This window comes from Lysinibacillus sp. NPDC056232 (genome assembly GCF_042267565.1).
Taxonomy (GTDB): Bacteria; Bacillota; Bacilli; order Bacillales_A; family Planococcaceae; genus Lysinibacillus.
In genome coordinates, this window is record NZ_JBHJTF010000004.1 from 1 (window position 1) to 57,671 (window position 57,671).

A 57,671-nucleotide genomic window follows, 5' to 3' on the forward strand; every position below is an offset into this window, starting at 1 on the left:
GAATAAGTATGGTTCTTTAATTAAATTTATAAATAGTTTTTATATTTCCAAGAATGAATTATTAGAGATGAAAGATTCTGGAATGGAGTTAGGAGTTCATTGCGTTAATCATTTTCCTTATAAAGGACCAGCAGATGTATTTTTTAAGCAAGAAATTTCCCCATGTATTGATTATTTTAAAAATCAGTTGGGATTTACTCCATATTATTATACTCCTGCATTTGGGGGTGGTATAAATTATAGGGAAATGTTGATCGAATTAGAACCAATATTAAAAGATAATGGTTTTAAACGAGGATTCACAACTATTGGAACTAAATTTAACGCCAATAAAGACACATTTTGGATAAATCGAATAGATTGTAATCAAGTTGAGAAACTTTTACTCTAAGTATCAGCAATTTATGATTAGTTGTAGAGTCAAGTATACTTATTATTGAGGTGAATTAATATATGGAAATACTTATAAGAAGCGCTACACTAGAAGATAAAGACATTATTTTGAAGTTTATAGAAGAACATTGGAACAAGAATCATGTCTTTGTAAGATATCCTGAGTTATTTGACTATTATCATGTATTTGGTAAGGAAGTACGGTTTTGTATAGCAGAGGATCAAACAGATAAAAAGCTTTATGGTATTTTAGGTTATATTAAATCAAATAACAGTTCAGATATCTCAGATTTATGGGGTTCTATGTGGAAGGTAATTCCTAGTGATTATCCATCTTTAGGAGTTGCAATGATGAAGCATATTCGAAAGACAACAAAGTGTAGAATTTTTGCTGGGGTAGGTTCTAATCCTGAAACAGCCATTCGAATATTCAAGGCACTACGTGAAAGTACTGGGAAATTAGATCATTATTATCGATTAGCTGATAAAATAAATTATAAAATTGCTAATATAAAAGAAAAAAGGATAATTGAAATTTCCCAAGAACATAATGGAGAACTAAAACTTATTGAATCAAAAGAAGAATTTATAAAAAAATATTTTGTCAATGTTAATATGAAACCATTTAAAGATAAGGATTATATTCTAAACAGATACTATAATCATCCTGTGAATAAATATAAAGTATACGGTATAAGTAGGGATACAATAGGCTATCGTTCTATAGTTATATTAAGAGAGCAACATATGGGGGATTCGAAAGTATTGAGAATTATTGATTTTATAGGGGAAGTAGAAGATTTAAGGGGGATCGGTAATTATTTACAAAAAAAATTAGAAGGAAATAATTTTGAATACATAGATTTTTATTGTAAAGGAATTAATGATGACATATTAAAAGATATGGGTTTCATTAAAAGGATGGAAAATGATACAAATATTATACCAAATTATTTTGAACCTTTCTTACAACAAAATATAGAAATACATTACAATACCAATGATGATAAGGACTTTTATGCATTTAAAGGTGATGCTGATCAAGATCGTCCAAATATATTACAGAAAAAAGGTAGTGATTCTTAATGAATTTAAAAAAATACAATAATGTTTTTATGGAATGTTTTAATATCGATGAAAATTCTTTAAATAGTAATTTGATTTATAATTCTATAGAAGAATGGGATTCAGTGGGTCATATGGCTATGATAGCGGAACTTGAAGATGTTTTTGAAATAATGTTAGAGACAGAAGATGTAATTGAATTTAGTTCATATACTATTGGAAAAGAAATTTTAAAGAAATATAATGTAGAAATTTAAAAGGAGATAGGATATTGCTTTTAAAAGATAAAACAGCTATTATCACAGGATGTAATAGAGGAATTGGCAAAGCAATTATGACTGTTTTTGCTTACCAAGGAGCAAAAAAAATAATTGCATGTGTACGAGAAAACTCACTAGAATTTGAAAGCTATTTATAAAATATACAAGATGAGACAGGTGTTAAAATAATACCTGTCTATTTTGACATTAGCAATGAGGTTGAGTTAAAAAACGCAATAAAGAAAATTAAAATAATTTCACCAACTATAGATATCTTGGTTAATAATGCAGGGATAGCAGGAGACACAATCTTTCAAATGACATCATTAGAGACCTTAAATAGAAAAATGGAGGTGAATTTTTTTGGCCCATTTCTTTTTACCCAATATATTATTAAATTAATGAGGAAAAGCCATGCACCATCAATTATAAATATTTCATCAGTAGCAGCTGAAGATAACTATAAGGGAATGGTAACTTATTCTGCAAGCAAAGCTGCTATTAATTCATTCACTAAGTCCTTAGCATATGAATTAGGATCTTCTAATATTAGGGTAAATGCAATTTCACCAGGTTTTACAGAAACGGAAATGATTGAAAAGGCTATAACTAATCAGGATTTCCTTAATGAAATGAAAAAAAATACATCTTTAGGAAGGTTGGGTAAACCAGAAGAAATAGCTAATTGTGTTTTATTTTTAGCTTCCGAATTATCTTCTTATTTAACTGGACAAATACTACGTGTAGATGGAGGGATCTTTAATGGTTGATGTTAAAGTAATTGATGAATTGAGAAATAGAGCAAATAATATGAGAATTAATGCCCTAAAATTAGCTCATGCTTCTGGGAAAAACGCTGCCCATTTAGGTCCAGGATTGTCCATTATTGAAATATTAGCTGTGTTATACGGTGATGTAATGAATATTTCCAAAGATAATTTAATGGATGATGCTAGAGATAGATTTATTCTTAGTAAAGAGCATGGGGTATTAGCATATTATAGTGCTTTATATGAAAAAAATATAATTACTAAAGAAGATTTAGAGAGTTTTATGAAAACAGGAAGTGATTTTTTAGGACATCCTGTTTTAAATAGGAAAAAAGGTATTGAATTTACTAGTGGTAGTTTAGGAATGGGGCTCTCGTTAGGTATTGGAGTGGCATTAGGTTTGAAAAAGAAGCAACTTTCGAATAGAGTATATGTTTTATTGGGAGATGGTGAGGCTAATGAGGGCTCTGTTTGGGAATCTTTTTTATCAGCCCCTCATTTTTCTTTGGAAAATTTAACGATTATTATCGATAGAAATGGAGTTCAACTAGGAGGTAATACAGTAGATATTTTAAAAATGGAGAATATCGAAGAAATATTAGAAAAAATGGGTTGGGATGTATTAATAGTTGATGGACATGATATTGAAAAATTAGTAGAGATATTTAAAGTTAAAAGTACTAAACCAATTGCGATTATTGCCAATACCGTTAAAGGTAAAGGTGTTTCATTTATGGAACATAGTATTGAATGGCATCATGCTGTTTTAACGGATAAGTTATTTAATGAAGCAATGGAAGAGCAGGTGGAATAGAAATGAACAAAACCCTAATGAATCCAAAAATGTTAGCACGTTTAGGACAGCGTGGAACTTTTGGAATGATAATGTTAGAAAAGGCGAAAGAGAATGAAGATTTAATAGTGTTAACAGCAGATGTTTCAATTCCAGCAGGATTGGATCGTTTTCGAAAACAGTTCTCAAATCAATTTATTGATGTAGGGATAGCAGAACAAAATATGATTGGTATAGCAGCTGGGTTAGCGAGTGAAGGTTTTGATGTGTATACAACAACTTATGCACCATTTCAAACATTGAGATGTCTAGAACAAATAAGAGTCAATATTGGCGAAATGAAATACCCCGTTAGGATGGTTGGATTATCAAGTGGTGTTGTTTTAGGAATGATCGGAAATATGCATTGTAGTTTTGAAGATATTGCAGTTATGCGTGCTATTCCGAATATCATAATTATTTCACCAGCAGATTCTTTTGAGTTAGTGAAAGTAATAGAGGCATTAGATAACTATCTTCATCCAGTATATATACGTTTAACTAGCGGAGCACCTGCACCGATTGTTTATAAAGAAGATTATACTTTTGAGATAGGTAAAGCAGTTCAATTAAAGAAAGGAAAAGATATTGTTTTTTTTGCAACAGGTTCGATTATTGATGAAGCATTAAAAGCTGCAGAAATTTTAGAAAGTGAAAACATTAATACTGAGGTAATAAATATTCATACAATTAGACCAATTGATGAACATGGGATACAGCAGGCTGTTACTGGGAAAAAATTAATTGTTACTATTGAAGAGCATTTGACATCAGGTGGGTTAGGTAGTGTTATTTCTGAAGTACTTTCACTAAATTTACAAAAGCCTCCACAATTAATGATAGGTCTGCCTAGTGATTATAGTAAGGCTGGAATTTATGAAGAAATGCTAGAATATTACGGGCTTACAGCTAATGCTATTGCTAAAAAGGTAAAAAGCATGTTAAACAAACTACAATAAAATTTAGATGTTGTAATAAAATTCACTCTTGTTTAATTAAAGGGAGAGATTTAATGAATTTTTTAAAATTTGGTAAAAATAATATTATAGCCATTATGCAAAATCAAACTTTTAAATACAATGACTTGTTGTACATTGATTTTTTTAGTAAGAGAAAAGAATTAATAATGATATTATGCCGAAATAACATAGAAATTTTATCCGCCTATATTTCGGCAATTAATAGTGGTCATGCTGTGATGTTATTGACAAATGATATAAATAGGGAATTATTACATAACATTGTTGAACAATATAAACCGAAGTGGATAGTTGGTATTACGGAATTTGAAGGTTATGAGTTAAAAGGCTCGTTATTAACGAGAGATGAATTTTATGAATATACTATTCATTCCGATTTAGCAGTCCTACTAAGCACTTCAGGTACGACGGGAAGCAAAAAATTTGTACGTCTTTCTTATATGAATGTTCAAGCCAATGCTAAGTCTATTATCCAGTATTTAGGGATTGATCAACATGAGCGTGCGATTATGAATTTACCTATGTCATATTCATATGGGTTGTCGATTGTCAATAGTCATTTATTAGCAGGAGCAACTCTAATTTTAACCGAAGAAAGCATTATGGAAAAGTCATTTTGGCAGTTAGTACGTGAACAAGAAGCAACTTCACTTGCAGGAGTACCTTTTACATATCAAATGTTGCAACGTATTGGTTTTATGAAAATGGAGTTGCCACACTTAAAAACAATGACACAGGCTGGTGGGCGATTAAATGAAAAACTTGTAAAAGCATTTGGGGAATATGCACAGCAAAACGATAAGCGATTCTTTGTTATGTACGGACAAACAGAGGCATCTCCACGTATGTCGTATATTCCTCATGATTGTTTGCTTGATAAAATTGGTTCTATTGGTATTTCGATTCCGGGAGGAGAATTATCACTTGATTCAGAGACTAGTGAATTAATTTATAAAGGTGCAAATGTCATGATGGGTTATGCAGAATGTTTAGAAGACTTGGCTAAAGCAGATGAGATGGATGGAATACTAAACACAGGAGATATTGCAACAGTTGACTCTGATGGTTACTTTACAATTACAGGGCGCTTAAAACGTTTCATCAAGTTATTTGGATTACGAATTAATTTGGATGAAGTTGAGAAAAGGTTAGAGACTGTTATTCATGTACCTATTGCATGTACTGGCGATGATAATAAACTAATTGTGGTCTTGGAGTCAGTGAAGCTTATAGAGAAGGTGAAAGAGAGTATTGAACAGTATTATAAACTACATCATACTGCGTATAAAGTGAAGATTTTAAAGGAACTTCCACGTTTGGCTAATGAGAAAATTGATTATATGAAGTTAAAGGAGCTGTGTTTATGATTTCCCCTTATCATTTAGAAAAAGAAGAAAAATCACAGCAGCTTTTAGAAAAATTAAACGCCTTAACCAAGTGGCATTTTGAAAATTGCCAAGAATATAAGGATATGCTAAAAAAAGGTAATTCACTACTCGTAGCAAAGGAGCTTAATGAAGTACCATTTTTACCAGTACAATTATTTAAGTTACTAGATTTAAAATCAATTCCAAAAGAGGATGTCATAAAGGTTCTGACATCAAGCGGAACAACAGGACAGCAAGTATCCAAAATATATTTAGATAAAAAAACATCTGTTTCACAAACTAAAACATTAGTGGAAGTAATGAAGCCAGTGATAGGTTGCAAACGTTTACCGATGGTTATTTTAGATACTAAGTCAGTATTAAAGGACCGTAAGTCGTATAGTGCGCGAGGTGCCGGGATATTAGGGTTCTCAAATTTTGGTCGTAAGCATTTTTATGCATTACACGATGATATGAGTTTGGATGTCGAAGGTTTGCAAGCATATTTAAAAGAGTATGCGGGACAAAAAGTTTTGCTATTTGGTTTTACGTATATGGTATGGCAGTATGTATATAAAGCAACATTAGCACAGGGGTTAAAATTTGATTTTGGAGATAGTATTTTAATTCATGGTGGTGGATGGAAAAAGCTAAAAGATGAAGCTGTTGACGTACGGACGTTTAATAGATTGTTATATGAACAGTTAGGTATTAGTGAAGTTCATAATTATTATGGTATGGTGGAACAAGTTGGCTCGATTTTTGTAGAATGTAGTGAAGGGTTCTTACATACACCGAGCTTTGCGGATGTCATTATTAGAGATCCAATTACATTTGAACCGTTAATAAATGGGGAACAAGGGCTCATACAAGTGATGAGTGAGTTACCAAAAAGCTATCCAGGTCATTCTTTACTGACTGAAGATTTAGGGACAATTCACGGTATAGATGATTGTCCTTGTGGTTGGAAAGGAAAATATTTTAGTGTAGCAGGACGTATCCCAAAAGCAGAGTTGCGTGGATGTAGTGATACGTTTCAAGGAGGTGCACAATTATGAAGTTATTTTGGCCGAGTAATGTAAGTTTTGAAGAATCATTGAGTTCTTTAAATAATCAAAAGATTAATCCCCCTTTTGCTAATGAAGTAATTGCTTTTATACAAAGCTTATCGAAACGGTTTGTTCGTATGCGTCACTTACCAGAAGTAGTTGCTTTAGGTTACTGGCTACGAAAAGCGAATATTAAACAAATGCAATCAGAGTTTGAGGTATCAACAGAGAGTAAAATTGTTCGTGCAAGAGGAACGGCATTTCATATTGCCCCTTCCAATGTGGATACGATTTTTGTTTATTCATGGATGCTGTCACTTCTTGCAGGCAATCGAAATATTATACGTGTTTCAAGTAAAGTAGAAGTGAACGAAGTATTGCAGGTGATTTTAGAAGAGCTACCAAATTTTGAAAAAGTTGCTGCCCAAACAATTATTTGTACATATGGTCATGAAGACAATGCAACAGAAATGATTAGTAACTCTTGTCATACACGAGTTATTTGGGGCGGAGATGAGACAATTAGAGCAATTCGAAAAGTTCCTCTAGCCCCTCTTGCCAATGAGCTAAGCTTTGCAGACCGTTTTTCATTATCAGTATTGAATGGCGATAAAGTATCAAAACTAAATAACCAAGAGCTAGATACTTTATTGGAAAAATTTTACAATGATGTGTTTTGGTTTGATCAAATGGCATGTTCTTCTCCAAGACTTGTTGTTTGGGTTGGGGAGAAGGTAGAAGATTTTTGGATTGCGTTTAAACAAAAGATTCAAACTAAACAACATGAGTTAATGGCAGCAACACAAATATTAAAATATACGACAAGTATGCAGTTAGCAACAGAACATTATGTAGGTAAAATTGAATCAACTATTTATTTCTCACGTGTGCAGTTAAAGGATATGCCAATGAATGTACGTGAGATGCATTGTGGTGGTGGAATGTTCTATGAATACGAAATAGAAAATTTAGTAGACTTAGCTAAAATAATACGGGATAAAGATCAAACAATAGCGTATTTTGGATTTGAAGAAGAACATTTCATAGAATTAATTGATTCAATTTCGTGTAGGGGTATTGATCGTATTGTACCAATTGGAATGGCTTTAGATTTTGATGGAATTTGGGATGGACAAAGTTTTTTGACTTCATTTACTAGAATTATTAATCTAATATAAGAGAGAATGTTAACAAAGTAAAATAACGACTTAGTGATTATGTATCATTATAAGTTGGAACCTTAACAATGGAAGGAGAGTGGGCAAAGGAGAACATATAAAAACTATCCTATACAAATGCATTAAACGTCTTATAAGAACTAAAGGTTCCCGGATATTTTACTATTATGTATTTACCGTAAAATAACGTTCTAATAAGTTAGGAAACGATATAGATTGGTTACGTTGTACGTTTACGTTTCTTTACAAATTGTCAGCCATATTTTTGTATCACACGACTTCACAGTTTACTCGCTAATGACCGTGAATAATTCTGTGATTTTTAGATTGCCGTATCTGTATTTGTAGCTTGCTCGTCGCCAATCTGTTGGTCACGAAGATTATTCTTATGACTGTGATTATTTCTATTTCATTCCAATTGTAATGTGACGAGTGAGCTACCCCCTAGTGTGGCAGATTTCAACAATTGACATGATTTCTTTTAACTCTTCAGCTAGTTGTACTAATGACTTTCGGGACAACTTCCTCTCAAACTCTGTGTACTTTTTTAAAACTTCAATCTGCTACATTAAATAATGATTTTCAACTTGTAACTGAGTGGTTTTACTTTTTAGTCAGATCCTTCCCAAAAAGTATATTGTATGTTTAAGACGAGTAATTCGTAATTCTTGTACCATTTCATTGTTTTTAATAATTATGGAAATTAACTCTTGTAATACTTATTTTATAGGAATTCTTGCTATTTCATTTCAACTGCTTTTATTTTAGCTTCTACTGGATAACTCATTCTTTCTCCCCAAAAAAACTCTATGATGATTTTTGTAAGGTAAAATACCCGTTTTTCAACGAAAGGTGTTTTTTTTTTCATATTTTTTGGTTCAGGCGAATCGATATATCTCTGAACTAGTAGGAGCTTTCTTTATTATGAATCTAATTTTAGAAGTAGTTTACTATAAAAAGTGAAACATTCCTAATAACTTCCGATAATAGTTATAAGAATATGAAATGTTTAGGAGGTAGAATAATGCGTATTTCAGCTCAATCGACTGAATCAGTCAATAAGTCACACAGTAAGTCCAAACTTACTGAATCTATGATTTATGATAAGTCGTCTATAGCAGTTCAGTCTGTAGATCAACAAGCTATAGAAAAATCATCAGTTAATAGTGAAGAACAAATTTCGAAAGAAAAATTGCAACAGGCAGTTGACGCAATAAATGAATTTTTACACATAAACCATAGTGCTTCTAAATTTGTTTTACATAACGGTTTAGATCGTTATTTTGTTCAGGTGGTAGATACTCAAACTGATGAAGTAGTAAAAGAAATTCCACCAAAGAAATTATTAGATGCTTTTTATGAAATGCAAAAATTAGTAGGTATGGTTGTAGATGAAAAAATATAGTTGGGAATTTAGGAGGGCTTTATTATGGTAATGAGAGTTGGCGGATTAGCCTCGGGAATGGACATTGACGAGTTAGTAAAAAAATTAATGTCTGCAGAAAAGGCACCATTAAATAAATTATATCAAAAGAAAACAACATATGAATGGCAACGAGATGCATATCGTTCGATAAATACCAAATTAAACACATATAGTAATTACTTGTTTGATAATTTCCGTGTATCAAGCGGAATGGGTAAAAAAAATGTATCTGTTTCTGACCCGTCAAAAATAGATGTTATTGCAAGTTCAGGTGCGGCGGGTAGTTTAAATATTACAGGTGGAACAGCAGCTACTTCAGCAAGAATTACAGCAAGTGACAGCATTTCTACCACATCTAAACGAATTGTTTCTGCTAATGATTCTTTACAGGATGCGATGACAGCTGTAAATGGCACTGCTACTCCTTCGACATTAACATTTAAACTGAATAAGGTAAAAGATGGTGTAACTGAGGAAGAAACGATTACTATTGATACGACAAAAAGTATTAAAGACATTGTGGCAGATTTAAACAGTGCGGGATTATCCGCGTCCTTTGATGGGGCAAAAGGTCAGTTTACTTTTAAAACAAAGGGCAAAGATGACACGATTACATTTGATGATCCTAATACTAATACAGCACTAACAGCATATGGTATGGATATCTCAGAAACTTCAGGTACTTTTACATCTAAAACAGCATGGATGGAACCAAGCAGATTAGCAAAAGGTAGCGACACATTAAGTGAAGCTCTGAATATTGGAAATTCGCCAATTGATATAAAGCTAAACGGTAAAACAATATCGATCGATCCAACTAAAAGCATTAATATGGTCATTAATGATTTAAAATTAGAAGGGCTGGATGCAAGTTTTGATACAGCCACAGGTAAATTTTCATTTAAAACAAAATCGGAAAATGATGTTTTAGATTTAACGAATGCAACTGCATTAACTGGTTCAGGTACTATTACTGAAAGAGGCTTTACATCAAATACAGCTTTAATTAATGGCCCTGTTCAAGGCTCTAAAGATACGCGCTTAGGTGAGTTAGGCTTAACATCCGGCTCGTTTACGATTTCTACACCATCAGCTAATGGAGAAACAAAGATTACTAATATCACTTACAGTGATACGGATACAGTTGATTCATTTATGAAAAAGTTAAGTAGTGCAGGTGCTACAGCTATTATCAGTAGTGATGGGAAGATTTCACTTTCTTCGAATGCCACTGGAAAAGGTGATATCGAATTAATCAATACGGATCCTAAATTGATGAGTAAATTAGGCTTAGACACAGCAGTTTCACAATCTGGTTCAAATGCAACATTGCAAGTAAATGGTGTGGATTTAGAAAGTGCTACAAATGCATTTAATATTTCAGGATATTCAGTAACTTTAAAAGGTGATATTCCTTCCGGTTCATCTATTTCTGTGAGTTCATCTACAGATACTGAGAATATTTTTAATAAAATCAAAGAATTTGTTGACACATATAATGGTTTAATTGCAGATTTAAATTCGCAAGTCAAGGAAACAAAGTATCGTGATTATCCGCCTCTTACTGATGAACAAAAAGAAGGGATGTCTGAGAACGAAATAAAGCTTTGGGAAGAAAAGGCTAAGAGTGGTTTATTACGTAGTGACTCTATTATTCGTGATGGCTTGGCCAATATGCGTATGTCATTTTTAGGTAACGTAGCAGGCTTAGACGATAGTACAATTGATGCTTTGTCTGAGCTAGGCATAACTACATCTTCATCCGTTAGTGATGGGGGAAAACTTGTTATTAATGAAGAAAAATTACGTGCTGCTATTGAAAAGGATTCAGATCAAGTAGTTTCTTTATTTACACAAACTGGATCAGTTTCAAAGGATGCAGATGGTAAAACTGTAGATAGTCGTGGTATAGCTCAACGCTTGAAAGCTGCGGTTGATTCGACAATGAAGGGTATTGAAACAAAGGCTGGGAAGGCGACTCATACTGATAATCAATATTCATTAGGTAAAAATTTAATTGATACTAATAAACGGATTGACGTCTGGAAAGCGAAGCTAGAAATGATTGAAAAACGTTATTGGAAACAATTTACAGCTATGGAGCAAGCGATTAATAAAGCAAATTCCCAATCAGGTTATTTATCTCAATTTGGCGGACAAGGTTAGTAATTAGCAAGGTAGGAGAAAATTATGCAACTAATAGATCAACTATTACAGGTGTCAGCTAATTTATTTAAGCTTTTGGGCGACATTCCAAAAGGTGAAGATCGCGACGAATACATTGACAACATCAACAGTATGTTAGACAAGCGTGGATCGATTATTGAAGGTTTAAAACAAGAGGGCTTTCAATTCGACGAACAGAATCGCATTCATCGTACTTTGCTTGAATTAGATAATGGGATAAAAGAACGATTGGCTACTGTCATGGACGCCGTAAAGCAGGATATGGCAAATCTACAGAAAACGAAAAAGAGTGAAGAACAATACTACAATCCTTACTCGAATGTTCGTGTGATGGATGGGATGTATTATGACAAAAAGAATTAATAATTATCTATTCGCTTTTCTTCATAAGATGGTTTAAACTAGTAAATAAGTAACCTTTCAAAGGAGTTGTCCTTTATTGGCAGCAAATCTAACAGCACAAAACGCGTATAAACAAAATAGTGTTACCACTGCTTCCCCTGGTGAGCTGACGTTAATGCTTTATAATGGATGCTTGAAGTTCTTGCACAAGGCTAAACTAGCCATTCAAGAAAAGAATATCCAAGAAAAAAATACAAATCTTATAAAAGCACAAGCAATTATTAGTGAGCTGATGGCGACTTTGAATATGGATATCGAAGTGTCAAAAAATATGTTTGCCCTTTATGAATATATCAATCGTCGTTTAGTCGAGGCAAACATTCAAAATGATGTCGCTATTATTGAAGAAGTTGAGGGACTAGTGACGGAATTCCGTGATACATGGAAGGAAGTTATTCGCATCAATCGACAGCAGCAATTCGGTCAGGGAAACGCTGGACAAATTTAGACAACATAGAGGCCATCGATTTATGATGGTCTCTTTTCTTTGCGAAAAAAACGAGACGCGGCATTTTTATCATTACAAAAGGGAACCGTTTAACTATTATCAGCGGGTCTCCAAACACCCGCTGAAAGTAGTTTAAGCCTCCGGCGGATGTCACGGAATCGGAAAGGAGTTCTTTGTGCAAGCACAAAGCCGATTCCGGACGCAAGTATGCCGAGGCATACTTGATTTTAGTCATGAAATAGGTCTTTAATCAGTAAAATATGTTACTTATTCCCTCTAGATGTAAAACATGCATCGTGTCATAATCAAGGAAAATAGATGTTTAGAATAGTATTGAGGTGGGAAGATGATATTTAAGCGCCAAGAAGGCTTTCGATTTAAATTCGATGAGCCTGTTAAAATGACTTTTGCCATATATGAGGATGGTAGAGTCAATCAAGAGCAGACGGCAATGGCTGATTTGCTTGATATTAGTCCACGAGGTTTAAAAATGTTTACTGAGGTGGATTTAGGTGTCAATCCTCGTCCTTTGGATTTACGCTTTATTCTGGATACAAGAGAGGTACGAGCTTATGGTGAAGTCATTTGGAGCCGTCCTTTTGGTAATGGCAAGCAGTATGGAGTGAATTTCAATGATCAAGAATCGGTTGAAGATTTGATTATTGAAGAGTTGAAGTTGCGCCGAAGAAAAGAAGCAGATGAGGCAAAACTAAATAGTATTCATTCATAAAGTGAAAATTCATCAGTGGAGGGATTTTGTTGATCCCTCACCTAACTTTTTTGCTTTCGCTGACACTGCTCATGCAGGAAAAAATTTTTTTTGTGAAAAAAAGAATTATTTTAGAGGAATTTCGCACACTTGTGTAGAAATAGTAAGTATAGCAGTTATAAAGGAGGAGTTTACATGTTAAACTTTAACATTCGCGGTGAAAATATTGAGGTAACTCCAGCTATTCGAGAGTATGTTGAGAACAAAATCGAGAAAGTTGAACGCTATTTTAACGAAGATGTTAACGCCAACGCTAACGTAAATTTAAAGGTTTATAATGACAAGCAAACTAAAGTGGAAGTTACAATTCCAATGAAGAACTTAACTCTTCGTGCAGAAGAGCGTCATACTGATATGTATGCTGCGATTGACTTAATCGTTGATAAATTAGAACGTCAAATCCGTAAGCATAAAACAAAGGTAAACCGTAAATTCCGTGAGCGTGAAGGTACAGGCCTTTATTTTGCTACTTCTCAAGCAGCAGCTGATGCAGTAACAGAGGAAGATGAATATTCAATTGTTCGTACAAAGCAATTTGATTTAAAACCGATGGATCAAGAAGAAGCTGTTTTACAAATGAATATGCTAGGGCATGATTTCTATATCTTTACAGATGCAGAATCAAACGGCACAAATATTGTCTATAAACGTAAAGACGGTAAATACGGCTTAATTGAAACAACCTAAACTTTAATATGCACAAGGGCTCTCGCCATAGCGGGAGCTTTTTTTATGAGCTTGCTTTTTAGCCTAGGGACTCTGTTTGCATGAATCTGTTATACAATGGTAAAATGAAAGTTGAGACTATATAGGAAGTGAAAAAATTCATGGTAAACCTATTAAATAAATTATTTGATTTCAATAAACGTGAACTAAAAAAATTAGAAAAAATCGCTGACCAGGTTGAGGGATTCGCTTCTCAAATGGAACAGCTTTCAGATGATCAATTACAAGCGAAAACAGAAGAATTTAAAAAACGCTTTGCCGACGGAGAGCCTTTAGAGTCGATTCGTGCGGAAGCTTTTGCGGTATGTCGTGAAGGGTCAAAGCGTGTGTTAGAGATGTACCCATTCCGTGTACAAATTATGGGTGCTGCGGCATTAGATGAAGGTAATATTGCGGAAATGAAAACTGGTGAAGGTAAAACGTTAACGGCTACGATGGCTGTTTACTTGAATGCCATTACTGGTAAAGGCGTACATGTTGTGACAGTCAATGAATATTTAGCAGGTCGTGATGCTGAGGAAATGGGACATCTGTATAATTTCTTAGGCTTAACGGTTGGTTTAAATTTGAACAGCCTGTCAAAAGAAGAAAAACGTGCAGCCTATGAAGCTGATATTACGTATGGTACAAACAATGAGCTAGGCTTTGACTATTTACGTGATAATATGGTGCTTTATAAAGAGGAACGTGTACAACGTCCGCTACATTTTGCGGTCATCGATGAGGTTGACTCGATTTTAATTGATGAAGCGCGTACGCCATTAATTATTTCGGGGCAGGCTGGGAAATCAGCGCAGCTTTATAAACAGTCTAATGCGTTTGTTCGTATGTTAAGTGCGGAAACGGATTACACATATGAAGAGTCGACAAAGGGTGTTACATTGACAGATGCTGGTGTTGAAAAGGCAGAGAAAGCATTTGGCATTGATAACCTATTTGATTTAACACATGTACGTTTAAACCACGCGATTAACCAATCGTTAAAGGCACATGTAAGTATGCATAATGATGTTGATTATGTTGTGCAAGAGGGCGAAATCATTATTGTTGACGGCTTTACAGGTCGTTTAATGAAAGGTCGTCGTTACTCAGATGGGCTGCATCAGGCGATCGAGGCCAAAGAGGGTGTAGAGATTCAAAATGAATCGATGACGATGGCGACAATTACGTTCCAAAACTACTTCCGTATGTATCAAAAGCTTTCGGGTATGACAGGTACAGCGAAAACAGAGGAAGAGGAATTCCGTAATATTTATAATATGAGTGTTGTGGCGATTCCAACGAATAAGCCGATTGCTCGTGATGACCGTCCTGACTTAATTTTTGCTTCGATGGAAGGAAAATATAAAGCGGTGGCGGCAGATATTGCAGAGCGCCATAAAGCTGGACAACCAGTTCTTGTTGGTACGGTTGCTATTGAAACATCTGAAATTATTTCGGATTTATTGAATAAACATAAAATCCCACATAACGTCTTAAATGCGAAAAACCATGAGCGTGAAGCAGAAATTATTGCGAATGCTGGTACGAAGGGTGCCGTAACAATCGCTACGAACATGGCTGGACGTGGTACAGACATTAAGCCTGGAGAAGGTGTAATGGAGATTGGCGGTTTAGCGGTAATTGGTACGGAGCGTCATGAATCTCGTCGTATCGATAATCAGCTGCGTGGTCGTTCTGGTCGTCAAGGGAACCCAGGGGTTACTCAATTCTATCTGTCACTAGAAGATGAATTAATGCGTCGTTTTGGCTCTGATAATATGAAAAACATGATGATGAAATTAGGGATGGATGATTCACAGCCATTACAATCTAAAGTTGTTTCAAGAGCAGTAGAATCAGCTCAAAAACGTGTTGAAGGTAATAACTTCGATGCTCGTAAACGTTTATTACAATATGATGATGTGCTACGTCAGCAACGTGAGATTATTTATCAAGAGCGTTACGACGTATTAGAAACTGATAATATGCGTGTGCTTGTTGAGTCGATGATTCAAGAAACAATCGATAACATTGTCGCAGTGTATACGCAAGGTGAGCAAAAAGATTGGAACTTAAAAGCGATTGATGACTTTGTCGCAGCAAACCTATTAGATGAAGGCGTTCTGAAGGTGGAAGATTTCCAAGGTAAATCTGCAGAAGAGATTAACCAACTAATTTCGAACGCTGTCCAAGTACGTTATGATGAAAAAGAAGAACAGCTGACATCAGAGCGTATGCGTGAATTTGAAAAGGTTATCTTATTACGTTCAATTGATACGAAGTGGATTGATCATATTGATGCTATGGATCAGTTACGTCAAGGTATCCATCTTCGTGCATATGGTCAAAATGACCCGCTTCGTGAGTATCAACAAGAAGGCTTTGCTATGTTTGAAGATATGGTTGCTTCTATTCGCGAAGATGTAGCAAAATATGCGATGAAAGCAGAAATCCATAATAATTTAGAGCGTGAGGAAGTTGCAAAAGGTCAAGCTGTTAATCCGAAAGAGGATGGCGGTTCAGCTCCGAAAAAACAACCTGCCCGTAAAGCTGAAAATGTCGGACGTAATGATTTATGTCCATGTGGAAGCGGTAAGAAATTTAAAAACTGCCATGGTGCAGCTCAATAAGTGTATGATGACGAAAAAGATCATCTTAACGATAAGTTAAGATGGTCTTTTTTCTATGTTTGAGGATATCTTCACGTCCGATCTCCTTACTGAAAATTTTGATGTTAGTTAGTCGATGAAAGGGAGGAGCCTTTTCCTAAGCACATTGCACTTCACAATGCCTGAGAGCAGACAACGAGAAAAGGTTTGACCATTTATACTTTGCTATAGAGTTTGTAAGTATATTAGAAAATTCAGAAAAAGATATATAATACTACAACAATAGGTAAATAGTTCAATAAAAAGGGTAATGATTATAACTTTTTTCTGATTTATTATGAATGTGAAGCAATAGTCTGAAAGTTTCAAAATGGGGAGCGGAGGGGGTGATTGATATGCGGAGATAAAAATCCTCGAGAACTGTAGTCATGGGAAGACCTTCTCGAGGAAATACATTGGAGTATACCAATATATTCATTAGTATACTCCTCTTTACTAGAAAAAATAAAGGAGGGTTAATAATGCAATGTGCTGACATTATGAGTAGCGAAACGATGCTGTATAAGCCGGAGTATGATGCCTTGGGAAACTTGTGCACGCGCGTAATTGAAAGAGATAACGAATATATTTCAAAATTAGCGCCGACAAAATTAATGGATTATAATCTCCGATATTTTGGTTCAAGCTTAAGAGGGGCTTTCGATGGCTCGAGAATGATACTAGGAAAGCTGAATAAAAATCCAATAGTTGTTCATGAACGAAGTAATATTGTATGGTTTCCAAGTAAGTCTTATATACGACCTGAATGTCAATGGTTTGCTGTCCATCATATCCAGGACTATCAAGCTATGGATAAAAAGAATACAAAAGTATTTTTTATGAACGGCTATGAAATTGAGGTGGATCTAAGTTTCAGATCATTTGAATACAGAATTCAAAGAGCGTATTTACTAAAATATAAACTGGAGAAACGAACGAAGTTACTAGTTCAATATGATCAAGGTAGAGTATTCCAGCGAATGACGAACAACGTGATCTTTGACGAAGAAATTCAAAATGATTGAAACAAAACAAACGATGTCGTAAAAAAGTATGTTTTCCTTCGTAAAAACGTTATAATAAAGAGATACGGGGTTTCAAAGAAGTGGTAGAAGTATTTTAAAATCATTTCTTAATGCTTTTAAAAAACAGAATGGTTGTTATAAAAGTGCCCCATTAAAAACGTTCGGAGGATTTAACAATGATTGAATTAGCAGATGTACGTAACGCGTTAGACACTTCAGCCAAAAAATTGGCGGACTTTAGGGGGTCTCTTTGACTTAGAAAACAAAGAGGCACGTATGCAGGAATTAGATGAAATGATGCTTGAGCCAGGCTTCTGGGATGACCAGCAAGGGGCGCAGGTAATCATTAATGAGGGCAATGGCTTAAAGGCAATTGTTAATGAATATAAAGATTTAGTGGAAACACACGAGAACCTAGATATGACGCTAGAGCTATTACAAGAAGAGCCTGATGAAGAATTGCAAGAGGAGCTAGGCAATGAATTAGCAGAATTCCAGCAAAAAATGGGCGATTTTGAGCTGCAATTACTATTAAGTGGCCCGTATGATCAAAACAATGCGATTTTAGAGTTGCACCCAGGAGCAGGTGGGACGGAATCTCAGGATTGGGGATCAATGCTACTTCGTATGTACACACGCTGGGCGGAAAAACGTGGCTTTAAAGTGGAAACAGTTGATTATCTTCCTGGTGACGAGGCAGGTATTAAATCTGTAACATTGTCTATTAAGGGTCATAATGCTTACGGCTATTTACAAGCAGAAAAAGGTGTCCATCGATTAGTACGTATTTCACCTTTTGACTCTTCGGGTCGTCGTCATACATCATTCGTATCTTGTGATGTTATGCCTGAATTCGATGATAATATTGAAATTGATATTCGCACAGAAGATTTAAAAATTGATACGTATCGTGCAACAGGAGCAGGTGGTCAGCATATTAATACGACAGATTCAGCTGTTCGTATTACGCATACTCCAACTGGTACTGTCGTACAATGTCAGGCAGAACGTTCACAAATTAAAAACCGTGAAAAAGCCATGACGATGTTAAAAGGGAAGCTTTATCAATTAGAGATTGAAAAACAGCAAGAACAGCTAGATGAAATCCGTGGTGAACAGAAGGAAATCGGCTGGGGTTCACAAATTCGTTCATACGTATTCCATCCTTATTCAATGGTGAAGGATCATCGTACAAATGAAGAAACAGGTAATGTAGGAGCGGTGATGGATGGCGATTTAGATCCATTCATTAATGCATACTTACGTTCAAAAATCGGGTAATGAAGTCCCCTCAGAGGCACAGTAAAATTGTGCTTTTGAGGGGGTTTTTTCTTCACTTAGTAGAAGATTCAACCTCTGCAGCTGCGTTAGCACTACGTTTTTGCACAAAAGACATTTGCCGCTGCCGCTTCGCTTTCGCGCAAAAAACATCTGTTGGTCTAAAGCCTCCGAACGCAATGACGTACGCCAAGGCGAAATTGATTGCTTTAAAAAGGTGGGTGATTCGGGGTGTCCTGACTAATCTGCTTGCGCTCATTCATGTAATGTTTATATAACATCGATGCATTGACAAATTGCTTGCTCATCGAAGCATATTGAATGGGTAATTCAATCTGTTTATCGTTTTTCAGTGTGACGATACAGCCCGTTTTACTAGGTACAATATTCGAAATGGCGTGAAGTCCAATCCAGATGTTGTGGATAGAGTTTGGCGAATAGATTGGTAGAAAAATACACGGATAACCATAATCATAAGCAACAACGATTGGAAGCTTATGCTGATTGCCGAAGAAGCGTTTGGCGGAATGTTTTGCTGCTTCATAGGTTGTTCCTAGTGAAATACAAGATTTTCGTAATATATGCATTGGCTTCCGTGTGACGATCAGTTCATTATGCTTATCAATTACCCGAGTGAAAATTTTAGAGTCGTACTGAACTGGTTGAAGTAAATAGGTGTTAAAAGAAAGTAAATATCCATTGACGTAGTTTGCTGACATCTATGTAAGCCTCCTTTTCTATTTATTCTTGAAGTGTAAAACACAAAATTAAATTCAGAAAATATAGATAAACGAAGGAGGTCCGTGCTATTTCAAGCAATTGCTTAGAAAAATTGCTTAAAATAGCACGAGAATAATAGTAAATCGAAATGATTTTCAGTTCTTAAACATTGCATTTTAATTTCAATTTTCTTATAATTTAGAAAAGGATCGAGGTGAGATCGTTGGATAAATATTATTCGTATACAGATTTTCTAAAAGCCGTTGGTCAGACAAAGAAAGTTGATGAGGCAGAGAAATTATTAAACGAGATTTATTTAGATTTATTTTTAAATCATATCCAGCGTAAGCATCGTGAAGAGCAGCTCATGGTTCTGATAGATAGAGCACTCGATGACAAAGATGAAAACGCATTTCATCTATACGCAAACGAACTAGTAACTTTACACCAAGATACAACTGAATAATATGACGAGCCCGCTCTCTGTTATTGGAGGGTGGGATTTTTTTGCTATTTTTTTGCGAGATTGGTGATAGGAACCCTCGAATTCGTTAGGAATGTAGAGCAAGTACCTGGTCTCTTTTGTAGAAAAAAGATTTATGTATACACCGTTATAGAAGTAAAGTGTCCTAAGTTGTGTCTCTTCTTTTAAAATTTTTCTCCAAAATTTTTTTATAGTGTCACAAATCCCCATTAATTTCAGTTATATAGGTTAGAAAGGAGGGGAGACATTTGACTGTACCGAATAAATCCAAGGAAAATGCCAATTTAGATATAAAATCTATCGTGGAACAAGTTCAAACAGGTGATATTCATGCCTATACAGAAATAATTCGTTGTTTTCAAAAACCAATCTATATTTACTGCTATTATCTTTTAGGAAACAAAGAAGAAGCTGAGGATGCTACACAAGATATTTTTATAAAGGGCTTAGAGAATATTAATAATTTTTCTTATACTGTTTCCTTCTCAGCATGGCTTTATAAAATTGCTCATCATCACTGTATTGATTTAATAAAAAAGAAAAATAAAGGCTATAAATTTTGGACAGGTTTTAAGAAAGATCATGCGCACAATCACACGCAGGAACAAGAATTTCAATATGACGATATCATTCATGAGTTGTTAGAACAGTTAAATGTGGACGAAAGAAGGATTCTGCTACTTCGATCGATAGAGGAATATAGCTTCGACGAAATCGCTTCTATTATGGAACTTAAACCGACGACTGTTCGAAAAAAATATGAACGATTACGTAAAAAATTGATGAAGAAGAATAAGTTAGGAGGGGAAATTTATGAGCACTCGTTCAAAACAGGAGGATAAAGAGTTAAATCAGTTAGAAAGATTAATCCGAGAAACCCCAATGGAAATTGATTTAGTTAATCGTACAATGAACAAATATGAAAGCAGTCGTTATACAAAGCAGTCAGAAAGTTCTAGAACCCCTAAGAAAATCCGTCAAAGAGTGATGATGATAGTAGCCTCGGCAGCAATCATTTTTAGCCTTGTATTTGTCACTAGCTTAATTTCACCAACGATGGCTGCGACGATCAAACAAGTTCCTGTACTTTCATCTATTTTCAAACTTGCTGGTGATCTTGGTCTGCAAATTGCTGATGAAAAGGGACTCTCAACTAAACTGAATACAATTGTTACTCATGATGATTTTACATTAAATGTATCAGAAGTAGTGTATGACGGTGCACGTGTTTCAATAGGTATTGAACGCCTTCATAAAGAAGATGAGAAGGAAACGTTAATGGAACGTATCAATAATATCGAATTGCTAATTAATGATGCTCCTGTTAAATCTATTGGAATTGTTATGAAACCAGGTAAAGATAATGATTCTGCTATTATTGAGCTTTCTGATCTGAGAAATCAGGGAGGAAGTCCTTTCCCAGAGCAGTTTGATTTAACAGTATCGGCTACAATAGCTGGTATACAGGATCCTTTCAAAATTGATATTCCTGTGAATAAAATCGAAAACTATCTGACTTTACAACCTAATGTAAGTCGAGAATACAAAAACATTCATTTTAGTGTTGAAAAAGTCGAATTTACACCAATAACGACAGGATTAACTACACGAGTCGTTTTGACTGACAACTCAATTTTCACACTACCTTTACTAACGATGGGTGTAGATATTTTTGATGATCAAGGCCATAAACTTAAATTGATTGGCGGAGATGGTTGGAATGCTACAAATGGAAACATTCATATTTCTGATCGTAGATTCCAACCATTTGAATCTATTCCCAAAACAATAACCCTTAAGCCGTATATACATCTCTTTGATGAAAAAGAAATGTGGGTATATCAAATGAATGAAAATGGTGACCCGAAGATTCAATATATTCCTGAGCTAGAGGTTACACTACCGATTAACTCCCAAAAATAAAAAAGTAGAGAAAGTGAGGTTTGTCTCACTTTCTCTACTTTTTAGTATTTCAAAATATTTACTTTGAAAGTGTAAATATCATGTGGATCCCTATTAGATTTAAAAGCTTTCCCTCGAGCCGACTCCCGCCTTGCAACTAATACACTGACAATACCAATTTATTACAATATAAGTAGCTTCAATGAAGATATTATGTTTAATATCTTTTTTGACAAGTAAAACCTAGAAATATTCTCTTTTTTGTTGAACTATTTTGAAAAAAGAAAAATATGCTAAATTTAGCATTATGTGAATAGCAAAATGCAGAATAAAGGTGCTCTTTTAGGAGCTTAATAGGGAATTCGGTGCAAATCCGCAACTGTTTCCGCAACTGTAAGTGTAGATGACTACAGAAATTACTACTGTCAAACGAGGAAAAATGCCTCCAGTAGATGGAAAGGTTCTGAATAGGATACACGAGTCAGGAGACCTGCCTTTATTCCATCGTATTAACTCTCTTCGGAAGCTAGGAGAACTTACGGCAAATAGATGGACAGGCAAATTGTGTTTTTTGGCCTTTTTCTGTTTTCCTTAGATGCTCTCCCTTTTATTGGACAAGCATCTTTTTTATTTTCCGAGTTAATTGCAAATATATTCACTATAACAAGGTCAGGAGGAGAGAAATGGACGTTTATAAGAAATGGTTGAATATAGCGATTGTCTTTATCTTATCATTTTCGCTATTGTCGCCTGCTGCTCTAGCAGATACGCAGCAAATTGAAACTAGTGAGTTAGAATCTAGCTCCCCTATTAAATCTAATGGTGAAGAAGCTAGCGTCTTCCCAGAAATCACGAGTAATACAGATGAAGAAGTAGTAATTGATAAATCATCATTACAAACGGCAATTGAGAAGGCAGAGCAAAACAAAGCACCCGTAAAAGTAAGTGATGATGGAAAAGATATAGACCCTGCTGATTACTGGGTAACTCAAACTGAACAAGATGTGTATACAAATGTAATCGTATCTGCACAACAACTATTAGCAGATGAACATGCAATTCAAGAAGACATTGATGCGAAAGTATTTACTATTGAAAATGGTAGTAATAAAGCAATTATTACATCAGAAAGTATTCAAAAATATCTTGAAAAGAACATTAAAAATTTTGTTATTCAAAGTGAAAAGAACTTCAAAATAGAAGTACCTACTTCAATTTTTAGTGGCATTAAGCTTACTGAAAAAGAACAATTAAAGGCATCCGTAACGAAAGATGCTAAAAATAAACAATTCACTGTCACATTCGAAATTGAGAATGCTGATGGTAAATCAAAGTCAATTTCTATAGATAAAGAATATTTAAAAGTGACATTACCAGCTAACGAATTAAAATCAAATACAGTCGTTTTACAACTTGTTGGTGGCGAATACAAACCTGTTCCACATAAAATTGTGAACGGTGAAATTGTCCTATTCACAAAAACAAGTGGTACCTTCGTTTTAAAAGAAAGTACAGTAACATATAAGGACACTGAACATTATTTAGCATACAAAGAAGAAATAGAATTTTTGGCGAGTCGACACGTTATTCAAGGAACTACATCAGAGACATTCGAAGCGAATATATCAATTACTCGTGCGCAATTTGCAGAATTAGTTAGTCGCGCACTTGGTTTACAAGCAACAGGTGAAAATCCATTTGACGATACAAAAGGTAAATGGTATGCGACAGAAATTCAAGCTCTGTACGAGGCGGGTATTACAAAAGGTTCAACTGCTTCAACATTTAACCCAGAGGTACCAATTACACGTCAGCAAGCGGCCGCATTGATGGCACGCACTTTAGAATATTTAAATGCGGATGTGAAAGCTGGTGGAGAGATTAACTTTAAGGACGCTAACAATATTAGCTCTGAATACCTCCCTTATATTAAGCTATTAAATAGTCTTGATATTATGTCAGGTATGCAAGATGGTTCCTTTGATCCTACTTCTTCAATTACTCGTGGGCAAACTGCGAAAATTTTAAAACGTACGTTAAATATCGCAGGCATCATGTAATTTCTTTACTAACCCAAACGCTCAACGCATTTGGGTTAGTCCCTTTTTAGAGAATGGAGGTTGTTCAAATGAGAAAAAATTATCGATGTTTATCATAGTACTTACTCTGTTACTTTCTGCTGTGACTCCGATTCAGTTAAAAATTCTCCCATCCCTATAGGTGGTGAGATCCAAGCTGATCAGTTCTACTGGTAACCCGAGCAGTTTTTCATTCAAGCTGATCATATCTCCAAGCCACCCGATCAATTCTTCGGTCTACCTGAGCACATTTCTCCCCCTTAGATTCAATCTCCCTAGACTCCGCCTGCATAACCCTTTAATAGACCTGAACCTGACGAGCAATTCATCACCAAACAGTGAAATTTGTGCTAAGTTCAATTTACATCATCTCATCCCGATTAGTTAACATTTGGAAAGGGTAATCTATTTATAGATAGGTTACAATTAACTATTTTGGTACATACGTTCTATAGGATTCATCACAAATATAGAAAATGAAAAAATATTTACAAACATTCGTTCGTTAAATGTTCGAAATTTTAATAATGCTATGCTAAAATATATGTACAAATTGGAAGGAAAGGACGGGGACATGCGTGCAAACATTTGATTTACAAGCGCCATATACGCCTAATGGAGATCAGCCACAGGCAATTGTGGAATTAGTGGAGGGTGTACGTGCGGGTAAACGTCATCAAACATTACTCGGTGCAACAGGAACAGGAAAAACGTTTACGATCTCTAATGTCATTAAACAAGTAAAAAAACCGACACTTATTATGGCACACAATAAAACATTAGCGGGTCAATTATATAGTGAGTTTAAAGAGTTCTTCCCTAATAATGCAGTTGAATACTTTGTCAGCTACTATGATTACTTTCAGCCAGAGGCCTATGTACCACAGACGGATACTTATATCGAGAAGGATTCAAGCATTAATGATGAAATTGATAAGTTGCGTCACTCTGCAACATCTTCATTATTCGAGCGTGATGATGTCATTATTATTGCATCCGTGTCCTGTATTTATGGTCTAGGTTCTCCAGAAGAATATCGTGAAATGGTCGTATCGGTGCGGACTGGAATGGAAATTGAACGTAATCAGTTGCTTCGAAAATTGGTCGATGTACAGTATGAGCGTAATGATGTGAGTTTTACACGTGGTACGTTTCGGGTACGTGGCGATGTAGTGGAAATATTCCCAGCATCCCGAGACGAACAATGTATCCGCGTGGAATTTTTTGGGGACGAGATCGATCGAATTCGCGAGGTGGATGCGTTAACTGGTGAAATATTAGCGGATCGTGATCATGTAGCTATTTTCCCCGCATCCCACTTCGTTACACGAGAAGAAAAAATGCGGAAAGCCATTGAAAATATTGAAAAAGAGTTGGAGGAGCGTCTAGCTCTTTTACGTGCAGAGGATAGATTATTGGAGGCACAGCGTTTAGAGCAACGTACTCGTTATGATTTAGAAATGATGGGTGAAATGGGCTTTTGCTCAGGTATCGAAAACTACTCGCGTCATTTAACATTGCGTGAAGCGGGGGCAACTCCATATACGCTACTTGACTATTTCCCTGATGATTTTTTACTTGTTGTCGATGAAAGTCACGTTACTTTGCCACAAGTTCGAGGGATGTATAACGGTGACCAAGCACGTAAAGGTGTGCTAGTTGAGCATGGCTTCCGTCTGCCATCAGCACTAGATAACCGCCCTTTACGTTTTGAAGAATATGAGAAACATATACATCAAGCTATTTATGTATCAGCAACACCTGGCCCGTATGAGCTTGAGCATACTCCGGAAATGGTGCAGCAAATTATTCGTCCAACTGGGCTGCTTGATCCACAAATTGAGGTACGTCCTATTGAAGGGCAAATTGATGATTTAATCGATGAGATTCAAGGTCGTATTGCTCGTAATGAACGAGTGCTCGTTACGACATTGACGAAAAAAATGTCAGAGGATTTATCAGCTTATTTGAAAGAAATGGGCTTAAAGGTAGAGTACTTGCATTCAGAGATTAAGACGCTAGAGCGAATTGAAATTATTCGCGAGCTACGTAAAGGTACTTATGATGTTCTAATCGGCATTAACTTATTGCGAGAAGGACTAGATATTCCAGAGGTTTCTCTTGTGGCGATTTTAGATGCTGACAAGGAAGGATTTTTACGTTCAGAGCGTTCATTAATTCAAACGATTGGACGTGCCGCACGTAATTCTAATGGTCATGTCATTATGTACGCAGATAATATGACGGATTCGATGAAAAAGGCAATTGAGGAGACGAAACGTCGTCGAACACTACAAATGGCGTATAACGAAGAGCATGGCATTACACCGAAAACGATTGTTAAGAAAATTCCTGATGTTATTCGTGCGACACAGGTAGCAGAGGAAGAAGAGACTTATGTAGCGAAGGCAACAAAAGGTAAGAAGCTGACGAAGGCGGAAAAAGAGCAGTTACTTGCTTCGCTAGAATTAGAAATGAAGGAAGCAGCAAAAGCACTCGATTTCGAACGTGCTGCTGAGCTGCGCGATACAATATTTGAATTGAAGGCAGAAGGGTGAATGGCTTGTGAAAAATACTGAAATAGTCGTGCAAGGCGCACGAGCACATAATTTAAAAAATATTAATGTCACAATTCCCCGTGATCAACTAGTCGTGCTAACAGGTTTATCAGGCTCAGGGAAATCATCATTAGCGTTTGATACGATTTATGCCGAGGGACAACGTCGCTATGTAGAATCACTTTCAGCCTATGCCCGTCAATTCCTTGGTCAAATGGATAAACCAGACGTCGATGCGATAGAGGGATTATCCCCTGCTATTTCAATCGATCAAAAAACGACGAGCCGTAATCCACGTTCGACAGTTGGGACAGTAACAGAAATCTATGATTATTTACGTTTGCTATATGCGCGCATCGGTAAACCTATTTGTCCAAATCATGGCATTGAAATTACTTCCCAAACGATTGAGCAAATGGTCGATCGTTTATTAACTTATCCAGAAAGAACGAAAATGCAGTTGCTTGCCCCAATGGTAGCAGGGCGTAAGGGAACGCACGTAAAGCTACTTGAGGATTTAAAAAAGCAAGGCTTTGTTCGAGTACGTATCAACGGGGAGCTACGTGATTTAGATGATTCGATTGAACTTGATAAAAACAAAAAACATTCAATAGAAGTTGTCATCGATCGTGTTGTGATGAAGGAAGGTATCGCGGCACGTCTTAGTGATTCCTTAGAGACAGCATTACGTTTGGCAGATGGGCGAGTACTTGTCGATGTGATGGAACATGAGGAATTATTATTTAGTGAGCATCATGCTTGTCCATTATGTGGATTTTCAATCGGGGAGTTAGAGCCTCGTATGTTTTCATTTAATAGTCCATTTGGAGCTTGTCCAAGTTGTGATGGTTTAGGCTCGACACAAGAGGTAGATCTTGATTTAGTAGTACCCGATTGGGATCGAAGTTTATTAGAGCATGCGATAGCACCGTGGGAACCGACAAGCTCTCAATATTATCCACAGTTATTAAAGGCTGTGTGCGATCATTATTCTATCTCAATGGATGTACCCGTAAAGGATCTTCCGAAAGAAAAGATGGATAAAGTTTTATATGGTTCTGGTAAAGATAAAATCCACTTCCATTATGAAAATGAATTTGGCAATGTGCGAGATCAAATGATTGAATTCGAAGGTGTTGTACGTAATGTGGAGCGCCGTTTTAAGGAGACAACGTCTGATTACGTGCGTGAACAAATGGAAAAATATATGGCGCAGCAAGCATGTCCATCTTGTAAAGGATATCGCTTAAAGACTGAAACATTAGCTGTAAAACTAGCAGATAAGCATATTGGTGAAGTTACACAGTATTCGATTCAAGAAGCTGATACATTTTTCAAAGAGCTGGATTTATCAGAAAAGGATATGAAAATTGCTCGACTTGTTTTACGCGAAATTGAAGAGCGACTTGGCTTCCTTGTCAATGTAGGGTTAGATTACTTAACGTTAAGTCGAGCTGCAGGAACACTTTCAGGGGGAGAAGCTCAACGAATTCGCCTTGCGACACAAATCGGCTCACGTTTAACAGGTGTGCTCTATATTTTAGATGAGCCATCAATCGGGCTGCATCAACGTGATAATGACCGTCTTATTAGTACACTGCAAAATATGCGTGATATTGGCAATACGCTTATTGTTGTCGAGCACGATGAAGATACAATGTTAGCGGCGGATTATCTCATTGATGTTGGTCCTGGTGCAGGTGTACATGGTGGTCAAATTGTAGCGGCAGGAACACCGCAGGAAGTAATGGAAAATGAAAAGTCATTGACGGGGCAATATTTAAGTGGCAAGAAGTTTATTCCACTACCAATTGAGCGACGCAAACCGAATGGACGCAAATTATCGATTAAAGGTGCCAAGGAAAATAATCTTCGAAATGTGAAAGCGGATATACCACTTGGCTTATTCGTTGCCGTAACAGGGGTTTCTGGATCAGGTAAATCAACACTTATAAATGAAATTTTATATAAATCGTTAGCTCAAAAGCTAAATCGTTCAAAGGTGAAGCCAGGAGAACATAAAGAGGTAACGGGGATGGAAGAGCTCGAAAAGGTTATTGATATTGATCAATCACCAATCGGTCGTACACCTCGCTCTAACCCTGCTACGTATACAGGCGTTTTCGATGATATTCGAGATGTTTTTGCAACAACAAATGAAGCGAAGGTACGTGGCTATAAAAAAGGTCGCTTTAGCTTCAACGTTAAGGGAGGTCGCTGCGAGGCTTGTCGTGGTGACGGTATTATAAAAATTGAAATGCATTTCCTACCAGATGTTTATGTGCCATGTGAAATCTGTCATGGGAAGCGTTATAACCGTGAAACACTTGAAGTGAAATATAAAGATAAAAGCATTGCGGATATTTTAGATATGACGATTGAAAACGCAGTCGTATTCTTCGAAAATATTCCGAAAATCCAGCGTAAGCTACAAACGATCGTGGATGTAGGATTAGGTTATATGAAATTAGGACAACCTGCCACAACGTTATCTGGTGGTGAGGCACAGCGTGTAAAATTAGCCTCTGAATTACACCGTCGTTCAACGGGTAAATCATTCTATATTTTAGATGAGCCGACAACGGGCTTACATGCACATGATATTGCACGTTTACTCGTTGTTTTACAGCGCCTTGTAGAAAATGGCGATTCAGTGCTAGTCATCGAACATAATTTAGATGTCATCAAAACAGCAGACTACATTATCGATTTAGGACCTGAAGGTGGAGACAAAGGTGGTACGATTGTGGCGACAGGTACACCAGAAGAAGTAGCTGAAGTCAGTGGCTCTTATACAGGTAAATATTTAAAGCCAATATTAACAAGAGATCGTGCGCGTATGGAAGCTGTTTTAGCCAAGGCTTCTCAATAAAGTCCATAGACTCTAAAAAAGTTCGCAAATTTCCTAAGGGGATTTGCGAACTTTTTTACGATAGGGGCATACTACGCAGGTGGATGTCGATAAACTTCAAAAGTTGGGTGATAAAACGTAAAAGTTTGTCGATAAAAATCAAAAGTTGGGTGATAAAATTCAAAAGTTAGATGATATTATATTAAAACGGAAATCAACCCCACGTTATGGTAATGAGCCTAAAAAAAGATATATTCCCAATTTTTCATTTTTTGGTGAAACTTTTCACAATACGTTTCGTATAAATAATATAACGAACTGAGGGAGGCTATTTTAATTATGCAAAATGAACGTCAACGAATTTTAGAACTTGTGGAAAAAGGTACAATTTCAGCGCAAGAGGCGATTACATTATTAGAAGCATTAGAGCAACCTAGCAAGTCTACTCAACATGTTATGAATGATGTGTCAAATGAGGACCAGCATTCCTCAACAGAAAAAGAGTCAGTATTTAAAGATGAAAGTCAAAAGGATCAACAAACACAAAAAGATGAAGATTTCTCTAAATATTTCCAAGAAGAAATGCGAGATTTCCGTAAAGATTTATCACAAATAGGTTCACTCTTTATGGATATGATGAATACGGCAGTAAAAAAGGTCAAAGAATTTGATGTAACTTCTCCATTCGGTGATAAATTCGAATTTACACATACGGAAGAAGTAGCAGCTGAACATGTAGAAAAAATAATTGCTGAATTACCGAATGGCAATTTTTCAATAGAAACTGCTGAAGGGGATAGCTTCCAAGTCATTTGCAAGGTAAAGGCACCTCTTGTTAATGATAGTGAAGAGGAAACACGTGCTAATTTCCTAGAGCAATTTGTTGTCAAGGAAGATGGCGATTCACTACGAATTTTAAGTCAACTTAAGCTTGTGCAAGTAAATGTTAAAGTACTTGTTCCAAAGGATAAATTAGAAAAATTATCAGTACGTTTAATGAACGGAAGCGTTACTTTACAGGATACGGATTTCGAGCATTTAAAAGTAAAGACATTAAACGGTGCGATTAAAGGCTCTAAGTTTAACTTTGGCAAGGCAGAAGTAGATTCTTCTAATGGTTCAATTGAATTAACAAATGTTCGTGGTAAAGATTTAGAGGCTGAAACATTAAATGGCCGTGTCTATTTAGATGGCGCATTGGATGAAGTTGAAGCAAAATCGGTTAATGGACATGTTGTAGTCACAACTTGCTCTACCAATTCATCGAAAATCAAAGCACAAACAGTCGCAGGAGCTGTTGAATTGTATGTACCACGTACAATCTCGTTAAGCGGTAAAATTGTTACGAATTTTGGTAAAATAGATGTGGGTATTCAAGATGCCTCGAAAATTGAATCACAAGATCAATTTTTATCAAAAGTAGTACGTTTTGATAAAGAAGTAGAGAATGCTAATCGTCTATTTATCGAAGGTGAGTCTAAAACAGGTGCAGTTTTAGTACGCTATACAACGACTGACGAGCAGCATGTTTAAGTAACTCAAGCATTCAGGCTATGTAAACCAACATAGCTTGAATGCTTTTTTACTGCTTAAAAACTTTAGCAAAGCAGAAATCGACTTTCCTCTAATGGGCTCGATTTCTGTTTTTTTGTATGTCGAGTTTATAATACTTTTATGGCAATCAGATAACGAAATAGCAGGAACTACCACGGAATGAAATGAAACTGTAATAAAAAAGGTAGAAATAGAGTGTTATAATAGGTAGCGAAATACCTCTTACACGGTAAGAGATTTAGGTGGTTTAAATATGATAGAAATGAAAAATGTGACAAAGAAGTACCCAAATGGTGTTGTTGCGACAAATGGGATTTCCGTTAATATAAAGCAAGGTGAGTTTGTCTACGTTGTAGGTCCAAGTGGAGCAGGTAAATCAACATTCATTAAACTAATGTATCGCGAAGAAAAAGCTACTTCGGGAGAAATCACTGTTAATGGTATAGATTTAGCTTCATTGAAAAATAAAAAGGTACCTTTTTTACGACGTCAAATCGGAGTGGTTTTCCAAGATTTTAAACTTCTACCTCGTTTGAATGTTTATGAAAACGTAGCGTTTGCATTAGAAGTAATCGAGGAGGACCCAGTGGAAATTCGTCGTCGGGTGATGGAGGTTCTAGAGCTCGTGGGGCTGAAGCAAAAGGTAAGAATGTTCCCTAATGAACTGTCAGGTGGCGAACAACAGCGTGTTTCGATTGCACGATCGATTGTAAATGTGCCGAAGGTCGTAATTGCGGATGAACCTACTGGGAATCTTGACCCTGAGACATCTTGGGAAATTATGAATTTGTTTGAAGAAATTAATGCGAGAGGTACAACTATAGTAATGGCAACACATAACCGTGAAATCGTAAATAAGATTCGTCGTCGAGTAATTGCAATAGAAGGCGGATTGATTGTCCGTGATGAGCACGGAGGTGACTACGGCTATGACATTTAATACGTTAAAACGTCACTTCAGAGAAAGTGTAAAGTCTCTTGGCCGTAATAGCTGGATGACTATTGCCTCCGTAAGTGCAGTAACAGTTACATTAATATTAGTAGGCGTCTTTGCGCTTATTATGATGAATTTAAATAAAGTAGCATCTGATTTAGAAAACGATGTTGAAATAAAAGTGTTAATTGATGAAACAGCAGATAAAGCTGATGAAAAAGCGCTCATGGCAAAAATAAAGAAATTACCAGATGTCGAAGAGATGACCTATTCGACAAGGGAAAATGAATTAAGCAAATTAGTAAAAGATTTTGGGGACGATTTTAAACTATTTGAGCAAAGTAATCCATTACGTAATGTTATTTATGTGAAGGCTTCAGATCCTCAGCAAACAGCTACTGTTGCTAAAACAATTGAAAAATTTAATTATTCATATGACGTTATGTATGGTGAAGGCAAAGTAGAAAAGCTGTTTAACTTCTTAAATATTAGCCGTAACGTAGGGATCGTGCTTATTTTAGGATTATTATTTACAGCGATTTTCTTAATTTCTAATACGATTCGAATTACCATCATTGCACGTCGTGATGAAATAGAGATTATGAAACTTGTCGGAGCAACGAATTCATTCGTACGTATCCCATTTTTATTAGAAGGAATGTGGCTCGGAATTTTAGGTTCTATTATTCCGATTGCGGTCATCGCAACCCTTTACCACAATGTATATAAAATTATTGCGCCTCGATTAAAAGGCGAACTTATTCAAGTACTTGATTTCTCACCTCTTGTGTACCAAGTAAGCGGTCTACTATTACTGATTGGTGTGCTAATCGGTATTTGGGGAAGTTTCATGTCAGTACGTAAGTTTTTAAAAATTTAACTTTCGTTAGGCTTCACACTAAGTTACGTTAGGCAGAACGAACATCAACCAACATTAATAGTCGAAAAGGAGTTCAACCGGTGAAAAGTATGGCGAAAAACTTAATGAAATCACTTGCTGCAGCATCTGCACTATTTCTTTTTATCCAAACTCCATCAGCTTATGCAAATAGTTTATCGGATTTAAAAGATGAAAAGAAACAAATTGAATCAAAAAAAGATGGCATAAATTCATCCATCAAAAATAAATCAAATGCTATTACAGTAAATGAAGACAAGCAGCAAAAAATATTAGATCAAATTCAAACATTAAATGCTGAAATTGATAAAACGAATAGTAATATTAAAACTGTATTAGCAGAAATTCAATCTACAAATAAAGAAATAAAGTCTTTAGAAGATGACATAGCAGAGCTTCTACGCAAAATTGAAGAGCGTGATGTACTGTTAGAGGATCGTGCTCGTGCCCTCCAGGCGGGCGGTTCCGTTAGCTATTTAGACGTATTACTTGGTTCTAATAGCTTCGTAGATTTTATCGACCGATTCTCTGCTGTTAACGCATTGCTTGAAGCGGATCGACAAATTATCCAGGATCAAAAAGATGACAAGCAAAAATTAGAGGAACAAAAGCAAGTCTTAGAAAGTAAACGTCAAAAGCTCGAAGATAAAAAAGCTGAGCTTGATCGTTTAAAAGCATCATTGAATGGACAAAAAGCTGAGAAAAACAAATTAATTGATCAATTAGAAAAAGAACAAGAAAAGCTGAAGTCTGAAAAAGTATTGCTTGAGAAAGAATATTCTGAGGCTCTTGAGATTAGTGCGGATTTACAGCAAAAAATCATTAATGAGCAAAATCGATTAGCTGAAATTGCTCGTAAACAAGAAGAGAAACGTAAGGCAGCCGCAGCCGCAGCAAAAGCATCTAATTCAAGTAATTCAAGTAATTCTAGTAATTCAAGCAATAATAGTGGTGGTGGGTCTTCAACAGTCGATGCTCCACAATCGAATGGTACATGGATTAAGCCAACAAATGGTCGTTTAACATCACCTTATGGCTGGCGTAATATTGGCGCAGGTCCAGAATTCCACTATGGAGTCGATCTTGCAAATAGTACAGGTACTCCAATTTGGGCAGCTGCAGACGGTGTTGTTTCTTACGCTGCACCACTTAGCACGTATGGTAATGTTGTCATCGTTACACATTCTATCGACGGTCAAATTTACACGACTGTGTATGCACACTTAAATTCTTTCAATGTTAGTGTTGGTACAGAGGTATCCCAAGGTCAGCAAATAGCAACAATGGGTATGACTGGACGTGTAACAGGACCTCACTTACACTTTGAAGTGCACATCGGCCCTTGGCAAGGACAAAAAGCCGGAAGTGTGAATCCATTAAAATATATTCCGGTATAAACATATTGAAAGCTATACATTAAGGTTCTTCTAATGTATAGCTTTTTTGTTTGCCGTTCATTTCTCTTCAGTCTTTATTGTTAAAAATATAGGCCAGGTTTAAGTTGGACCTAGCGTTTTGTGGAAGCCTATTTCCTAGTATGGCACTATTTTATATTTATCGTATGAATACCTTGGTGGGTATTTCAATAAAATTGCTCATCAAGAGTCTATTTTTTGCATGTTTCAGGGAGATTTTTTGAACACAGTGTGAAATGACAGTTCATATAAAGAATATATGCTATGCTGAAGCTATCTTTTTTGTGGAGGATTTATTAGGTGAATAATACAGAATGGTTCTCTATTCGGGCACTAACATTACCAGCAACAGCTATCGCTCTGCTTGTGGCATTTTTCATTGTGTGGCTCGTTTTACGGGTACAATTTCCGAAGAAATGGGCGGGGGTATATGGTGACGCGGTTTTTACCTTTATTCTCGTTTGGAAATTTAGCATAATTGTCACTGATTTTAAAGCTGTTATAGCGCAACCGTTTGCGCTCCTTTATTTCAATGGTGGAACAATTGGTGTCTTTTTAGGGGTAATGGCAGCATCGCTACAGCTTTGGTGGAAGCGCCAAAAAATTCATTTTGACGAAACTGGAATCGCTGCTTGTAGCTGGGCAATCATTTTAACGCAATCGGGCTATCAATGGCTTGTGGTGTTACTAAATGATAATCCAACCAATAGCGAAGTGATTACTTTAATCGTGCTAAGCGCACTAACAGTCCTCATACTATGGAAAATAACCGCTATCAATCGTGCACTACTTTTATATACGATTGGTCTTATGATGGTGGTCTTCTTTCAGCCGCATGGTTTATGGCAACCGGCTGTAGGGGTGAGCGTCATATTACTTATAGTAGGTATAGGGATTCAGCGTTTTGCTGGCGTAACTAAATTATTTGGGGGTAAGGAATGAAAAAAAATATTGGACTACTTATCGTCGTGTTATTAGTAGTCGCGATGATTGGTACATATGTTAAACAGCAGATTGATAAGGATCGTGAAATTGAAACAGCTTCTCTTGGGAAAGAAATGGATGAACGAAAGATTGGTTTAAACAATGGAGATACGCCACCGGATTTTACTTTAACAAGTTTGGATGGCAAAAATGTGACATTGAGTGAGCTTCGTGGAAAAAAAGTCGTGTTAAACTTTTGGGCAACATGGTGTCCACCATGTAAGGCAGAAATGCCACATATGCAAAATTATTACGAACAAAATGCTAAAAAAGATAATGTAGAAATAATAGCTGTCAATTTAACAAAGGCTGAACGAGATGTTACAGAGGACGCAAAAATAGATTCTGTCATGACATTTAAAGAAAGTTTCAATTTAACATTTCCCATTTTACTCGACCAGAAAAACTCAGCCGGCTTAGCCTACCAAGTAATAACGATTCCTACAACCTATTTTATTGATTCAAATGGATATATTCGACGTGCTATTACAGGGCCGATGAATACGGAAATGTTAAAAAGCTATGTAGATGCAATGGACTAAGCAAATAATAAATTTCAAAGAATCTGCTCGTTTCACGGAAGAAACGAAGCAGATTTTTTTATGTGAATATTCCCTTGTTTATCAAATACCCGCGGAAGAAAGGTGAATACCCGCGAATGGGGAGTGAATACCCGCGGAAGGAAGGTAAATACCCGCGAATGGGGAGAATACCCGCGGAAGGAAGGGAAATACTCGCGAATGGGGAGTAAATACCCGCGGAGGGAAGGGAAATACCCGCGAATGGCGTGTGTACCCGCGGAAGGAAAGGAAATACCCGCGGAAGGAAGGTAAATACCCGCGATACGCGATAGAATACTCGAGCAAGAAAGGCAAATACCAGTTGTCCGCAATAGAATACCCGAGCAAGGAAGATAAATACCCACGATACAAAATAGAATACTAGCGAAACAAAAATCATAGGATTCAACAAAGTATTTTGAAGCTTAATCTTGTATGTTTGAAAAATAAAATTCATACAGTAAAGAGACGGAGGAGGGAAGGTTTGCGCAAAATAATGGCGGGTGTTGGCGTACTTGCTAGTAGTCTATTGTTAGGGAGTGGCATTTATTTTGACTGGTTTAATTTAGGGGATAAAAAGGAACCAGTCGTTACAGAGGTTGATTCGATTAATGAAGCGATAAATTTAATTGAGGAAAAATCTGTATACAATACGAAAAAAGGTGCATTGGTGGAGGGGGCACTTCGTGGTATGGCAGATGCTATTAAGGACCCTTATAGTACCTATTATTCGAAGGAAGAGGCGGAGCAACACCGACAAATGTTAGCTGAGGAAAGAGTGGGTATTGGGATTGAGCTAACTGAAAATAACGGGAAATTTATTGTTGTTTCTCCAGTCCGTTCGTCTCCAGCAGATAAAGCAGGAATGCGCTCTCTTGATGAAATTGTACAAGTTGATGGCGCTCGAGTGGAAGGTAAAAAGATGAGTGAATTAATGCAATTAATTCAAGGTGAGAAGGGGACGAAAGTAACGATTGTCGTCTATCGTCCAAGTGAGGATAAACATATTAAAATGACGATGGAACGAGCAGCAATTTCCAATAAAACAGTAACGAGCGAAGTTGTGAACGTGGAAAATACGCCGATAGGTTATGTGGAAATTTCAATTTTTGGTGAGAAAACGGCAAATGAGTGGGTTGCCGAAACAAGTAAATTGCTTCGAAAAGATATAAAAGGGTTAGTAATTGATGTGCGGGATAATCCAGGTGGTTATTTACATAGCGTCGCAGCGCTACTGAGCACAGTATTGGAGAATGGCAAAGTGTTTGCCTATATGCAAAATGCTGAAGGTGCTATGGAACCATTAAAAACGGAATCAAAAAGCTTTGATGAAAAGTATTTACAGACAATGTACAAAATACCGATTGTTGTTTTACAGAATGCGGGCAGTGCATCTGCTAGTGAAGTACTTAGTGGTGCTTTAAAAGGCTGGGGACGTGCTTCCCTTGTTGGCGTCAAGAGCTTTGGAAAGGGGACGGTACAGGAGTCATGGTCTCTGAAAAATGGTGGGGAGCTTAAATTGTCCACAAATAAATGGCTGACACCAAAGCGCGAATGGATTCATGGGCAAGGGATTGAGGCTAATTTACTGATTGAACAAAATGAATTATTCGCTTTCCAAATGCATCCACTATCAGGCAAGTTTAAAGTGGGAGATATGAGTGAGGAAATTGCTTATACGCAAAATGCTTTAAAAAAGCTAGGTTATAAAATTGCTCGTTTAGACGGTTACTTGGATGAATCGACGGAGGAGGCTGTTAAGCTTTATCGAGACGATAAGAAATTGAAAAAAGCAGAAGAGAATAGTAGTATAGACACTACCTTCTTTAACAGCTTAAACGAAACGTTGAAAAAATATAAAGAGGATCGTCAAAATGATTTACAGTTCCAAATGGCGACAAGCTTTTTATTGCATAATATTGAAGAATAAATAATAGTAGATGTGTTGATTTGGGAAATATGGGTCGGTAATAGGATTATTTTGCTTTTGTATCACCATTTTTAGCTGATTGTAGGGCCACTTAGTACTCCTATCATAGAGTAAAGGAGTAGCCCGTTGTAGCTTTGTAATTAAATTTACGATATTAACCTTGATATGGGGACATATAGAAAGAGCATGTTTTGAAAAAAAGATTGATCAAACATGCTCTTATTTAATTTGACAGATTAAGTTAAACATAAGCTTGGTTATTTTTAAAAATTGTTGCTAAGCCCTCTGTTAGTTAACAATTAAGTTTATCAGTTGTAATATGATTAGTCGGAAAATTTAGATACTTTAATTATTTCTTCAGTAGGAGACAATGCCGCTTCGGCAATATTCTTGTTACTGTTGGCTAAGTATTGCTTAATTAAGTGGTAGCCAATACCCCTCAAATCCCTTTAATAATTGACAAATTTATTATGGTTAAGCAAAATTAACTTAACTAAAAATAAATGAATTAGGGATGATAAATCTATGCATGATTATCTAATAATTATAGACAAAATCAATCAACAATTTGAGCAGTTCAAATTGTTAGTTTTACAAGAAACAAAAGAGGTAGAAGAATTAGAGAACTTTCACTTAACTCCTCAACAAGAAATTATTATGTGTTATATCATTCGTAGCGAGCCGGTAATTGCGAAAGATATTGCAAGTCATTTTGATATTTCAAAAAGCGCGGTTAGCCAAGTGATTTCAAAGCTAGAAGAGATGAAAATGATATATCGTCAAGAAAATTTAACAAATCGTAGAGAGACCTTTATTTATCTTGGGGATAAGGGTCAAGAGTTTCATCAGCTTCTTAAAAAAATTGACGACATTCTTGTAGAAAAATATTACTCAAAAGCAAGCTTAACAGAGTTAAAAAATGTTTTGGATACATTAAATAAGATTGTCGGAACTAAAAAACTAAGTGATTAAGTTAAAAAAGAATAACTTTAGAAAAATGTTACCTAATCAATTCCTGAATTTAGGATAAGCTGAATAGTGTATGAAAAAATATATGCTACGTATTTTTTCATACGACTATGTTATTTTAATCTATCAATCATTTTTAATATTGGCTTTAAAATAGTAGAACTGATCTTCTTTTTTTTCTTTCCTAAGCAATGGATCAAGCTCTTCACCTTTCACATAGTGATCAAAGAAAGCCAAAATATACCGATTCATAATTGAATGGAAATGACTTATATCAATATTCCATGACAACAGAGGAGAGAGAAAGGGGAAATCTGTAAAAGAATAATGATCTCCGGCTATAAAAGTAAGCATAAAAGTATCGCCCTTTATTCCCTCTTTATAGTGAAAATCAGCAAGTTCTGTAATTTTATCATGATACTTTTGAAACTCTTCTGAAGTGATATTTGTATATTGAATTTCTTCATCAGGTATATAAAGATAATCTTCATCTAAAATAAACATAAAAGATTGTTCAAATCCTGAGCCGGCTACTGGTTCATGCAAAGGCCCATCTATATTGATTCCTGCAGAAATCCTACTATCATCCAACAATGCTTGAGCAGCTGTTGACCCCCCATATGAATGCCCGAATATCCCGATTCTGTCCATGTTCATCTTTCCAGTAAATAAACCTTGAGGATCCTTATCATTTATTGTTTTTAATTGATCTAGCACATAGCTCATATCTTTTGATCGCCTTTTGACATCTTTCTCATCTTCAATATCAAAAGAATAAGAATAGGCGTCTGTCTGATTCATGATTTCCCGTCCATCTGGAAACTTAGTATAGGCTGCATCATTAGTATGGTCAACGCTGACAACAACGTACCCATGACTTGCTAGCTCCTCCATTTGGGAAAAACTTTGCATTCTGGTACTGCCATATCCGTGAGAAAATAAAAGAACCGGAAATTTATCTTCTTGATTGGATACGGCTATATCTTTTATGCTGTTAGTTTGTCCATACTTCAAATACTCAAAAATAAAGCGCGGAGCAGAAAAAATGAATTCCATCGTTCCCGACCATTCTTCGTAAGGAAAGGATTCATAATGAATATCCTTCGCATCACCTTTCACCTCTGCTGGATACCATATTTGTATCATCAATTCCCGAGCTTTTTGTTCCGAGTCATGTCTGGATTCATCTATTAAATGCCTTGAGTTCATACCAACTTCAAAAGGACCTGCAGGCTTTGGGAGTTGAAATACAGGCATGACAGTGACTAAACCAAAGCTGCTAATCGAATAAATGGTAATAAACAAAATATAAAAAAGTTTTTTGCCCTTCCTTTTATTTTTCGAGCTTACAACTATGGCTTTTTCTGCGTTCCTTTGTACGAATGGCTTTATTGTGAATACAGTTAAAAGAATAAATAAAATATAGGTTAATCCCATTTGCCATCGATAACCCTCAAGCCCCAAATGAATAATCAAAAGGATAAGTGCAGTGATATTAGTAATAATTTTTATTTTATTACAAAATTCAAACAGAAAAGAAAAAAGCCACAAAATATGAAATGCAATTAAAATCCCTTCAAACAGCCTCATTAATCTCAACTCCAATTCTAAAAATCATTAAGTTTAGTTAACTGTACTTAACTATATATAGCGAGAATTTAAATGTCAATTTTTTCAGAAACATTCTAATCTATGAATAGTGATCAACTCCAAAAAATTCGGAAAGTTGTAAAATTTAAACAAAATTTATTTTACAAAACATACATCTGTAGCGGAAATAGCGTCTTCTAATTGTATAAAAATTGTTACTAATACACCTGCAACGTTAGTTAAAATCTGTGACTCAGGTTGAAATACGATAAAAAAATAAGAATAGCAAGCTTTCTACTAGTTTGTACTACGCAAGAGTGTAGTCGTTTGATACAATAAATTCATAGTATTCTAGATAGAAACGGCGGGTGTTCGTATGGTTAGTGATATATTAATAGAAATTGTAACAGCGATTGGCCGCTTTTTAATCAACCCATTAATGTATATCGCCATTTTATTTGCGATTTTATTAGGTTATAGTCGTGTAAAGCAGGAGCGTAAATTTTTTAATAGACGTATTATTTGGGGTTGGACAGAGCTAATGGGGCAATGGAGATATGGTTGGTTATCTGCCCTCCTTATTTCACTAGTAAGTGTTGGTTTAGGTTTAACGGTGCCAAAAGTTTTTATAATGATTTTAATCGCTATTTCTGCATTGGCGCTATTATTGTACTTCATTAATGCCCTTTCACCTATCTATACGATGGGGTTTGCGACGTTAGCGATATGGTGGATGTATCAATACAATTGGACATTTTCTTGGTGGAACATCTCTTTAGAAGGTGTAAATTTATTAGATGGCTCCATTGTAACGATTACGATTTTAGCAGGTCTATGTGTGATTGCGGAGGGCATGTTAATTCGTCGAACAGCAATAATGGTCACGACGCCGCAAGTTGAAAAGACGAAGCGAGGCATGCAGGCAATTGTCTATCGTTCAAAAAATGTATGGGTACTACCCATCTTTTTTGTAATACCTGGTGATATTATTCCGGTAGATTTCCCATATTGGCCACAATTTACATTAGGAGAGAGTACCTTTGCACTTGTACTTTTCCCAGTTGTTATAGGCTTTTCAAAGCTTACTAGAAAAGAATTACCGGCTTTGCAATTGCCTAAAATTGGCCGATCCGTGCTAATGCTTGGACAATTAATTTTAATAGGTGGTCTCGCAGCAGCCTTGGAGCCATTCATCGGCTTTATAACGCTAGCAATTGGTGTAGTGATTCGTATCATCATTTCAATCTTCTACGCGCTGCAGGATAAAACGGACATTTATGCGGTTGCGCCAAGTTCAAAGGGCGCTATTATTGCGGCAGTTTTACCTGATTCACCAGCTGAAAAAATGGGCTTACTGGCAGGGGAATGTATTCGTAAAGTAAACGGTCAGGCCATTTTTACTGAAAATGATTTATACGAGGCTTTGCAATTAAATGCTGCCCATTGTCGTCTAGAAGTAGTAGATCGCAACAATGAAATACGCTTAACACAGCATGTTATCTATAATAATGATCATTATCGTATTGGATTATTACTAGCTGAGCCGAGGGATATATGATGGATGTTTTCGGGAAAATGATGTTAGCGTTATTTTTACCAGCTTTACTCGTATTATTGTTTACTAGAATTACGTTTAATCGGTATGTCGCTTTAATATTGGCAATTGCTCTTATTGGGGCATCTGTCTATGCAGGTTATACTTCGCCGCCTATTATTTTCGTAATCGATGCATTTTCGTTAACAGTAGGCTTTTGGCTAGCAAGTAAAATGAAAAAATAAAGGTACCGTTTAGGTTAATAGAAAAGGTCAGTCTAAAGTGATAGCTTTCTCACTTTTAAGACTGACCTTTTTACATGAAAAATCTTACGGCTGCCATAATGATAACCCCTGCTACAACTGTAATAGATAAGCTTTTGGTAACAAGTGCAATAATAAGTGTTGGCACAAATGTAATAAATACAGGCCAATCAAGTGTAACCATTTTTCCGTTTTCGGTATCTAATAAGTTTTCGATGACAAGAGCACTCAAAATACAAACTGGGATAAAGCTTAACCATTTTAATACGACCTCTGGTAGTTTCACACTCCGGACGAACATAAAAGGGATAATACGTGGTAGCCAGGTTACAAGTGCACAGCCAATGATGAGCCATACCATAGTAGCGGTTGTCGTCATTTATCTGTCACCACCCCTATAGTTGCCACAATCATTGTTGAAAGAAGAACAGCCACATGCGAAGGCACAATATAAGAAAGACCATACATAATGACAACCATATAGCCGATTAATATAAGATAATGCATGATTTTACTTTTGCCTACACTGCTAAGCTGAAGAACAAGGAGTGCCACAAACATAGCAATCAAAGCGAAATCTAAACCCCATTTTTCAGGATTTGCTACCCACTGTCCCAAGTAGGCGCCAGTTACACAAGAAAGAATCCAAAAGGAGTAGGCAGTTATATTCAGCCCATCCATCCATTTGCCATGTAGCTTACCGGTTTGCATTTGCTTCGTAACTGCTACACCAAATGTTTCGTCCGTTAATAATGTGCCGAAACCAATATTTCTTAGCATAGAATAGCGCGTAAAATGAGGAGCTAATGTTAAACTCATTAGTAAATGGCGTAAATTTACAACAAAAATGGTTACAATAATAGCAGAGGCAGGGCTATTTGTTAAAAGTAGTGCACAAAAGATAAATTGTGCAGAGCCTGCATAGACGAGTATAGTTAAAAGTGCAATTTCGAGTACAGATAACCCAGAAGCGGAACCTACAACACCGAAAGCAAGTCCAATACTAATATAACCGAGTAAAGTGGGGATGCAATCTTTCACGCCTTGTAAAAAGCTATCGTCTGGCGTGTTTACCGTTTCATTCTGAAAATCAGTTGTACTTGTCATAAAATAGATCATCCTTTCTAAAAAATTTCCATGTATACTAATGATGGAATAGTTTGATAGTTCGTAATGTTTATTAAAGTATACATATGTCTTATAAAATAAACAATAGGAATAGGTGAATTAAAATGGAACAAATGAGTCGAAATTTAGCATTTCAATTAAAGAAGATTCGACAACAGCGTCATTTAAGCTTAGACGATGTTGCCAAGGCTACAGGTGTAAGTAAAGCGCAACTTGCACAAATTGAAAAAGGAGAGGCCAATCCCACAGTATCAACGATTTGGAAAATTGCTGCGGGAATGCGCACTTCATTTTCTTCGTTATTACAAGCACCCACCGCACACTTCATGAAATATAGTAGTAAGGATGCGCCACATGTAGATGAAGATGAAGGTCGATATCGTGTGTATTCCATTATTCCTTATAATCCAGAACGTGGCTGGGAGCTGTATAAGATTGAAATGGAGCCCGGAGCCCTTAGCAGGAGTGAGGCTCACACAGAAGGGGTAGAAGAAACTGTAACTGTTATCCAAGGACAAGCCATTATTTCTGCTGGAGAGATGCATGAATTACTGGAAGAAGGGGATACACTAGTATTCTCAGGACATCAACCCCATGAGTATAAAAATACTTCGGAAAAGTTAACGGTTTTACATTTAATTTTGCAATATAAGTAGAGGTGTCGATTTTGAGTGAATGGTTTACTGTAGATAATATCGAGAATATTGCGGCACAATATCGAACGCTTGGCCCAGTCATTGGATTATTTTTAACGTTTATAGAGGCGTTTTTTCCATTTTTACCTTTGGTCGTGTTCGTTGTCGCCAATGCGAGCGCATTTGGTTTATGGTTAGGTTTTTTATTATCCTGGATAGGTTCTGCAGCTGGTTCATATGCAGTATTTTTGCTTGTCCGACATTTTGGCAAGCATCCAAAGCTCCGATTTGTCACAGGCAGTAAAAAAGTACAGCAGCTAATAAAATGGGTAGATATGAATGGTATTAGTCCTCTGTTCGTGTTACTTTGTTTTCCTTTCACACCCTCAGTTGTTGTAAACATTGTAGCGGGGCTATCTCATATTCATAAAAAGTTTTATTTTGTGGTGTTATTGGCTGGGAAGTTCGTTATGATTTTAGGAATGAGCGTGCTCGGTTACGATTTAAAAGCGCTTCTAACAAGTCCTGTAAGACTAATTATTGCGGCTGTTGCGATTGTCGTGCTTTGGTGGATCGGCAAGTTTATAGAGAAACGATTAAACGCGCGTGTAGAGAAAGATTTAAAGCATGCGCGAAAATTGACGAAAAATCATTAACGTTGAAAGTTGAATATGCACATCTTACCCCTTTTATCATGTAAAATGAGAGAAGGGGTTTTTTATCTTCATTAATAAAGGTAAGGCAATGCAATGCTCGAAAAACATTGAGTAGCGCTTAGATAAAATATTTTAAAATGCATAGGTAGAGTAGCAAAGTGATCGGGTCAGTGCGAAAAGTGATCAGGTAGAACCGCAAAGTGATCGGGTCAGTGCGAAAACCGCTCAGGTAGACCAGCAAAGCCCAGGTGTTTCACAACAACAATCACTTTTTAAAATAGATAATTAACAGGAGGGGAAAAGTACATGACATTGCGTATCGTATCAGGACGTTCAGGAACAGGTAAATCAACGTTTATTCATCAAGAGATTGTCGAACAACTAAAAGCGGATCCGTTAGGTCATCCAATTTTTGTAATTGTTCCCGACCAAATGTCGTACTCAACGGAGTATGAGCTAACGAATAAGCATGGCTTGCAAGGCTTAATTCGTGCGCAGGTCATGACATTTAAACGATTGGCATGGCTAGTGTTACAGGAAACGGGTGGTATTGCTCGAAAAGAAGTAAATGGCTATGGTTATCGAATGCTTATCCGTAAACTTTTAGAGGAACAAAAAAGTGAGTTTTCGTTATTTCGACAAGCAGCTGGGAAACGAGGCTTTACAGAAGAAATTGAAACGCTATTACGAGAGTTTAGTCGTTATAGTGTAAATAGTTCAGTGTTAGCTGAAGTAACAGCATCTTTGAAGGTCATTGATGCGCCTAATACATTGCAAGCGAAGGCTAATGATTTACAAGTCGTTTTACAAGCTTTGGAGGAACGATTGGGCACGACGTATGTCGATAGTGAGGGGTATTATCCGATTTTAACCGAGCATCTGAAATACTCTGAGACGATGAAGCAGGCGTCCATTTATATAGATGGTTTTACTGCATTTACTGTAAGGGAACTAGAGCTTGTAAAAGAGTTATTAAAGGTGACAAAACAGGTAACGGTAGTTCTTCCCTTTGACCATATTGAAGAAGTATATGATGAGCAATCTTTATTCCATGAAGCTGCTTCTACTAACCAACGTTTACACGACATTGCCTATGAAGAGGGCATTGACGTTGAAGCACCATTGCACTTCTATCATACGCATCGTTTTCAATCTACTGATTTACAGCATATGGAAGCTGGGTTTGCTGATTTGGTGCCTCAAACGAAAGAAGCTTCAGGTGATGTGATGGTACTTGAAGCATCTAATCGACGTGCGGAGATACATGCCATTGCCCGGGAAATAACAAAGCTGACAAGAGAGACGGGGTATCGTTATCAAGATATAGTACTTCTTTATAGACAAGCAGAAGTCTATGATCCGCTTATTACAACTATTTTTCAGCAATATGATATTCCTATTTTTACAAATTCGAAAAAGACGATGCTTCATCACCCTTTAATTGAGCTTAGTCGGTCGGCTTTAGAGGTTATTACTTCTGGTTGGAAATATGAACCAGTTTTTCGTAGTGTGAAAACAGATCTGTTTTTCCCATTACATGCTGAGTTAAATGTTTGGCGAGAGCGTGCGGATCGTTTAGAAAACTACTGTTTAGCACAGGGGATCTTTGGTGAGCGCTGGTTTGAGGAAGCTCGATGGTTTTTCAAAAAGTATCGTGGGCTTGAATTCCATTCACGCGTACAAACGGACGAAGAACGTGCTATGCAAGCAGAAATCGAGGCCGTTCGCGATGAAGTTCGTCAGCCGCTCCAATTATTACAGGACAAGCTAAAAGTAGCGACAACAGGCAGAGATGTTGCGACAGCTTTATTTGAGCTGATTGAACGTTTACATGTTTATGAAAAGCTTCAAGCAATGAAGGACCGTGAACTTGATCGAGGTGATGCATTAGCTGCAAGTGAGCATGATCAAGCTTGGAAAGAATGGATTGCAGTGCTCGATCAGTTTGTTTATATGTTTGGTGAGCAGGAGATGTCTGTAGAGGAAGCGGCAAAAATTTTAGATGAGGGCTTTGATACATTAGAATTTTCGCGTATCCCACCTACATTAGATGAGGTCATGGTAGCGACCGTTGATTTAGCACGTTTATCGAATATAAAAGTCGCTTTTGTCTTAGGGATGAATGATGGGGTCTATCCTACTCGTATGGAGTATGAGGGATTGCTGTCAGATACTGAACGTGAATGGTTTAGTCAAATTGGTTATGAGCTTGCGCCAACATCTAAGAATCGTTTGCTGCAGGAAAATTTCTTGCTATATCGTGCTTTAACGACGCCATCCGATAAATTATATATGTCCTATTCAACGGCAGATGAAGAAGGCAAGGCACTATTGTCTTCGCTCTATATCAAGAAAATTATCGGCAATGATAGAACGGCTGGCCTTTTGAGTGGTGTCAAGGTCGAGCGAGTGGTTATTGATCCAATTGAATTACTGGATGAAAGTGGTTTACCGTATATACGTCATCCACGTACTGCTTTAGCACATTTAATGGTGCAAAAACGCCAAGCTGAACACAGCCGCGAGCTTGCGCCAGAGTGGGTAGCGTTACAAAAATTTTATAAACAGGACCCTTATTGGGCACTTGTTTATGATCGAGTTTTACATCCAATCACTCATAAAAATGAGGCAGAGCCTTTAGAAAACTACATTACGCAAGAATTATATGGTCAAAAGCTAACTTCTAGTGTGTCTCGTGTTGAGAAATACTTCCGTTGCCCATTTTCGCATTTTACAACGTATGGGCTTCGTCTAGAAGAACGGGCTGAGTATAGACTTGAAACATTTGCAATGGGCGATTTATTCCATGAGGCATTGAAATGGATTACTGAGGAGACACACCGTCTGCAGCTATCATGGATACGTTTAACAAAGCAGCAAATTAAACAATTAGCACGCCAAGCCGTTGAACAAATTGTACCGGTATTTTCACATCAAATCTTACTGTCAAGCGCGCGTTATCGCTACATTCAACGAAAGCTTATTCGTATTGTCGAGCGAACAATGACAGCACTTACACAGCATGCAAATGTATCTCACTTTAAGCCAATCGCTATTGAGGCATCATTTGGACCGGGACAAAATGAACAGCTTCCACCGCTCGAAATTGATTTAACAGGTGGTAAGAAAATGTTAATGCGAGGTCGTATTGATAGGGTGGATAGTGCGTCTATTGATGACCGCTCTTATTTACGGATCGTCGATTATAAATCATCAGCTCGTGATTTAGATTTGAATGAGGTTTACTACGGATTGTCTCTTCAGGTACTAACGTATCTAGATGTAGCGATGGAAAATTCCTCTTACTGGTTACCAGGTGAAGCGGAGCCAGCTGGTGTTCTTTATGTACATGTCCACAATCCAATGCTAAAGCTTGATAAGGATTTAAGCGACAGTGAAATTGAGGAAGACCGTTTAAAACAATACAAAATGAAAGGTCTTTTGTCAGAAAATGCGGAGGCCATTTTATCGATGGACGAGCAATTAGAGGAATCGAGTGGGCATTCAAAAATTATTCCTGTCTATATGAAGAAAGATGGGACACCATCAGAATCTCAGTCACGGGTTGTACCTGTAAATGATATGAAAAATCTACAGCATTTTGTACGGCGCAAGCATCAAGAGGCTGGTAACGGAATTTTAGCAGGGGATACCTCTATTAGTCCGTATAAACTGAAATCAAAAACAGCCTGTGACTACTGTCAATTTACAGCTGTTTGTCAATTTGACCCATCTGATGGCAAGCAAAGCTACCGTCAGTTACAGCAAGCAAAACCGAATGATATCGTTGAGATAATTCGGAAGGAGATGAAGTAAGTTGGTACAAAAAATACCTGAAAAGCCAGCGGAAGTGACATGGACTGATGACCAGTGGAAGGCCATCTATGCAAGCGGCCAGGATACACTTGTATCGGCTGCGGCAGGCTCTGGTAAAACGGCAGTTCTCATTAATCGTATGATTGAAAAGGTAGTGGCGACAGAGAATCCCATCAATGTCGACGAGTTACTTGTCGTAACATTTACAAATGCATCCGCTGCTGAGATGCGTCACCGTATGGCGGAGGCACTTGAAAAGGCTATTGCAGAAAATCCAACTTCCAACCATTTGCGACGCCAGCTAAGCCTTGTCAATAAAGCACAAATTTCAACGCTGCATTCTTTCTGTTTAGCCATTGTTAAACAGTATGCCTATATGTTAGATATTGATCCAGGCTTTCGTATAGCAAATGAGGCAGAGGTCGCTTTGTTAAGGGATGATATATTAGCAGAGGTATTAGAAGATGCTTACGATTCTGAGGATGAGGCTCAGGTTCAAGCAATCTACCGTCTTGTTGATAGTTTTACATCGGATCGCGATGATCAGGCGATAGAAACCTTAATAAGCAAGCTTTATGATACGTCTCGTGTTCATGCGGAGCCCCTAAAATGGCTTCGTAGTCTACCAGAGACATATGACTTAGCAGCAGACGTGACTATTGATGATTTAGAGCTGTCGAAATATGTGAAGTTAACAGTCAAGCATAGTCTTGAGGAGGCATTTGTGTTAATTTCTGAAATGCGTGCCATTACGCTACAGCCCGAGGGACCTGCACCATATGCTGAAACTGCAGAAATGGATTTTGCCATGATTCAGGAAGGCATTCGCATTAGTCGTGAAGGAACGTGGCAAGAGCTCTTTGATTATTTTGGCACGGTGAAATGGTCCACTTTAAAGCGTGTATCAAAGGATGCTTTAGTGGATGTGGAGCTACAAGATCTTGCTAAGAAAAAACGTGAGGCAGCAAAAAAAATTGTGAACAAGCTTAAAGAGACTTTTTTCGTTCGGACTCCTGCACGCTTGCTGGAAGAGATACGATTAATGGGTCCGACGATTGGAACATTAGTCGAATTGACAAATGTTTTTAGTGAACAGTTCCGCATGGCAAAATTAGAACGAGGAATTATTGATTTCTCAGATTTAGAACATTTCGCCTTGCAAATTTTAACTGTAGAAGTCGATGGTGAATTACAGCCTTCACCTGTTGCTCTAGATTTAAAGCAACGTTTTAAAGAAGTGCTTGTGGACGAATACCAAGATACAAATATGTTACAAGAAACCATATTACAGCTTGTGAAAACAGGTAGTGAGCAAGAGGGAAATCTGTTTATGGTTGGGGACGTAAAGCAAAGTATTTACCGTTTCCGATTAGCAGAACCAAAGCTTTTTATGCGCAAGTACAGTGAGTTTCTAGAGGCCCCAGATTTAACGGGAATGCGTATAGATTTAAACGCTAATTTCCGTAGTCGACAAGAAGTGTTGAACGCTACAAACTATGTATTTGCTCAAATTATGGGTGAGCGAGTTGGAGAAATTCTTTACGATGAAAATGCTTCACTAAAGCCAGCAGCACCGTATGATGACAAAGAAGTTCCGGTAGAGCTAGTCATCATGCATCCTCCCGGGGAAGAGGAGCAGGACGAAGAGGCAGAAGATACTGTAAGCGATGCCTCTGAATTAGAGGAATTAAAAAAATCACAGTATGAGGCACGTTTTATCATTGAGCGTATTCGACAAATGATGGAGGACGGGACAACCGTATTCGATACAAAAACGAAGACAGAACGTCCGTTAAAATATAGTGATATTGTCATTTTAATGCGTTCAATGACATGGTCAACAGATTTAGTAGAGGAATTTAAGCTTGCAGGAATCCCGCTCTATGCGGAGTCCTCCAAAGGGTATTTTGATGCGCTTGAAGTGATGATTATGCTGAATGTATTAAAGGTTGTCGATAATCCATATCAGGATATTCCTTTAGCCTCGGTGCTACGCGCTCCATTTGTTGGCTTAACAGAAAATGAGCTAGCGAAAATCCGGCTAGCAGATACAAAAGCGCCATTCTATGATGCATTAAGGCAATTTATTCGAAGTGATGGACATGGTGTGCAATCTGACACTTTTGTGAAGCTTCAACGATTTATGCTAGCATTTGAAAGCTGGCGAGATTTAGCACGACGTGGTTCACTGTCAGATTTAATTTGGAAAATTTATTTAGATACGCATTATTATGAGATGGTTGGAGCGATGCCGAATGGGAAGCAGCGTCAGGCCAACTTACGTATTTTACATGACCGTGCTTTAATGTATGAGAAAACAGCCTTTCGAGGACTATTTCGCTTCTTACGTTTTATTGATCGTATGCGTACACGTGGCGATGATTTAGGAACGGCGAAATCGATTGGAGAAAAGGATGACGTCGTCCGTCTTGTGACCATTCACTCTTCCAAAGGGTTAGAGTACCCCGTTGTCTTTGTTGCAGGCATGGGGAGACCGTTTAATAAAATGGATTTCCACAACCCTTATTTATTCGATCAAGATTTTGGCCTTGCAGTGAAGGCGATTGATCCAGAAAATCGTATTACGTATACGTCTCTACCATTTTTAGCTTTGAAGGAGAAGAAGGAGCTTGAAATGCGTGCTGAGGAAATGCGTGTATTATACGTAGCGATGACACGTGCAAAGGAGCGACTTATTTTAGTAGGCTCGGTAAAAAATTGGGATAAAACCCGCGACAATTGGCTGGATGCACAAAGTTTGCCGGTAGATGCCCCACTACAGGAGTATTTACGCGCTAGAGCTAATAGTTACTTTGATTGGCTTGGGCCTGCAGTTGCAAGACATGCAGATTTTTCAGCCATTGCTACTTCCTCCTATAAGGCATCAGAGGATGTATCGCATTGGTGGGTACGAGCTATTGAAACAAGCCATTATGCGTATGATATACAGGCGTTAGAGGATGAGGTACAGCAATTACTAGAAACGCCAGAGGACGAAGCTTTGCAGGCGGAAATTACGATGCGCTTTCAAGCACAGTATGCGTTTCAGAAATCAACACAAAAACGCTCTAAAACATCTGTAAGTGAAATCAAGCGTTTAGAAAATCTACAGCGACAGGAAGAGCCTGAATATTACTTTTCAGCACCTTCCAAGCAAAAAACGACTACCGTTGCACCCCGTCCAACCTTTTTACAGGACAAACAGATGACAGGTGCAGAAATAGGGACAGCGGTTCATACAGTCATGCAACATGTCCCTCAAAACGGCTTTATGGATGTACAGGAAGTTCAGGATTTTGTCGCTAATTTAGTGGCAAGACAGCTTCTGACCGAGGCTGAGGGGAAAGTTGTTCCATGGAAAAAAATATATAATTTCTTTACAACAGACATTGGACAACGCTTTAAAAAAGCAAAAACAATTCGAAGAGAATTGCCATTTACGATTAGCAGAGTAGATGAAGATGGCGACGCTCAAATTGTTCAAGGTATTATTGATTGCTTATTTGAGGATGAAAATGGTGAATGGATCTTGCTTGATTATAAGACAGATCGTATCCAATCACATTTTGCTGAGGAGCCAGCGCTAACGAAGGAACTCTTAAACCGATATGGTGTCCAGCTCAGAGTTTATAGTGAGGCGATTGAATCGATCCTTCAAATTAAAGTGAGTGATAAGGTTCTATATTTATTTGATATTGAACGGGCTTTACAAGCATAAGTGAACGCGGTGAAAACAGGGCTATCTGATATAGTTTCAGATAAGGGAATGAATGTTAGAGAATCCTGTTTTCCCATATACATAATAGAGGAGGCTATTTTGTGGAGTTAAAACCGACAATGTTGCAGGAACGCATCGCAACATTAGATATTTTACGTGGTATTAGCTTACTAGGCATTTTACTCGTAAATATGTTTGCCTTTTATTTGCCAATGCCCTATATTGATTTGGCATCATGGTTTACAACACCGTCAGATATAGTGTGGCATCAAAATTTAGATATTTATGTACAAAGTAGCTTTTATCCACTGTTTGCCATGTTATTTGGCTATGGACTCGCTATGCAATGGCAGAAAGCACAAAGTCGTGAACAAAATTTTTATGCGATAGGACTGCGAAGACTTTCTGTATTATTTGTATTTGGTTTGCTACATGCTGTGCTCATTTGGTGGGGCGACATTTTGATGATGTATGCATTTTGTGGCATTTTTTTAGTGCTATTACTACGTTTACAGCCAATTTGGTTATTGTCAATCGGCATTATGATTAGTGGTGTCATGCAAGCTTTTATGTTATTTATAGTAGGATTTATTAATTTTAATACAACCATTGATGAGTATTTAAATATTACTTCGGTAGAGCAGGCGATAACTGCTTATGGAACAGGGAGTTGGATTGATGCATTTATGCAACGCTTAACCGATCTATCTGTTCAGGCAGGGATCGGCATGTGGTTTGTAGCATTGTTTACAATTCTACCATTTATGTTAATCGGTGCCGCAGCGTCTAAATGGCGTTTAGTAGAACGAGCGAAGGAATTCAAATGGCTATGGCTGGCACTAGCAATAGCTGGGTTAGCAATGGGTATTTTTATTAAAAGCTCACCGATCATGTTTACGCGTACGTATTTATTAGACTACTTGAAAGTATACATAGGTGGTCCAATTTTAGCAGTAGGCTATGTGGGGCTCATTGTTTTACTTTGTTTACTTCCAGTTGTACCAAAATTACTTAGTCCTTTTGCAAAAATAGGGCGCATGTCGCTAACGATGTACATCCTTCAATCGATTATTGGAACATGTCTATTTTATCAATTTGGATTTGGCTGGTATGGCAAAGTAAGCGTCGCAACAGGCGTGCTAATTGCTGTCAGCATTATTATTGTACAAATGGTTGTGGCAGAAATATGGTTAGCGAAATGGCAACAAGGTCCGTTAGAGGCTTTATGGCGCAAGTTAACTTATAAGGCGAAAACGAAAGCAGGTTAATTGTTGAGGGCTTGACTCTCTTGCAAGAAACGAGCAATCTGCGATGGAAATCAGCCTTCATTTTTAATGTGATGGCAACATAAAGTGAATGAATACGTCTTGTATAATAAGAATAATTTATTGCGATTGGCTCATTATCAAAAGTTGGGATAGCATTTGTTAAAACGTATGTTAGTTGATTGTAGTGGAGGATGGGCGACTCCTTGGGGATCAGCAATAGAGGAACGAAGGCTAAAACCATCACGTCCTGTGATAACGCCTTCGTGACCAACATCGTGTTGGCCCGAGACCCTGGAGCGAGCAAAGCGAGTGAAGCGGCTCATCGGACGCCCCCAGGAAAGCGCCCAGCCGGAACGGAAATCAACCCACGTTATGGTGATGAGCCCACGACTTAATAGGAATAAAAATAGTTGTCGCAAAAGTAAGGCAATTCCTATAATATTGTTGTATCATGTAGAAAAAAGAAGGAGCTCTGAAAATCATGAAAATTTTATCATTTAAATTAGGTGGACATGTAAGCTTTGGACCAAAAGTAAAAAAAGAAGAAGCAGTATGGGATGTACTCGCTATTCAAAATGAACTTCAAGTTCTCCCTTCTTTTTCAAGTTCAATTGTAGATGGCATTGCTTTAGGCTTTGATTTTGTTGAACAGATTCGTAAATTAGTAGAAGCCGCTGAAAAATCAGACCGTGCTAATAGCTTCAAACGCGAATTTACAGTGATCGAGTGGTTATCACCGATTCCACGCACACCAAAAAACATTATGTGTATTGGGAAAAACTATGATGAACATGCTAAAGAAATGGGTGCAGAGGCAGCTCCAACAGACTTAATGGTATTTACAAAATCTCCGACTGCTATTGCTGCTGATGGCCAAACAATTTCTATCCATGCTGATCTTTCATCTAAAATGGATTATGAAGGCGAATTAGCGATTGTCATTGGTAAACGTGGTAAAAATATTCCGAAAAACTTAGCATATGATTATGTATTTGGCTACACGATTGCCAATGATCTAACAGCTCGTGATTTACAAGAAAAACATAAGCAATTCTTCTTAGGAAAAAGCTTGGATGGAACTTGTCCACTTGGACCTTACCTTGTAACAAAAGATGAAATTCCGAATCCACAAGATTTAACAGTCGTAACAAAAGTGAACGACGAAGTGCGTCAAAACGGCTCAACAAAAGATATGATGTTCACTGTAGAATCATTAGTATCGATTTTATCTCAGCATGTAACATTAGAGCCGGGCGATGTTATTTTAACGGGTACTCCAGCGGGTGTTGGCAAAGGCATGAATCCGCCACAATTCTTAAAAGCTGGTGATACAGTGAAAGTGTCCATTCAAGGCATCGGTACTTTAGTGAATCATTTTGAATAATTTTTTCAAATCCGCGTGAGTTTATCTCCGCGGATTTTTAACTTCTTTCAGCAGGTGTCTAAGCATCCGCGAAATAGAGGAACTCAGTTATTGCCATGTCCTGTGGTAATGACTGAGTAACCAACATCGGTGCCGCTGTTGCTACGCTTTCGCGCAAAAAACATTTGTTGGCCTAAAGCCTCCGACGCAATTATGCCGAGGCATAATTGATGTAAATTATATGAACACTATTGTAATGTTTGAAACCCTTTCCATCACATGGTAGGATAGAGTTTGATAGAAAAAAGAATATGAGGTGGGACAATAATGGGATTTTTAACTGACTCAACACATGCGCATATTGCTACTTGGGTAGTTGCAATCGTAATCTTTTTAATTGCGGCATTAATGGGCAAGCAGTCAAAAGGCTTACATATGACATTACGTTTATTCTACATTTTAATTATTATTACTGGCGGGGCACTATTCTTCCAATATCAAACTAATGATCCAATGCTTTATGGCCTGAAATTCTTAGGCGGTATTTTAGTCATTGGTATGATGGAAATGGTATTAGTTCGTCAGAAGAAAAATAAACCAACTGGTCTGTTTTGGATTTTATTTGCGGTATTCTTATTCATTACATTATTCTTAGGCTTCAAACTGCCAATAGGACTACATTTCTTGGCATAATTATTTAGAAAAGTCGTGAAGATTTCGCTTCACGGCTTTTATTTTTGCGGGAAGGTAAATCCGTTCAGACAGCTTGAGAAACTGCACAGGTAAGCCAGAGAAGTGATCGGGTAGGTCAGAGAAGTGATCAGGTAGGACAAAAAAGTGATCAGGTAAGCCGGAGAAGTGATCGGGTAGGACAGAAAAGTGATCAGGTAAGTCGGAGAAGTGATCGGGTAGGACAGAAAAGTGATCAGGTAAGTCGGAGAAGTGATCGGGTAGGACAAAAAAGTGATCAGGTATGCCGAAGAACTGCTCGGGTCCCGGTCCAAGCTGATGAATTGTATTTGAAGGAGAAGTTGACACCTTTTTGTCGTAATTCATTTTGCATTTTCGGAAAATATTTTGAAATGATAGCGATGGGACTATTTTATTTGGTAAAATGACGATGGATTGGTTTGAAAGAGAGGGAATAAAAGTGAAATTCAAGAAGTGGATAAGTGCAACAGCTGCATCGCTTTTACTAGCAACTTCATTAGTGAGTGCTACACCAATTGCACATGCTGATGAAGCGTCGACAAGAACGATTGCAGAAGAAAGCATCTATGATTTACTCGTTGACCGTTTCTTTAATGGTTCGGGCACTAACGATTTTGATACAAATACGCAAGACCCTACTAAATTTGCAGGAGGCGATTTTGCAGGTTTACAGGATAAATTAAAATTTATCGGAGAGATGGGCTTTACAATCGCTTCTATTGGCCCGATTTTTGCCACTGAGAAATATGATGGATCGATGCCGACGAGCTACTCTACAATAGAGCGTCATTTTGGGACATCTGAGGAGTTTCAAAGTGTCATTGAGGCTTATAAAGCTAAAAATGTATCGATCATGGTTGATTTTCCACTAAACAATGTAAGTCCGAATCATGAGTGGGCAAAAGATCCAGCGAAAAAGGACTGGATTGCCTCAACAAATGATGGACAAGTACAGTGGGACTTAACAAACAAAGAGGTACAAGAAGCACTTATTAAATCAGCAACAGACTTTGTCTCTACATATGATGTTGGTGGGTTGCGTTTAACAAATATTGCTGGTGCTGATACAGAATTTATCAATACAGTGATTAAGGCATTAAAAGATACGAAAAAATCACTCTATGTGATTTCAAATGAAGAAAGTAATGCAAACTTTGATGCAAGCTTTTCTAAAGCTTCAGCTGATATTTACCGTAATATCTTTAAAAATGTTGATATGGATTCTACTAAGTTGATGGAACCTTTTACAGGTAAGAAACCAACTCAGATTATGATTGATTCGCTAGAAACGCGTCGTTTTACATTTGATTCTGCAGCAGAAAATATGTTCCCACCAACGCGTTTGAAAATGGCGCTGGGTGCTTTATTTATGATGCCAGGAATTCCAGTTGTACAATATGGTTCGGAAATTGCGATGAACGGGGAAACAAAGCCGGATACGCACCAAGCATTTAACTTTAAAACAGATACAGAATTAATCGACTATATTAAAAATGTCCAATCTTTACGTAATCAATCTGAGACATTACGTAATGGTGATTTTGAAGTTCTCACAAATGAAAATGGCCTACTTGTATTTACACGTACGTCCGATAAAGAGAAATGGATCATCATGGTTAACAATACAAGTAAAACACAACGCGTTGATTTAACACCTGCTCAGATTGGTGAAGGTAAAATGCTAAATGGTATTTTAAATGAAGAAAAAGTTCGTATTAATGGAAAAGACGTTTATCCGGTTATTTTAAATCGCGAAATGGTAGAGATTTATCAAGTTAGAAATGATGAAGGTTTAAATGTACCTTATATGGTAGCACTAGGATTTGTATGGCTATTATTCATAGGATTTGTAGTTGTTATTATTAGACGAGGTAAAGTACGACGTAAGGAACAAGATGCTCAATAATAAAGGGTGCTTCATCCTTTATTGATTTTACAGGCAGTTAGTACAAGATAAAATGATAAACCCCCTCAACACTTTTTAAGTGGGGAGGGGGTTTTTGTTAAGCTTGATAGCTTTTATTCGTAAAGAAGATGGCGATTGTACCGGGTCCTACGTGTGAACCGATAGCTGAACCAATCATTGTTACTTGAATGGCTTTTGGTGAAAATCTTTCTTGGATAGAAGCCTTTACGTCGTTGGCAAAGTCTACATCGTCACTATGGCTAATACCAACGATTTTCTCAGAAAAATTATCACCACGCTCTTGCATTAAATCTAACATGCGAGCGATGGCTTTTTTGCGTCCGCGAGATTTTTCAATCGGCACAAGTTTACCGTCCTCTACATTTAAAATAGGTTTAATGCTTAGGAGCCCCCCAAGAAATGCGCTTGCCTTTGATACACGACCACCTTTAGCGAGGTAA

52 protein-coding genes, 1 pseudogene and 1 riboswitch (1 of these 54 running past the window's edge) are annotated in these 57,671 nt (G+C 37.0%); of the genes and pseudogenes, 44 read left to right on the forward strand and 9 right to left on the reverse strand.

The annotated features are described in order from the left end of the window. The 9 genes and pseudogenes from ACFCYJ_RS04505 to ACFCYJ_RS04545 form a co-directional block, all read left to right on the forward strand. Window positions 1-391, forward strand: a 391-nt coding sequence (locus tag ACFCYJ_RS04505; RefSeq protein ID WP_376071236.1) for a polysaccharide deacetylase family protein, incomplete at its 5' end; no start/stop codon positions are given. A 62-nt stretch (window positions 392-453) separates the two neighbouring features. After that, window positions 454-1,479 carry a hypothetical protein gene (locus ACFCYJ_RS04510; RefSeq protein ID WP_376071239.1) on the forward strand — a complete coding sequence of 342 codons (1,026 nt, stop codon included), beginning with the start codon at window positions 454-456 and terminating at the stop codon, window positions 1,477-1,479. Further along, window positions 1,479-1,715 (forward strand): acyl carrier protein, encoded by a 237-nt coding sequence (locus tag ACFCYJ_RS04515; RefSeq protein WP_376071242.1) that lies wholly within the window; start codon window positions 1,479-1,481, stop codon window positions 1,713-1,715. The genes ACFCYJ_RS04510 and ACFCYJ_RS04515 overlap by 1 nt, the downstream gene beginning before the upstream one ends. A 77-nt stretch (window positions 1,716-1,792) precedes the next feature. After that, window positions 1,793-2,488 (forward strand): annotated as a pseudogene (locus ACFCYJ_RS04520) (SDR family NAD(P)-dependent oxidoreductase). After that, window positions 2,481-3,302 carry a transketolase gene (locus ACFCYJ_RS04525; RefSeq protein ID WP_376071244.1) on the forward strand — a complete coding sequence of 274 codons (822 nt, stop codon included), beginning with the start codon at window positions 2,481-2,483 and terminating at the stop codon, window positions 3,300-3,302. Before ACFCYJ_RS04520 ends, ACFCYJ_RS04525 begins: the two are co-directional and overlap by 8 nt. A gap of 2 nt (window positions 3,303-3,304) precedes the next feature. Beyond that, a complete protein-coding gene (locus tag ACFCYJ_RS04530) occupies window positions 3,305-4,279 on the forward strand; it encodes a transketolase family protein (protein WP_376071246.1) in 975 nt (324 codons plus the stop codon). Window positions 4,280-4,332: 53 nt separating this feature from the next. Continuing rightward, window positions 4,333-5,667 (forward strand): AMP-binding protein, encoded by a 1,335-nt coding sequence (locus tag ACFCYJ_RS04535; protein WP_376071249.1) that lies wholly within the window; start codon window positions 4,333-4,335, stop codon window positions 5,665-5,667. Next, window positions 5,664-6,725: a LuxE/PaaK family acyltransferase gene (locus tag ACFCYJ_RS04540; protein ID WP_376071251.1), complete on the forward strand. Its 1,062-nt coding sequence runs from the start codon at window positions 5,664-5,666 to the stop codon at window positions 6,723-6,725. The genes ACFCYJ_RS04535 and ACFCYJ_RS04540 overlap by 4 nt, the downstream gene beginning before the upstream one ends. After that, window positions 6,722-7,894 (forward strand): acyl-CoA reductase, encoded by a 1,173-nt coding sequence (locus tag ACFCYJ_RS04545; RefSeq protein ID WP_376071253.1) that lies wholly within the window; start codon window positions 6,722-6,724, stop codon window positions 7,892-7,894. The genes ACFCYJ_RS04540 and ACFCYJ_RS04545 overlap by 4 nt, the downstream gene beginning before the upstream one ends. Window positions 7,895-8,633: 739 nt before the next feature. Here ACFCYJ_RS04545 and ACFCYJ_RS04550 read toward each other — a convergent pair. Further along, window positions 8,634-8,762, reverse strand: coding sequence for a hypothetical protein (locus ACFCYJ_RS04550; RefSeq protein WP_376071256.1), 129 nt, complete (start codon window positions 8,760-8,762; stop codon window positions 8,634-8,636). 156 nt (window positions 8,763-8,918) lie between these two features. Between ACFCYJ_RS04550 and ACFCYJ_RS04555 the strand changes: the two genes are divergently transcribed. From ACFCYJ_RS04555 to prfB, 10 genes are all read left to right on the forward strand, one after another. Further along, window positions 8,919-9,299 carry a flagellar protein FlaG gene (locus tag ACFCYJ_RS04555; protein ID WP_376071259.1) on the forward strand — a complete coding sequence of 127 codons (381 nt, stop codon included), beginning with the start codon at window positions 8,919-8,921 and terminating at the stop codon, window positions 9,297-9,299. Between the two features lie 24 nt (window positions 9,300-9,323). Beyond that, the gene (fliD, locus tag ACFCYJ_RS04560) at window positions 9,324-11,486 is read left to right on the forward strand and encodes a flagellar filament capping protein FliD (protein WP_376071262.1); all 2,163 of its coding nucleotides are present in this window, start codon (window positions 9,324-9,326) and stop codon (window positions 11,484-11,486) included. A gap of 24 nt (window positions 11,487-11,510) precedes the next feature. After that, window positions 11,511-11,870 (forward strand): flagellar protein FliT, encoded by a 360-nt coding sequence (gene fliT / locus ACFCYJ_RS04565; protein ID WP_376071265.1) that lies wholly within the window; start codon window positions 11,511-11,513, stop codon window positions 11,868-11,870. Between the two features lie 76 nt (window positions 11,871-11,946). Then, the gene (gene fliS / locus ACFCYJ_RS04570) at window positions 11,947-12,357 is read left to right on the forward strand and encodes a flagellar export chaperone FliS (RefSeq protein ID WP_376071267.1); all 411 of its coding nucleotides are present in this window, start codon (window positions 11,947-11,949) and stop codon (window positions 12,355-12,357) included. A gap of 346 nt (window positions 12,358-12,703) precedes the next feature. Then, a complete protein-coding gene (locus tag ACFCYJ_RS04575) occupies window positions 12,704-13,087 on the forward strand; it encodes a PilZ domain-containing protein (RefSeq protein WP_376071270.1) in 384 nt (127 codons plus the stop codon). Window position 13,088: 1 nt separating this feature from the next. After that, the gene (locus tag ACFCYJ_RS04580) at window positions 13,089-13,268 is read left to right on the forward strand and encodes a hypothetical protein (protein ID WP_376071272.1); all 180 of its coding nucleotides are present in this window, start codon (window positions 13,089-13,091) and stop codon (window positions 13,266-13,268) included. Continuing rightward, window positions 13,262-13,813, forward strand: coding sequence for a ribosome hibernation-promoting factor, HPF/YfiA family (hpf, locus tag ACFCYJ_RS04585; RefSeq protein WP_376071274.1), 552 nt, complete (start codon window positions 13,262-13,264; stop codon window positions 13,811-13,813). Before ACFCYJ_RS04580 ends, hpf begins: the two co-directional genes overlap by 7 nt. A gap of 140 nt (window positions 13,814-13,953) precedes the next feature. After that, on the forward strand, window positions 13,954-16,464 hold the full coding sequence (secA, locus tag ACFCYJ_RS04590; protein ID WP_376071276.1) for a preprotein translocase subunit SecA: 2,511 nt from the start codon (window positions 13,954-13,956) through the stop codon (window positions 16,462-16,464). Window positions 16,465-16,964: 500 nt separating this feature from the next. Then, entirely contained in the window at window positions 16,965-17,507 is a 543-nt protein-coding gene (locus tag ACFCYJ_RS04595; RefSeq protein ID WP_376071279.1) for a competence protein ComK, read from the forward strand. A gap of 176 nt (window positions 17,508-17,683) precedes the next feature. Beyond that, a protein-coding gene (gene prfB / locus ACFCYJ_RS04600) for a peptide chain release factor 2 (protein ID WP_376071281.1) occupies window positions 17,684-18,788 on the forward strand; the annotation gives its coding sequence in 2 pieces (ribosomal slippage) (window positions 17,684-17,758 and window positions 17,760-18,788; 1,104 coding nt in all). A 52-nt stretch (window positions 18,789-18,840) separates the two neighbouring features. Here prfB and ACFCYJ_RS04605 read toward each other — a convergent pair. Both ACFCYJ_RS04605 and ACFCYJ_RS04610 read right to left on the reverse strand, forming a co-directional pair. Then, window positions 18,841-18,978 (reverse strand): hypothetical protein, encoded by a 138-nt coding sequence (locus ACFCYJ_RS04605; protein ID WP_376071283.1) that lies wholly within the window; start codon window positions 18,976-18,978, stop codon window positions 18,841-18,843. A 16-nt stretch (window positions 18,979-18,994) separates the two neighbouring features. After that, window positions 18,995-19,504 (reverse strand): competence protein ComK, encoded by a 510-nt coding sequence (locus ACFCYJ_RS04610; RefSeq protein WP_376071286.1) that lies wholly within the window; start codon window positions 19,502-19,504, stop codon window positions 18,995-18,997. Window positions 19,505-19,728: 224 nt separating this feature from the next. Between ACFCYJ_RS04610 and ACFCYJ_RS04615 the strand changes: the two genes are divergently transcribed. The 15 genes from ACFCYJ_RS04615 to ACFCYJ_RS04685 all read left to right on the forward strand — a co-directional run bounded on the left by ACFCYJ_RS04615 (window position 19,729) and on the right by ACFCYJ_RS04685 (window position 38,625). Then, the gene (locus tag ACFCYJ_RS04615) at window positions 19,729-19,971 is read left to right on the forward strand and encodes an IDEAL domain-containing protein (RefSeq protein WP_376071660.1); all 243 of its coding nucleotides are present in this window, start codon (window positions 19,729-19,731) and stop codon (window positions 19,969-19,971) included. A gap of 266 nt (window positions 19,972-20,237) precedes the next feature. Then, window positions 20,238-20,831, forward strand: coding sequence for an RNA polymerase sigma factor (locus ACFCYJ_RS04620; RefSeq protein WP_376071288.1), 594 nt, complete (start codon window positions 20,238-20,240; stop codon window positions 20,829-20,831). After that, on the forward strand, window positions 20,803-21,912 hold the full coding sequence (locus tag ACFCYJ_RS04625; RefSeq protein WP_376071291.1) for a DUF4179 domain-containing protein: 1,110 nt from the start codon (window positions 20,803-20,805) through the stop codon (window positions 21,910-21,912). Before ACFCYJ_RS04620 ends, ACFCYJ_RS04625 begins: the two co-directional genes overlap by 29 nt. A gap of 294 nt (window positions 21,913-22,206) precedes the next feature. After that, window positions 22,207-22,403, forward strand: a riboswitch (cobalamin riboswitch). A gap of 171 nt (window positions 22,404-22,574) precedes the next feature. After that, the gene (locus ACFCYJ_RS04630) at window positions 22,575-23,951 is read left to right on the forward strand and encodes an S-layer homology domain-containing protein (RefSeq protein WP_376071293.1); all 1,377 of its coding nucleotides are present in this window, start codon (window positions 22,575-22,577) and stop codon (window positions 23,949-23,951) included. A gap of 596 nt (window positions 23,952-24,547) precedes the next feature. Further along, window positions 24,548-26,527: an excinuclease ABC subunit UvrB gene (gene uvrB / locus ACFCYJ_RS04635; protein ID WP_376071296.1), complete on the forward strand. Its 1,980-nt coding sequence runs from the start codon at window positions 24,548-24,550 to the stop codon at window positions 26,525-26,527. 7 nt (window positions 26,528-26,534) lie between these two features. Continuing rightward, a complete protein-coding gene (uvrA, locus tag ACFCYJ_RS04640) occupies window positions 26,535-29,399 on the forward strand; it encodes an excinuclease ABC subunit UvrA (RefSeq protein WP_376071299.1) in 2,865 nt (954 codons plus the stop codon). Between the two features lie 318 nt (window positions 29,400-29,717). Continuing rightward, window positions 29,718-30,911 (forward strand): DUF4097 family beta strand repeat-containing protein, encoded by a 1,194-nt coding sequence (locus ACFCYJ_RS04645; protein ID WP_376071302.1) that lies wholly within the window; start codon window positions 29,718-29,720, stop codon window positions 30,909-30,911. Window positions 30,912-31,185: 274 nt separating this feature from the next. Beyond that, window positions 31,186-31,872 carry a cell division ATP-binding protein FtsE gene (gene ftsE / locus ACFCYJ_RS04650; protein ID WP_376071304.1) on the forward strand — a complete coding sequence of 229 codons (687 nt, stop codon included), beginning with the start codon at window positions 31,186-31,188 and terminating at the stop codon, window positions 31,870-31,872. Next, complete coding sequence (ftsX, locus tag ACFCYJ_RS04655; protein WP_376071307.1) at window positions 31,862-32,746, forward strand: permease-like cell division protein FtsX; 885 nt, start codon at window positions 31,862-31,864, stop codon at window positions 32,744-32,746. Before ftsE ends, ftsX begins: the two co-directional genes overlap by 11 nt. A gap of 80 nt (window positions 32,747-32,826) precedes the next feature. After that, window positions 32,827-34,161, forward strand: a complete 1,335-nt coding sequence (locus ACFCYJ_RS04660; protein WP_376071310.1) for a murein hydrolase activator EnvC family protein — start codon at window positions 32,827-32,829, stop codon at window positions 34,159-34,161. 318 nt (window positions 34,162-34,479) lie between these two features. Continuing rightward, the gene (locus ACFCYJ_RS04665) at window positions 34,480-35,121 is read left to right on the forward strand and encodes a hypothetical protein (RefSeq protein WP_376071313.1); all 642 of its coding nucleotides are present in this window, start codon (window positions 34,480-34,482) and stop codon (window positions 35,119-35,121) included. After that, a complete protein-coding gene (locus tag ACFCYJ_RS04670; protein WP_376071316.1) occupies window positions 35,118-35,705 on the forward strand; it encodes a peroxiredoxin family protein in 588 nt (195 codons plus the stop codon). The genes ACFCYJ_RS04665 and ACFCYJ_RS04670 overlap by 4 nt, the downstream gene beginning before the upstream one ends. 62 nt (window positions 35,706-35,767) lie before the next feature. Beyond that, on the forward strand, window positions 35,768-35,914 hold the full coding sequence (locus ACFCYJ_RS04675) for a hypothetical protein (RefSeq protein ID WP_376071319.1): 147 nt from the start codon (window positions 35,768-35,770) through the stop codon (window positions 35,912-35,914). A gap of 293 nt (window positions 35,915-36,207) precedes the next feature. Continuing rightward, entirely contained in the window at window positions 36,208-37,653 is a 1,446-nt protein-coding gene (locus ACFCYJ_RS04680) for a S41 family peptidase (protein WP_376071321.1), read from the forward strand. 525 nt (window positions 37,654-38,178) lie between these two features. Then, a complete protein-coding gene (locus ACFCYJ_RS04685; protein ID WP_376071323.1) occupies window positions 38,179-38,625 on the forward strand; it encodes a MarR family winged helix-turn-helix transcriptional regulator in 447 nt (148 codons plus the stop codon). Window positions 38,626-38,748: 123 nt separating this feature from the next. Here ACFCYJ_RS04685 and ACFCYJ_RS04690 read toward each other — a convergent pair whose 3' ends face one another. Further along, a complete protein-coding gene (locus ACFCYJ_RS04690; RefSeq protein WP_376071326.1) occupies window positions 38,749-40,212 on the reverse strand; it encodes an alpha/beta hydrolase family protein in 1,464 nt (487 codons plus the stop codon). Window positions 40,213-40,588: 376 nt separating this feature from the next. Here ACFCYJ_RS04690 and ACFCYJ_RS04695 point away from each other — a divergent pair, with 376 nt between their 5' ends. After that, a complete protein-coding gene (locus tag ACFCYJ_RS04695) occupies window positions 40,589-41,770 on the forward strand; it encodes a PDZ domain-containing protein (protein WP_376071328.1) in 1,182 nt (393 codons plus the stop codon). After that, on the forward strand, window positions 41,770-41,991 hold the full coding sequence (locus ACFCYJ_RS04700; RefSeq protein WP_376071663.1) for a DUF2198 family protein: 222 nt from the start codon (window positions 41,770-41,772) through the stop codon (window positions 41,989-41,991). The genes ACFCYJ_RS04695 and ACFCYJ_RS04700 overlap by 1 nt, the downstream gene beginning before the upstream one ends. Window positions 41,992-42,061: 70 nt before the next feature. On the opposite strand, the gene ACFCYJ_RS04705 is transcribed toward ACFCYJ_RS04700, so the two are convergent. Further along, window positions 42,062-42,388 carry an AzlD domain-containing protein gene (locus ACFCYJ_RS04705; protein WP_376071331.1) on the reverse strand — a complete coding sequence of 109 codons (327 nt, stop codon included), beginning with the start codon at window positions 42,386-42,388 and terminating at the stop codon, window positions 42,062-42,064. Beyond that, the gene (locus ACFCYJ_RS04710; protein ID WP_376071334.1) at window positions 42,385-43,116 is read right to left on the reverse strand and encodes an AzlC family ABC transporter permease; all 732 of its coding nucleotides are present in this window, start codon (window positions 43,114-43,116) and stop codon (window positions 42,385-42,387) included. The genes ACFCYJ_RS04705 and ACFCYJ_RS04710 overlap by 4 nt, the downstream gene beginning before the upstream one ends. Before the next feature lie 125 nt (window positions 43,117-43,241). Between ACFCYJ_RS04710 and ACFCYJ_RS04715 the strand changes: the two genes are divergently transcribed. The 5 genes from ACFCYJ_RS04715 (at window position 43,242) to ACFCYJ_RS04735 (ending at window position 53,230) form a co-directional block, all read left to right on the forward strand. Then, window positions 43,242-43,793, forward strand: a complete 552-nt coding sequence (locus tag ACFCYJ_RS04715) for a helix-turn-helix domain-containing protein (protein ID WP_376071337.1) — start codon at window positions 43,242-43,244, stop codon at window positions 43,791-43,793. An 11-nt stretch (window positions 43,794-43,804) separates the two neighbouring features. Then, on the forward strand, window positions 43,805-44,428 hold the full coding sequence (locus ACFCYJ_RS04720) for a TVP38/TMEM64 family protein (protein ID WP_376071340.1): 624 nt from the start codon (window positions 43,805-43,807) through the stop codon (window positions 44,426-44,428). Window positions 44,429-44,734: 306 nt separating this feature from the next. Then, window positions 44,735-48,244, forward strand: coding sequence for a helicase-exonuclease AddAB subunit AddB (gene addB, locus ACFCYJ_RS04725; protein WP_376071342.1), 3,510 nt, complete (start codon window positions 44,735-44,737; stop codon window positions 48,242-48,244). A 1-nt stretch (window position 48,245) separates the two neighbouring features. Beyond that, complete coding sequence (addA, locus tag ACFCYJ_RS04730) at window positions 48,246-51,962, forward strand: helicase-exonuclease AddAB subunit AddA (RefSeq protein ID WP_376071345.1); 3,717 nt, start codon at window positions 48,246-48,248, stop codon at window positions 51,960-51,962. 101 nt (window positions 51,963-52,063) lie between these two features. Beyond that, window positions 52,064-53,230, forward strand: a complete 1,167-nt coding sequence (locus ACFCYJ_RS04735) for a DUF418 domain-containing protein (RefSeq protein WP_376071347.1) — start codon at window positions 52,064-52,066, stop codon at window positions 53,228-53,230. A gap of 137 nt (window positions 53,231-53,367) precedes the next feature. On the opposite strand, the gene ACFCYJ_RS04740 is transcribed toward ACFCYJ_RS04735, so the two are convergent. Then, window positions 53,368-53,553: a hypothetical protein gene (locus tag ACFCYJ_RS04740; protein ID WP_376071350.1), complete on the reverse strand. Its 186-nt coding sequence runs from the start codon at window positions 53,551-53,553 to the stop codon at window positions 53,368-53,370. Window positions 53,554-53,711: 158 nt separating this feature from the next. Between ACFCYJ_RS04740 and ACFCYJ_RS04745 the strand changes: the two genes are divergently transcribed. After that, window positions 53,712-54,614: a fumarylacetoacetate hydrolase family protein gene (locus ACFCYJ_RS04745; RefSeq protein ID WP_376071353.1), complete on the forward strand. Its 903-nt coding sequence runs from the start codon at window positions 53,712-53,714 to the stop codon at window positions 54,612-54,614. Window positions 54,615-54,920: 306 nt separating this feature from the next. Next, window positions 54,921-55,286 carry a YisL family protein gene (locus ACFCYJ_RS04750; RefSeq protein ID WP_053596314.1) on the forward strand — a complete coding sequence of 122 codons (366 nt, stop codon included), beginning with the start codon at window positions 54,921-54,923 and terminating at the stop codon, window positions 55,284-55,286. On the opposite strand, the gene ACFCYJ_RS04755 is transcribed toward ACFCYJ_RS04750, so the two are convergent. Next, complete coding sequence (locus ACFCYJ_RS04755; RefSeq protein ID WP_376071356.1) at window positions 55,287-55,754, reverse strand: hypothetical protein; 468 nt, start codon at window positions 55,752-55,754, stop codon at window positions 55,287-55,289. It lies immediately after the preceding gene. Between ACFCYJ_RS04755 and ACFCYJ_RS04760 the strand changes: the two genes are divergently transcribed. Continuing rightward, window positions 55,744-57,210 (forward strand): alpha-amylase family glycosyl hydrolase, encoded by a 1,467-nt coding sequence (locus ACFCYJ_RS04760; protein WP_376071358.1) that lies wholly within the window; start codon window positions 55,744-55,746, stop codon window positions 57,208-57,210. The two genes, ACFCYJ_RS04755 and ACFCYJ_RS04760, sit on opposite strands and share 11 nt — an antisense overlap. A 97-nt stretch (window positions 57,211-57,307) precedes the next feature. On the opposite strand, the gene ACFCYJ_RS04765 is transcribed toward ACFCYJ_RS04760, so the two are convergent. Beyond that, a protein-coding gene (locus ACFCYJ_RS04765) for a DegV family protein (protein ID WP_376071666.1) crosses the window boundary here: on the reverse strand, window positions 57,308-57,671 show its 3' end. Its footprint extends 494 nt past the window's final position; only the last 364 of its 858 coding nucleotides appear in the window; the start codon falls outside the window, past its right edge — the gene reads right to left on this strand; the stop codon is at window positions 57,308-57,310.

What these genes read in the sequence shown, in the direction of transcription:
- ACFCYJ_RS04510 (WP_376071239.1), top strand. Translation starts at nt 454, where the DNA reads ATGGAAATACTTATAAGAAGCGCTACACTAGAAGATAAAGACATTATT.
- ACFCYJ_RS04515 (WP_376071242.1), top strand. Translation starts at nt 1,479, where the DNA reads ATGAATTTAAAAAAATACAATAATGTTTTTATGGAATGTTTTAATATC.
- ACFCYJ_RS04525 (WP_376071244.1), top strand. Translation starts at nt 2,481, where the DNA reads ATGGTTGATGTTAAAGTAATTGATGAATTGAGAAATAGAGCAAATAAT.
- ACFCYJ_RS04530 (WP_376071246.1), top strand. Translation starts at nt 3,305, where the DNA reads ATGAACAAAACCCTAATGAATCCAAAAATGTTAGCACGTTTAGGACAG.
- ACFCYJ_RS04535 (WP_376071249.1), top strand. Translation starts at nt 4,333, where the DNA reads ATGAATTTTTTAAAATTTGGTAAAAATAATATTATAGCCATTATGCAA.
- ACFCYJ_RS04540 (WP_376071251.1), top strand. Translation starts at nt 5,664, where the DNA reads ATGATTTCCCCTTATCATTTAGAAAAAGAAGAAAAATCACAGCAGCTT.
- ACFCYJ_RS04545 (WP_376071253.1), top strand. Translation starts at nt 6,722, where the DNA reads ATGAAGTTATTTTGGCCGAGTAATGTAAGTTTTGAAGAATCATTGAGT.
- ACFCYJ_RS04550 (WP_376071256.1), bottom strand. Translation starts at nt 8,762, where the DNA reads ATGAAAAAAAAAACACCTTTCGTTGAAAAACGGGTATTTTACCTTACA.
- ACFCYJ_RS04555 (WP_376071259.1), top strand. Translation starts at nt 8,919, where the DNA reads ATGCGTATTTCAGCTCAATCGACTGAATCAGTCAATAAGTCACACAGT.
- fliD (WP_376071262.1), top strand. Translation starts at nt 9,324, where the DNA reads ATGGTAATGAGAGTTGGCGGATTAGCCTCGGGAATGGACATTGACGAG.
- fliT (WP_376071265.1), top strand. Translation starts at nt 11,511, where the DNA reads ATGCAACTAATAGATCAACTATTACAGGTGTCAGCTAATTTATTTAAG.
- ACFCYJ_RS04575 (WP_376071270.1), top strand. Translation starts at nt 12,704, where the DNA reads ATGATATTTAAGCGCCAAGAAGGCTTTCGATTTAAATTCGATGAGCCT.
- hpf (WP_376071274.1), top strand. Translation starts at nt 13,262, where the DNA reads ATGTTAAACTTTAACATTCGCGGTGAAAATATTGAGGTAACTCCAGCT.
- secA (WP_376071276.1), top strand. Translation starts at nt 13,954, where the DNA reads ATGGTAAACCTATTAAATAAATTATTTGATTTCAATAAACGTGAACTA.
- ACFCYJ_RS04595 (WP_376071279.1), top strand. Translation starts at nt 16,965, where the DNA reads ATGCAATGTGCTGACATTATGAGTAGCGAAACGATGCTGTATAAGCCG.
- ACFCYJ_RS04610 (WP_376071286.1), bottom strand. Translation starts at nt 19,504, where the DNA reads ATGTCAGCAAACTACGTCAATGGATATTTACTTTCTTTTAACACCTAT.
- ACFCYJ_RS04625 (WP_376071291.1), top strand. Translation starts at nt 20,803, where the DNA reads ATGAGCACTCGTTCAAAACAGGAGGATAAAGAGTTAAATCAGTTAGAA.
- ACFCYJ_RS04630 (WP_376071293.1), top strand. Translation starts at nt 22,575, where the DNA reads ATGGACGTTTATAAGAAATGGTTGAATATAGCGATTGTCTTTATCTTA.
- ACFCYJ_RS04645 (WP_376071302.1), top strand. Translation starts at nt 29,718, where the DNA reads ATGCAAAATGAACGTCAACGAATTTTAGAACTTGTGGAAAAAGGTACA.
- ftsE (WP_376071304.1), top strand. Translation starts at nt 31,186, where the DNA reads ATGATAGAAATGAAAAATGTGACAAAGAAGTACCCAAATGGTGTTGTT.
- ftsX (WP_376071307.1), top strand. Translation starts at nt 31,862, where the DNA reads ATGACATTTAATACGTTAAAACGTCACTTCAGAGAAAGTGTAAAGTCT.
- ACFCYJ_RS04670 (WP_376071316.1), top strand. Translation starts at nt 35,118, where the DNA reads ATGAAAAAAAATATTGGACTACTTATCGTCGTGTTATTAGTAGTCGCG.
- ACFCYJ_RS04685 (WP_376071323.1), top strand. Translation starts at nt 38,179, where the DNA reads ATGCATGATTATCTAATAATTATAGACAAAATCAATCAACAATTTGAG.
- ACFCYJ_RS04690 (WP_376071326.1), bottom strand. Translation starts at nt 40,212, where the DNA reads ATGAGGCTGTTTGAAGGGATTTTAATTGCATTTCATATTTTGTGGCTT.
- ACFCYJ_RS04695 (WP_376071328.1), top strand. Translation starts at nt 40,589, where the DNA reads ATGGTTAGTGATATATTAATAGAAATTGTAACAGCGATTGGCCGCTTT.
- ACFCYJ_RS04700 (WP_376071663.1), top strand. Translation starts at nt 41,770, where the DNA reads ATGGATGTTTTCGGGAAAATGATGTTAGCGTTATTTTTACCAGCTTTA.
- ACFCYJ_RS04705 (WP_376071331.1), bottom strand. Translation starts at nt 42,388, where the DNA reads ATGACGACAACCGCTACTATGGTATGGCTCATCATTGGCTGTGCACTT.
- ACFCYJ_RS04710 (WP_376071334.1), bottom strand. Translation starts at nt 43,116, where the DNA reads ATGACAAGTACAACTGATTTTCAGAATGAAACGGTAAACACGCCAGAC.
- ACFCYJ_RS04715 (WP_376071337.1), top strand. Translation starts at nt 43,242, where the DNA reads ATGGAACAAATGAGTCGAAATTTAGCATTTCAATTAAAGAAGATTCGA.
- addB (WP_376071342.1), top strand. Translation starts at nt 44,735, where the DNA reads ATGACATTGCGTATCGTATCAGGACGTTCAGGAACAGGTAAATCAACG.
- ACFCYJ_RS04740 (WP_376071350.1), bottom strand. Translation starts at nt 53,553, where the DNA reads ATGAGCCGCTTCACTCGCTTTGCTCGCTCCAGGGTCTCGGGCCAACAC.
- ACFCYJ_RS04745 (WP_376071353.1), top strand. Translation starts at nt 53,712, where the DNA reads ATGAAAATTTTATCATTTAAATTAGGTGGACATGTAAGCTTTGGACCA.
- ACFCYJ_RS04750 (WP_053596314.1), top strand. Translation starts at nt 54,921, where the DNA reads ATGGGATTTTTAACTGACTCAACACATGCGCATATTGCTACTTGGGTA.